General features: G+C 70.9%; 47 protein-coding genes (2 of these 47 cut by a window edge). 23 read left to right on the top strand and 24 right to left on the bottom strand.

The annotated features are described in order from the left end of the window. Positions 1 to 726, top strand: partial view of an AarF/UbiB family protein gene (locus tag AB0B45_RS24365; protein WP_358134339.1) — the 3' portion only. The gene continues 552 nt to the left of window position 1, outside the view; 726 of the gene's 1278 nt are visible here — the last part of the coding sequence; its start codon lies off the left edge, out of view; the stop codon is at positions 724 to 726. A 29-nt stretch (positions 727 to 755) separates the two neighbouring features. On the opposite strand, the gene AB0B45_RS24360 is transcribed toward AB0B45_RS24365, so the two are convergent. From AB0B45_RS24360 to AB0B45_RS24340, 5 genes are all read right to left on the bottom strand, one after another. Continuing rightward, positions 756 to 1355, bottom strand: coding sequence for a methyltransferase domain-containing protein (locus AB0B45_RS24360; protein ID WP_358134336.1), 600 nt, complete (start codon positions 1353 to 1355; stop codon positions 756 to 758). Further along, positions 1348 to 2631, bottom strand: a complete 1284-nt coding sequence (locus tag AB0B45_RS24355; RefSeq protein ID WP_358134333.1) for an MFS transporter — start codon at positions 2629 to 2631, stop codon at positions 1348 to 1350. Before AB0B45_RS24355 ends, AB0B45_RS24360 begins: the two co-directional genes overlap by 8 nt. Positions 2632 to 2697: 66 nt before the next feature. Then, complete coding sequence (locus AB0B45_RS24350) at positions 2698 to 3318, bottom strand: DUF6073 family protein (RefSeq protein WP_358134330.1); 621 nt, start codon at positions 3316 to 3318, stop codon at positions 2698 to 2700. Positions 3319 to 3441: 123 nt separating this feature from the next. Next, positions 3442 to 4209, bottom strand: a complete 768-nt coding sequence (locus AB0B45_RS24345; RefSeq protein ID WP_358134327.1) for an ABC transporter permease — start codon at positions 4207 to 4209, stop codon at positions 3442 to 3444. Further along, on the bottom strand, positions 4206 to 5174 hold the full coding sequence (locus AB0B45_RS24340; protein ID WP_358134325.1) for an ATP-binding cassette domain-containing protein: 969 nt from the start codon (positions 5172 to 5174) through the stop codon (positions 4206 to 4208). Before AB0B45_RS24340 ends, AB0B45_RS24345 begins: the two co-directional genes overlap by 4 nt. 191 nt (positions 5175 to 5365) lie before the next feature. Between AB0B45_RS24340 and AB0B45_RS24335 the strand changes: the two genes are divergently transcribed. The 6 genes from AB0B45_RS24335 to AB0B45_RS24310 are packed head-to-tail and all read left to right on the top strand — an operon-like array spanning position 5366 to position 11274. Next, positions 5366 to 5875, top strand: coding sequence for a winged helix-turn-helix domain-containing protein (locus AB0B45_RS24335; protein WP_358134322.1), 510 nt, complete (start codon positions 5366 to 5368; stop codon positions 5873 to 5875). A gap of 19 nt (positions 5876 to 5894) precedes the next feature. Then, the gene (locus AB0B45_RS24330) at positions 5895 to 7121 is read left to right on the top strand and encodes a nitric oxide synthase oxygenase (protein WP_358134319.1); all 1227 of its coding nucleotides are present in this window, start codon (positions 5895 to 5897) and stop codon (positions 7119 to 7121) included. Position 7122: 1 nt separating this feature from the next. Then, the gene (locus AB0B45_RS24325) at positions 7123 to 8586 is read left to right on the top strand and encodes an FAD-dependent oxidoreductase (protein ID WP_358134317.1); all 1464 of its coding nucleotides are present in this window, start codon (positions 7123 to 7125) and stop codon (positions 8584 to 8586) included. Then, positions 8583 to 8942, top strand: a complete 360-nt coding sequence (locus tag AB0B45_RS24320; protein WP_358134315.1) for a VOC family protein — start codon at positions 8583 to 8585, stop codon at positions 8940 to 8942. The genes AB0B45_RS24325 and AB0B45_RS24320 overlap by 4 nt, the downstream gene beginning before the upstream one ends. Then, entirely contained in the window at positions 8939 to 9841 is a 903-nt protein-coding gene (locus AB0B45_RS24315; RefSeq protein WP_358134312.1) for an SDR family oxidoreductase, read from the top strand. Before AB0B45_RS24320 ends, AB0B45_RS24315 begins: the two co-directional genes overlap by 4 nt. Then, entirely contained in the window at positions 9838 to 11274 is a 1437-nt protein-coding gene (locus AB0B45_RS24310) for an MFS transporter (protein ID WP_358134310.1), read from the top strand. The genes AB0B45_RS24315 and AB0B45_RS24310 overlap by 4 nt, the downstream gene beginning before the upstream one ends. Positions 11275 to 11414: 140 nt before the next feature. Here AB0B45_RS24310 and ggt read toward each other — a convergent pair whose 3' ends face one another. The 5 genes from ggt to AB0B45_RS24285 are packed head-to-tail and all read right to left on the bottom strand — an operon-like array spanning position 11415 to position 17652. Next, a complete protein-coding gene (gene ggt, locus AB0B45_RS24305) occupies positions 11415 to 13238 on the bottom strand; it encodes a gamma-glutamyltransferase (RefSeq protein ID WP_358134308.1) in 1824 nt (607 codons plus the stop codon). A gap of 3 nt (positions 13239 to 13241) precedes the next feature. Next, positions 13242 to 14708 carry an APC family permease gene (locus tag AB0B45_RS24300; RefSeq protein WP_358134305.1) on the bottom strand — a complete coding sequence of 489 codons (1467 nt, stop codon included), beginning with the start codon at positions 14706 to 14708 and terminating at the stop codon, positions 13242 to 13244. Positions 14709 to 14730: 22 nt separating this feature from the next. Next, entirely contained in the window at positions 14731 to 15354 is a 624-nt protein-coding gene (locus AB0B45_RS24295) for a flavin reductase family protein (protein ID WP_358134304.1), read from the bottom strand. Then, complete coding sequence (locus tag AB0B45_RS24290; protein ID WP_358134301.1) at positions 15351 to 16463, bottom strand: hypothetical protein; 1113 nt, start codon at positions 16461 to 16463, stop codon at positions 15351 to 15353. Before AB0B45_RS24290 ends, AB0B45_RS24295 begins: the two co-directional genes overlap by 4 nt. Positions 16464 to 16473: 10 nt before the next feature. Then, on the bottom strand, positions 16474 to 17652 hold the full coding sequence (locus tag AB0B45_RS24285) for a cytochrome P450 (protein WP_358134298.1): 1179 nt from the start codon (positions 17650 to 17652) through the stop codon (positions 16474 to 16476). A gap of 399 nt (positions 17653 to 18051) precedes the next feature. On the opposite strand from AB0B45_RS24285, the gene AB0B45_RS24280 reads away from it, so the two are divergent. The 7 genes from AB0B45_RS24280 (at position 18052) to AB0B45_RS24250 (ending at position 35621) form a co-directional block, all read left to right on the top strand. After that, positions 18052 to 22512, top strand: a complete 4461-nt coding sequence (locus AB0B45_RS24280) for an amino acid adenylation domain-containing protein (RefSeq protein WP_358134295.1) — start codon at positions 18052 to 18054, stop codon at positions 22510 to 22512. 13 nt (positions 22513 to 22525) lie between these two features. Then, positions 22526 to 22723 (top strand): MbtH family NRPS accessory protein, encoded by a 198-nt coding sequence (locus tag AB0B45_RS24275; RefSeq protein ID WP_358134292.1) that lies wholly within the window; start codon positions 22526 to 22528, stop codon positions 22721 to 22723. Beyond that, on the top strand, positions 22720 to 25974 hold the full coding sequence (locus tag AB0B45_RS24270) for an amino acid adenylation domain-containing protein (protein WP_358134289.1): 3255 nt from the start codon (positions 22720 to 22722) through the stop codon (positions 25972 to 25974). The genes AB0B45_RS24275 and AB0B45_RS24270 overlap by 4 nt, the downstream gene beginning before the upstream one ends. Positions 25975 to 25986: 12 nt before the next feature. Then, positions 25987 to 27279, top strand: coding sequence for an LLM class flavin-dependent oxidoreductase (locus tag AB0B45_RS24265; protein ID WP_358134286.1), 1293 nt, complete (start codon positions 25987 to 25989; stop codon positions 27277 to 27279). Beyond that, complete coding sequence (locus AB0B45_RS24260; protein ID WP_358134284.1) at positions 27272 to 28978, top strand: fatty acyl-AMP ligase; 1707 nt, start codon at positions 27272 to 27274, stop codon at positions 28976 to 28978. Before AB0B45_RS24265 ends, AB0B45_RS24260 begins: the two co-directional genes overlap by 8 nt. After that, on the top strand, positions 28975 to 34455 hold the full coding sequence (locus tag AB0B45_RS24255; protein WP_358134281.1) for an SDR family NAD(P)-dependent oxidoreductase: 5481 nt from the start codon (positions 28975 to 28977) through the stop codon (positions 34453 to 34455). Before AB0B45_RS24260 ends, AB0B45_RS24255 begins: the two co-directional genes overlap by 4 nt. A 428-nt stretch (positions 34456 to 34883) precedes the next feature. Continuing rightward, on the top strand, positions 34884 to 35621 hold the full coding sequence (locus AB0B45_RS24250; RefSeq protein WP_358134279.1) for a PIG-L family deacetylase: 738 nt from the start codon (positions 34884 to 34886) through the stop codon (positions 35619 to 35621). On the opposite strand, the gene AB0B45_RS24245 is transcribed toward AB0B45_RS24250, so the two are convergent. Next, complete coding sequence (locus tag AB0B45_RS24245; RefSeq protein ID WP_358134277.1) at positions 35608 to 38448, bottom strand: BTAD domain-containing putative transcriptional regulator; 2841 nt, start codon at positions 38446 to 38448, stop codon at positions 35608 to 35610. The genes AB0B45_RS24250 and AB0B45_RS24245 overlap by 14 nt on opposite strands. A gap of 151 nt (positions 38449 to 38599) precedes the next feature. On the opposite strand from AB0B45_RS24245, the gene AB0B45_RS24240 reads away from it, so the two are divergent. Beyond that, positions 38600 to 39646 (top strand): class I SAM-dependent methyltransferase, encoded by a 1047-nt coding sequence (locus AB0B45_RS24240; RefSeq protein WP_358134274.1) that lies wholly within the window; start codon positions 38600 to 38602, stop codon positions 39644 to 39646. A gap of 45 nt (positions 39647 to 39691) precedes the next feature. On the opposite strand, the gene AB0B45_RS24235 is transcribed toward AB0B45_RS24240, so the two are convergent. From AB0B45_RS24235 to AB0B45_RS24225, 3 genes are all read right to left on the bottom strand, one after another. After that, complete coding sequence (locus AB0B45_RS24235) at positions 39692 to 40033, bottom strand: GNAT family N-acetyltransferase (protein WP_358134533.1); 342 nt, start codon at positions 40031 to 40033, stop codon at positions 39692 to 39694. 118 nt (positions 40034 to 40151) lie between these two features. Then, entirely contained in the window at positions 40152 to 40838 is a 687-nt protein-coding gene (locus AB0B45_RS24230; protein ID WP_358134271.1) for an alpha/beta hydrolase, read from the bottom strand. 2 nt (positions 40839 to 40840) lie between these two features. Beyond that, positions 40841 to 41641 carry a DinB family protein gene (locus AB0B45_RS24225; protein ID WP_358134269.1) on the bottom strand — a complete coding sequence of 267 codons (801 nt, stop codon included), beginning with the start codon at positions 41639 to 41641 and terminating at the stop codon, positions 40841 to 40843. A 70-nt stretch (positions 41642 to 41711) separates the two neighbouring features. Between AB0B45_RS24225 and AB0B45_RS24220 the strand changes: the two genes are divergently transcribed. From AB0B45_RS24220 to AB0B45_RS24210, 3 genes are all read left to right on the top strand, one after another. Further along, entirely contained in the window at positions 41712 to 42674 is a 963-nt protein-coding gene (locus AB0B45_RS24220) for a WYL domain-containing protein (RefSeq protein ID WP_358134266.1), read from the top strand. 206 nt (positions 42675 to 42880) lie between these two features. Beyond that, complete coding sequence (locus tag AB0B45_RS24215) at positions 42881 to 43930, top strand: cobalamin-independent methionine synthase II family protein (RefSeq protein ID WP_358134263.1); 1050 nt, start codon at positions 42881 to 42883, stop codon at positions 43928 to 43930. A 22-nt stretch (positions 43931 to 43952) separates the two neighbouring features. Further along, positions 43953 to 44507, top strand: coding sequence for a peroxidase-related enzyme (locus AB0B45_RS24210; protein WP_358134262.1), 555 nt, complete (start codon positions 43953 to 43955; stop codon positions 44505 to 44507). A gap of 84 nt (positions 44508 to 44591) precedes the next feature. Here the strand turns inward: AB0B45_RS24210 and trpA are convergent, their stop codons facing one another. The 5 genes from trpA to AB0B45_RS24185 all read right to left on the bottom strand — a co-directional run bounded on the left by trpA (position 44592) and on the right by AB0B45_RS24185 (position 49464). Then, positions 44592 to 45407, bottom strand: a complete 816-nt coding sequence (gene trpA, locus AB0B45_RS24205; RefSeq protein WP_358134260.1) for a tryptophan synthase subunit alpha — start codon at positions 45405 to 45407, stop codon at positions 44592 to 44594. Continuing rightward, positions 45404 to 46645, bottom strand: a complete 1242-nt coding sequence (trpB, locus tag AB0B45_RS24200; RefSeq protein WP_358134258.1) for a tryptophan synthase subunit beta — start codon at positions 46643 to 46645, stop codon at positions 45404 to 45406. The genes trpA and trpB overlap by 4 nt, the downstream gene beginning before the upstream one ends. 613 nt (positions 46646 to 47258) lie before the next feature. Further along, complete coding sequence (locus tag AB0B45_RS24195; RefSeq protein ID WP_358134255.1) at positions 47259 to 47468, bottom strand: hypothetical protein; 210 nt, start codon at positions 47466 to 47468, stop codon at positions 47259 to 47261. Positions 47469 to 47521: 53 nt separating this feature from the next. After that, the gene (locus AB0B45_RS24190) at positions 47522 to 48862 is read right to left on the bottom strand and encodes an NAD(P)/FAD-dependent oxidoreductase (protein WP_358134252.1); all 1341 of its coding nucleotides are present in this window, start codon (positions 48860 to 48862) and stop codon (positions 47522 to 47524) included. After that, positions 48859 to 49464, bottom strand: coding sequence for a PadR family transcriptional regulator (locus AB0B45_RS24185; RefSeq protein ID WP_358134250.1), 606 nt, complete (start codon positions 49462 to 49464; stop codon positions 48859 to 48861). The genes AB0B45_RS24190 and AB0B45_RS24185 overlap by 4 nt, the downstream gene beginning before the upstream one ends. Positions 49465 to 49637: 173 nt before the next feature. Between AB0B45_RS24185 and AB0B45_RS24180 the strand changes: the two genes are divergently transcribed. From AB0B45_RS24180 to AB0B45_RS24165, 4 genes are all read left to right on the top strand, one after another. Continuing rightward, the gene (locus AB0B45_RS24180) at positions 49638 to 50195 is read left to right on the top strand and encodes a CGNR zinc finger domain-containing protein (protein ID WP_358134247.1); all 558 of its coding nucleotides are present in this window, start codon (positions 49638 to 49640) and stop codon (positions 50193 to 50195) included. A gap of 393 nt (positions 50196 to 50588) precedes the next feature. Then, the gene (gene abc-f / locus AB0B45_RS24175) at positions 50589 to 52226 is read left to right on the top strand and encodes a ribosomal protection-like ABC-F family protein (RefSeq protein ID WP_358134244.1); all 1638 of its coding nucleotides are present in this window, start codon (positions 50589 to 50591) and stop codon (positions 52224 to 52226) included. Between the two features lie 209 nt (positions 52227 to 52435). Then, a complete protein-coding gene (locus AB0B45_RS24170; protein ID WP_358134241.1) occupies positions 52436 to 53086 on the top strand; it encodes a molybdopterin-dependent oxidoreductase in 651 nt (216 codons plus the stop codon). Beyond that, positions 53043 to 53699, top strand: coding sequence for a cytochrome b/b6 domain-containing protein (locus AB0B45_RS24165; RefSeq protein WP_358134239.1), 657 nt, complete (start codon positions 53043 to 53045; stop codon positions 53697 to 53699). Before AB0B45_RS24170 ends, AB0B45_RS24165 begins: the two co-directional genes overlap by 44 nt. 33 nt (positions 53700 to 53732) lie before the next feature. Here AB0B45_RS24165 and AB0B45_RS24160 read toward each other — a convergent pair whose 3' ends face one another. Together AB0B45_RS24160 and AB0B45_RS24155 are read right to left on the bottom strand one after the other, a co-directional pair. Further along, entirely contained in the window at positions 53733 to 54482 is a 750-nt protein-coding gene (locus AB0B45_RS24160) for a sulfite exporter TauE/SafE family protein (RefSeq protein ID WP_358134237.1), read from the bottom strand. Next, entirely contained in the window at positions 54479 to 54748 is a 270-nt protein-coding gene (locus AB0B45_RS24155; protein ID WP_358134235.1) for a YciI family protein, read from the bottom strand. Before AB0B45_RS24155 ends, AB0B45_RS24160 begins: the two co-directional genes overlap by 4 nt. Before the next feature lie 59 nt (positions 54749 to 54807). Between AB0B45_RS24155 and AB0B45_RS24150 the strand changes: the two genes are divergently transcribed. After that, a complete protein-coding gene (locus AB0B45_RS24150; protein WP_358134232.1) occupies positions 54808 to 55473 on the top strand; it encodes a Crp/Fnr family transcriptional regulator in 666 nt (221 codons plus the stop codon). 121 nt (positions 55474 to 55594) lie between these two features. On the opposite strand, the gene AB0B45_RS24145 is transcribed toward AB0B45_RS24150, so the two are convergent. The 3 genes in view from AB0B45_RS24145 to AB0B45_RS24135 are tightly spaced (each overlapping or abutting the next) and all read right to left on the bottom strand, a layout consistent with a single transcriptional unit that may run on beyond the window. Then, positions 55595 to 56416, bottom strand: coding sequence for a carbohydrate ABC transporter permease (locus AB0B45_RS24145; protein WP_358134230.1), 822 nt, complete (start codon positions 56414 to 56416; stop codon positions 55595 to 55597). After that, the gene (locus AB0B45_RS24140; RefSeq protein WP_358134228.1) at positions 56413 to 57327 is read right to left on the bottom strand and encodes a sugar ABC transporter permease; all 915 of its coding nucleotides are present in this window, start codon (positions 57325 to 57327) and stop codon (positions 56413 to 56415) included. The genes AB0B45_RS24145 and AB0B45_RS24140 overlap by 4 nt, the downstream gene beginning before the upstream one ends. Further along, positions 57324 to 57671, bottom strand: partial view of an extracellular solute-binding protein gene (locus AB0B45_RS24135; protein ID WP_358134226.1) — the final stretch only. Its footprint extends 1017 nt past the window's final position; the window shows 348 of its 1365 coding nt (coding positions 1018–1365); its start codon lies off the right edge, out of view — the gene reads right to left on this strand; its stop codon occupies positions 57324 to 57326. Before AB0B45_RS24135 ends, AB0B45_RS24140 begins: the two co-directional genes overlap by 4 nt.

The following is a 57671-nucleotide window of genomic DNA, read 5'->3' as shown; positions in this document are numbered from 1 at the left end:
CAGCTCGACTTCGAGGCCGAGGCCGAAGCGCTCGACTCGCTGCGCCGGAACCTCGGGGACCTGACCTACCTGCGTGTACCCGAGCCCGTGCGGGAAGCGGGAGCCGAGGGCGTGCTGGTCATGGAGTACCTGCCTGACCTGCGGCGGATCCGGCCGGAAGAGCTGCCGGCCGAGGTGGCCGAGCTGGTGGTCAAGCGGGTGCTGCGGTGTGCCTACCGCATGCTCTTCGTCCACGGCCTGGTGCACTGTGACCTGCATCCCGGCAACCTGTACATCGCGCAGGACGGCGGCATCGTCATCCTCGACGCGGGCTTCGTGGTCCGGCTGGAGCCGAGGGTTCGCCGCCTGTTCGCCGAGTTCTTCCTCAACATGGCGCGAGGCAACGGCCCCTACTGCGCCGACATCGTCATCCGCAGCGCCAGGAGCATCGGCGAGCACGCCGATCTGGACGCCTTCCGCGAGGGCATCGGGGCGCTGGTCGCGAGTGCGGCCAGCCTCTCGGCCCGCGACTTCCGCCTGGCGCCCTTCGCCGCCAAGCTCTTCGACCTGCAGCGCCGCAGCGGCCTGTACGCCGCCCCCGAGTTCGTCTTCCCGCTGCTGTCCCTGCTGGTGCTGGAAGGAATGATCAACGAGTTCCACGCGGACGTGGACTTCCAGAACGAGGCCAAGCCGGTGCTGTTCAAGGCGCTGCTGACCGGCGTGCCGATACAGCGCAAGGCGAGCTGACCGGCTCCCGCCCTCGCCGCGGGAGCCGGTCAGCTCCCCGGCTCGGCGACCGCCAGGACCAGGCCGCCCCGCACCCGCCCGATGCTCCGCACCTCGAAACCCGCCTGCGTCAGCAGGTGTCGCAGCTCCTCCGGGGCGCGGTGCGCGGGCAGCTCGCCGCCGATCAGGCGCAGGAGCGGGCGGGCCCAGCGCGGCGGCGGCCGATGCTCGGCCAGCACGAGGCGGCCGGTACGGCGCAGCACACGGGAGATCTCCCGCAACCCGGCGGGCTGGTCCTGCCAGTGGCCGAACGCCGTGGTGCTGAGCACCAGGTCGAAGCTGTCGTTCGGAAACGGCAGCCGCTCGGCGCCGCTCACGTGGAGCCGTGCCCCCGGCAGCTTCTCACCCGCAACGCGAATCATCTCGCTCGCCGGATCCACGCCGTGCAGCAGCGCCAGCGGCCACCGGCCGGCGGCCATGGCCAGAAGCCGTCCGGTGCCGCAGCCCACGTCCAGCACCATTTCGGGGGACAGGTCCGCCGCCGCCGCGAGCACGTCGGGGTCGGCGCGGCGGCAGCCGAACTGACCAGGACTGCTGTCGTAGCGGCGGGCCATGCGGTTGAACTGGGCCACTGAGCCGGTGTCACGCATCGCTAGCTCCGGTGGGCTGCGGCCTGCGGATCAGGCGCGAGAGGAGGGAGGGTAGACAGGCCAGCAGGGCCACGCCCATCATGGCGAAGGCGGAGATGAGGATCGTGGGCTGCGGCCCGAGCCGCTGCACCATGGCGCCGCCCAGGGCCGCGCCGATCGGCTCGGCCACCAGGATCATGCTCGACCAGGCGGTTCCCGCGGCCACCATCGCGGCGGCGGGAACGGACTGCTGGAGCAGGGTGATGGACAGAGCGGGGTAGGGCGCGAAGACGAAGCCGCTGATGGCGAAGCCGATGAGGGCGGGCAGCAGCATGGCCGCCAGCCCCAGCGGCAGCACCGCGGCGCCGCAGCCGAAGGCGATGGCGATGGTGGCCGGCCACAGCGGGATCCTGCGCAGGGCGCCGCCCAGGATCGCTCCCACGAGGCCGCCCACGCCGTACAGCGTCCAGAACAGGCCGAGCGTGCTCGCCGAACCACCCAGGATGTCGGCCACATAGACCGGCAGGGCGACGTCGACGGGGGTGGCGATGACAGCCACCACGAAGGTCATCACGATCAGCGTGGCCACCCGTACGTTGCCGAACAGGGCGCGCAACCCGGGGAGCATGCTGCCCAGCCCGTCGGCCTCCTCCGCCGGAGGCCTGCCGAGCCTGGGGAAGCCCACCAGCGAGGCGGCCAGCACGAGGAAGCACAGCCCGTTGGCGGCCAGCACCGCGTCCGGGCCGACCAGCGTGGCGAGCAGACCGGCCACGGCCGGGCCCAGGATCAGGCTGAGCTGGCTGCCCGAGTACAGCAGGGAGTTGGCCGCGCGCCGGTCGTCCTCCTCGTCCACGAGCTCGGCGACGACCGCGGTCCTCGCCCCCATGCCCCAGGTGTGGAAGAGGGAGGAGACAGCGAGGATGCCGATGTAGCCGAAGGCCGACAGGGCCTCGAACCGGTGCAACACCATGACGGACGACAGCAGTACGGTGCGCAGCAGCGCGTCGGTGATCAGCAGCGTGCGGCTGTCGAGGCGGGCACACCACCGGCCCAGCAGGAGCCCGGACAACGCCCCGGGTAGCACGTAGGCGGCCAGGGCCAGCCCCACGACCTGGCCGCGCTGATCGGCGGGGGCGAGTTGCAAGGCCAGCCAGGTCAGCGCCACGCCGCCCATGCCGTCGCCGAATCTGGAGATCAGCAGGCCTGGCAGCAACCGCATGAACCGGCGGTTGCGCAGGACCGGGCGGTAGCCGGGCGGGACGGGGCTCCAGCGGCGGCCGGTCGTACCGGTGTCCACACTTCCTCCTCGCACACACTGTGAGGCGGGGTCGCCACGCGCCCCCGCCTCGAATCGAGTCGGACCTCACACCTCGGCGATGGAGCCGATCCTGCCGGTCCGGGCGAACTCGGCGGCCTGCTCCTTGACCGCCAGGAAGTCCTCCTTGCGGGCGGCGTAGTCGCCGGTGACGTACTGGCCGACGATCTTCCTGGTGGCCAGCATGTACATCACGGGCTCGGAGTCCGGGTTGTCCTTGTCGTACATGCCGACGCGGTCGCCGGGGGCCATCTCGCCGATGGCGCCGATCGGGGGCAGGGCGCCGAAGACGCCCTCGATCACGACGGGCTCCTTGTTGATCAGCGTCTTGCCCTGGTCCAGCAGCTCCAGCTGGAAGTAGACGTTGAAGTAGCCCTTGAACCGGCTGTCGAACTTGTTGACCGCGAAGGTGGTCTCCTCGCCCATGGTGGGGATCTGCGGGTTGAGGCTGAAGACGAAGTCGCCGAGGTGCTCGCTGCGGCCGGGCAGGTGCATCTGGATGATCTGCGTGACGATCGCGTTCGGGTTCTGCCGCTCGGGGTTGCTGCGGGTCACGCAGAACCAGCCGTCAGCCTCGATGGTCTCTTGCCCGCCCGCCAGCTCGATGACGGCGTCGGTCCAGAGCCGGAGGTAGTCGGTGCCGGCGGGGGGGAAGTAGTTCAGGGTCATGCTCTGCTCCTGTGGTTGGCCGTGGTGCTTTCGCTTTAGATTTATCTAGCGAATAGAGGGCGTCAAGAGGGAGGCTTCCTCTACATTGGCCACATATATGTAATTGTCTCGCTACATGAAAAGTTATCTGTCAATGCGGCTCCGGTAGAGTACGGCCGTCACCGGCGCGAGGGCCGCGACGATGGCCAGCGACCACGCCACGGTCGCCCACAGAGCACCGCCCACCGGCCGGTCCAGCAGCAGCGCGCGAGTCGCGTCGATGGCCGCGGTGACGGGCTGGTGGGCGGCGAAGGCGCGCAGGGGGCCCGGCAGGGTCTCGATGGGCACGAAGGCGCTGCTCAGCATCGTCAGGGGGAACAGCAGGCCGAGCCCGATGGTCTCGGTGGCCTCCACACTCCTCAGGATCAGCGCGAGCGTCAGCGTCACCCAGGCCATGGCCACGCCGTACGACCACAGCAGGATCAGCACCAGCAGCGCCTGCGACGGGCTCGCGGCGGGCCGGAAGCCCACCGCCACCCCGACGAGGGCCATCACGAGTACCACCACCGTGCTCCGGAGCAGTCCCGCCAGCGCGTGCGAGGCCACCACGGAGACCCTGCAGATCGGCAGTGACCGGAACCGGTCCATCAGCCCCAGCCGCAGATCCTGGGCCAGGCCCGCGCCGATGGTGATCGAGCCCAGCGTGACGGTCTGCACCAGGATGCCCGGCACCATGAAGTCGGGATAGGCCAGGTCCGTGCTGAGACCGACGGCTCCGCCGAAGACATAGCGGAACAGCAGCACCAGCACCACGGGCTCGACGATCGAGAACACCAGCAGCTCGGGGCGCCGCCGCAGGTGAATGAGGTTGCGGCGGACCAGCGAGGCCACCTCGACCGCGACCGCGGTCACCGCCGGTGTCCGTTCGCGGTGGGCTCGGCGCCGGTGAAGGCGAAGAACACGTCGTCGAGCGTGAGCCTGCGCAGCCGTACATCCGTCACGTCCACCCCCGCCTCGTCCAGCCCGCGCACCGCTCGGGAGAGCACGCCAGGCCGGTCGTCGGTGAGCACGCTCACGGTCAGGGCGGCCTCGTCCACCTCGGGACGGCCGCCGAGCAGCGTCTCGAGCTCGGCCGCCGCCACGCGGAGACCGGCCGGATGGGCCAGAGTGACCTCGATGCGCTCGCCGCCGATCCTGGCCTTCAGCTCGTCCGGCGTGCCCTCGGCGACCGCGCGGCCCTGGTCCACCACGTAGATGCGGTCCGCGAGCTGGTCGCCCTCCTCCAGGTACTGCGTGGTCAGCAGGATCGTGGAGCCCGCCCGCGCCCTGGCGCGGATCAACTCCCACAGCGTCCTGCGGCTGCGTGGGTCCAGACCCGTCGTCGGTTCGTCGACGAAGAGTACGGGCGGCGCCGCGACCAGCGCGGCCGCCAGATCCACCCGCCTGCGCAGGCCGCCGGAGTAGGTCCGTACAGGACGCGAAGCGACCGAACCGAGATCGAACGCCTCGATGAGGTCGGCGACCCTGCTCCGCGCGGGGCCGCGGGCCAGCCGGTTCAACCGCGCGAAGAGCCAGAGGTTCTCCGTCGCGGTGAGGTGCTCGTCGACCGCGGCGTCCTGGCCGGTCAGGCCGATCAGCGCGCGGACCCGGTCGGCGGCCTCGACCACATCCTGACCGCACACCCGCGCCCGGCCGCCGTCCGGCCTGGTCAGGGTGGACAGGACGCGGATCACGGTGGTCTTGCCGGCGCCGTTGGGGCCCATCAAGCAGACCACCGTCCCGCGTGCCGCGCGCATGGTCAGTCCCCGCAGCGCGGCGGTGCGCCCGTAGGACTTGACGAGGCCCTCGACCGCTATCGCGGAGGCTTCCGGTCGCATGCTCCGGATTAAAGCCTTTCGCCCCCTATTCCGCTAAAGAATCTGTTAGCGGATGAAAGGTTACGCATCTCCGCCCAAAGGCGTACGGCTGGGCATGGCCATTCGGGTAGGTTCAAGAATATGTAGTGCCTTTGTTAGAGTCCGAATTGCCGATGGGTACGCACGAACCGGCCGACAAAGGGTGGGATCACATGCGGTCCACGCACAAGGACATCGACGTCGTACTTGTTCGGTGGCCCGCCGAGGAGAGCCGCCGCGAGTACTTCCGAAGCCTGGGCGTGCCGCGGCTGCTGATCGTCGAAGGCGGCTCAAAGCCGCCGTTCTGCGGTGACGTCAAGGAGGACTGGGTCCGCCCGCCCATCAGCCGCGACGATCTCGAGGCGCGGGTCGCCACCTTGCGGGCGCGCGTGCGGGTCGACCGGGTGCCGGAGATCGACCCCATCGGGGTGATCAGATACGCCTCCCGGTCCGCGGCGATCTCCCCGACGGAGGCTGACCTCCTCCAGTGCCTGGTCAACTGCTTCGGAGACGTGGTGCGACGCGAAGAACTCGAACAGTGCCTGCCGGAGCGGTCGGGCAGGTCGCTGCGCAACGCGCTCGACCTGCACATCATGCGGATCCGCAGGCGCATCCAGCCCCTCGGCCTGGTGATCCGGACCGTCTGGGGGCTGGGCTACCAGCTTGAGCTCCACGAAGCCTGACCGGAGGGCCGAAGTGACCGTGAGCGGGAAGAGCGCCGCGCCTGCGCCGCGCACGGCCACGCTGTGGCCCGTCAGGGAGCGGCGTGACCTCGCCGTCAGGCGCCTGCTGGCCGAGGCGGAGCGCTTCATCAGTCTCTACCATCACGAACAGCTGGGCGGCCATGGCCTGGCCGGGCGGCTGGCGCAGGTGCGCGCGCAGATCGAGGACTCGGGCACCTACTGGCACACCCAGGCCGAGCTCACCTTCGGCGCGCGGGTGGCCTGGCGCAACTCCGCCCGCTGCATAGGGCGGCTCTACTGGCGCAGTCTCAAGGTGCTCGACCGGCGCCTGGCCGGCGACGCCGAAGGAGTCGCGGCCGGATGCCTGCAACACCTGGACTCCGCGACCAACGGCGGCCGGATCCGCCCGGTCATCACGGTGTTCGCGCCCGACCAGCCCGGCCGTCCCGGGCCTCGCATCCGCAACGACCAGCTCATCAGGTATGCCGGATACCGCACGCCCTCAGGGGTCGTCGGCGACCCGCACAACGTCGGGCTGACCGCGGCCTCGGCGGCGCTGGGCTGGCGGCCGCCCGAACCGCGAGGCCCCTTCGACCTGCTGCCCCTGATCATTCATTCGTCCGGCCGCGACCCGCTCCTGGTGGAGCTGCCACCCGAGGCCGTGCTCGAGGTGCCCATCGCGCACCCGGAAGAGCCCGCCTTCGCCGGCCTCGGCCTGCGCTGGCACGCCGTACCCGCGATCAGCAACATGGTGCTGCGCATCGGCGGCGTCGACTACCCCGCCGCCCCCTTCAACGGCTGGTACATGGGCACCGAGATCGGCGCACGCAACCTCGCCGACCGCGACAGGTACGACGTGCTGCCCGCCGTGGCCGAGCTCTTCGGCCTGGACACCTCGGCCGAACACCACCTGTGGAGGGACCGCGCGCTGGTCGAGGTCAATCGCGCGGTGCTGCACTCCTTCCACCGGGCGGGGGTGACCATCACCGACCACCACACCGAATCGGAGCGTTTCATCAACCATCTGAACCGTGAGGAGCGGGCCGGCCGCAGGTGCCCGGCGGACTGGAGCTGGATCGTCCCGCCGATGTCGGGCTCGCAGACCCCGGTGTTCCACCGCTACTACGACACCGGCCACCTGCTGCCCAACTTCCTCCCCTCCGAGATCCGCACCGGCGCCGGCCATCTGGTCTCCGACGGATCGGCCCTGGTCTTCTCGCAATCCTTCGACCCTTGGGAGCCATGAGATGAGCGCACGAAGAGCCGACGTCATCGTCGTCGGCAACGGTGTGATCGGCATGTCCATCGCCTACGAACTGGCCAGGCGAGCCCCCGGCACCAGCGTCCTGGTCGTGGGCCCCGCACAGCGGGCGGGCGCCGCGTCCGTCGCCGCGGGCGCCATGCTCAACTGCTTCGGCGAGGTGACGAAGTACACCCTGCTCTCGCCCGCCGGGCAGGCCAAGTTCCAGCTCTGCAAGGACGCCCTGGACGCCTGGCCCGACTGGCGGGCCGGGCTGGCGGAGGCGTCAGGGAACGGCGATCTCGGCGGCGGCGCGCCCACCGGCACCACGGTGTTGCTGAACGCGAAGTCCGGGCACCTCGACGACGAGAACTTCGCCGCCCTGCTGAGCGCTGCGGCCAAGTTCGACGAGCCGCACGAGGAGATCGACCCCCAGGACGTGGTGGGTCTGCGGCCAGTGGCGGAGGCCAGGCCGCTGCGTGCCGTACACCTGCCCAGAGAGGGTGCCATCGACGCCCGCGAGGTGCTCGCGGCGCTCGAGCGGGCGCTGTCGGAGCTGACCGTCGGCACGGTCGACGCCCAGATCACCGGGGTCGAGACGAGCGGCGGGCGGGTCACCGGTGTGCGGCTGGCCGGGGGCGAGGTGCTGGCCGGTGACAGCGTCGTGCTGGCCGCGGGCGCGTTCAGCCGACCCCTCCTCGACATCCTGCCGCCCGGCAGCGTGCCGCCCGTGCTGTGCGGCAAGGGCATCGCCGTGGAGACGGTACGGCAGGCGCACCCCGGCTTCCAGCACGTGGTCCGTACGCCCAACCGTTCGGGCTCCTGCGGCCTGCACCTGGTCCCGCAGGGCGACGGCGTGGAGTACATCGGCGCCACCAATCTGGTCTACAGCGCGCCCGCCTACGTCCAGGACGTCGGCATGAGCGAGTTCCTCGTCCAGGTCGCCCGCGAGCAGCTCGACCAGCGGCTGTTCTTCTCCGACGTGCGCCGCTGGCTGGTCGGCAACCGGCCGGTGGCGGTCGACGGTTACCCCCTGATCGGACGCGCCTCCGCGGCAGGGCTCACGGTGGTCGCCGGCACCTACAGGGACGGCTTCCACTGCTCTCCCGAGATCGCCCGGCTCGTGGTCGACGACCTGCTGGGCGGCGCGAGCCTGGCCGAGACGCTGCCGCACTTCACGCCCGAGCGGCGGCCGATCGAGTCGCTGACCGTCGAGGAGGCGGTGAAGGAGTTCGCTTTCCACGGCGTGTCCGCGGCCATCGAGGCAGGGCTGAGGCTCCCGTCCCACACCGACACCTCCCTGTTCGAAGACCACTACCAGGCGGCGGCCAGGAGTTTCTACGACGGATTGGCGCACCCGGTCGGGCTGGCGCCGGAGATCATCCTGGCGATCATGAGCGACCCCGACGCCAAGAAGCTGGTCACCGACTACCTCGTCGCCTCGCACCGCCACTACGGAGGCGTGTCATGATCCCCGGACGTGTCGACTGGTTCGAGCTGCGCACCCCCGACCTCGAAGCGGCCACCGCCTTCTTCGGCGTGCTGCTCGGCTGGAACTTCAAACCGTTCGAGTCGTTCGGCGTGACCGTGTGGAACGGCGCCGACGAGATCGGAATGATGACCGCGACGGACTCGGCGCCCGGCGGCCCGCCCGGCACCCTCGTCTACGCCTACGTGGACGACCTGCGTGCCTCCGTCGACCTGGCCGTCCGGCTCGGCGCGCGGGTGGACGTCCCGCCCACCTTCATCGATGACGAATCGGGTGCCTTCGCCTGCCTCACCGAACCCACGGGGCTGGCCTTCGGGCTGTGGGCGGGGGCGCTGTGACGCACGCGAACCTCGTCGCCGTCGTCGCGGGCGCCACCCGGGGAGCCGGCCGCGGCATCGCGGTCAGCCTCGGCGCCCTGGGCGCCACCGTCTACGCGGCGGGCCGGTCCACCCGCGACCGGCCCTCCACCATGAAACGGCCCGAGACCATCGAGGAGACCGCCGAGCTCGTCGAGGCGGCCGGCGGGCGCGGCATCCCCGTGCGCTGCGACTTCACCGAGCCCACCGACGTGGACGCGCTCCGCGAGCGGCTGGAGTCCGAGGCGGCGGGCAGGCTCGACGTCCTGGTCAACGACGTGTGGGGCGGCGACCCGCTCGTGGAGTGGGGCAAGCCGTTCTGGGAGCACGACCTGGCGAACGCCCTGACCGCCTGGCGCAACGGCATCCAGAGTCACCTGGTCTCCCTGCACCGCCTGGTTCCGCTGATGGTACGGCGGGGCAGCGGGCTCGTGGTGGAGATCACCGACGGCGACGGCGACGACTTCTACGGCTCGCTCTTCTACGACGTGGTCAAGGCCGGGGTGCGGCGACTCGGCCGGGTGCTCGGCGAGGATCTCGGCAAGCACGGCCTCACCGCCGTCGCGCTCACCCCCGGCTTCCTCCGCTCGGAGGCCATGCTGGAGGGCTTCGGCGTCACCGAGGAGAACTGGCGCGACGCCGTCGCCAAGGATCGCCACTTCGCGCTGGCCGAGTCGCCCCACTACGTGGGCAGGGCGGTGGCGGCCCTCGCCACGGACCCGGACGTGGCCAGGTGGAACGGCCGCGTGCTGTCCTCATGGCAGCTGGCCGGCGAGTACGGCTTCACCGACCTCGACGGGTCCCGGCCCGACTGGGGCCGCTACCGCAAGGTCGCGTTCGGCCCATCGCAAGGACAGATCAATCCGGAGGACTACAGATGACCTCAAAGCAATCGACGAGCCGCGGTCCGGGCATCCTGCTCGCCGTGCTCTGCCTGGCCCAGTTCATGCTGATCCTCGACGTGGCCGTGGTGGCCGTGGCACTGCCCACGATCCAGCCCGACCTCGGGATCAGCCCGGCCGACATCCAGTGGGTCGGGACCGCCTACGCGCTGGCGTTCGGCGGCTTCCTGGTCACGGCGGGCCGGATGGCCGACCTGTTCGGCGCCCGCAAGCTGATGGTGGTCGGCCTGATCGTCTTCGCGGTCGCCTCCCTGGGCTGCGGGCTGGCCGAGACCGGCTGGATGCTGTTCGCCTCGCGCGGCCTGCAGGGCCTGGGCGCCGCCCTCGTCTCGCCCGCCGCGCTCTCGCTCGTCACCACCAGCTTCGGCGAAGGCGAGGGCAGGGCCAAGGCCCTGGGCGTCTGGGGGGCCGTCTCCGCCGGTGGCGCGGTGGCGGGCCAGCTGCTCGGTGGCGTGCTGATCGGCCTGGCCGGCTGGGAGTGGATCTTCTTCGTCAACCTCCCGATCGCCGCCCTGGTCCTGCTGGCCGTCCTGCTCGGCGTCTCCGCCGCTCCTGGCCGGGCCTCAGGGCGGCCCGACGTCGTCGGCGCCGCGCTGCTCACCGGCGCCTTCGTGCTCGTGGTCACCGGCGCCTCCCAGGCCGCGAAGCAAGGGCCTTCCGCCCCCGTGGCGTTGCTCGGGCTGGGCGCGGTGGTGCTGATCGGGGCGTTCTGGGTGACCGAACGGAGAGTTCAGGACCCGATCGTTCCCCTCGCGCTCTTCCGTAACCGACATGTCACCCTCGGCAACGTGATCTGCTTCGCCTCCTCCGCCACCGTCATGGCCACCGTATTCCTGGCCGCGCTGGTGATGCAGCAGGTGCTCGGCGCGAGCGCACTGCAGGCGGGGCTCAGCTTCGCCCCGGTGTCCGCCGTCATCACCGTCGTGGCGCTCAAGTCCGGGGCGGCTGTCGAGCGCTTCGGCGTCAGGAACGTGCTGCTCGCCTCCGCACTCCTGATCGCCGCGGGCTCGCTGCTGCTGGCCACCGTCCCTGCTGAGGGCAGCTTCCTGCTGCACGTCGTGCCAGGACTGCTCGTCTCCGGCATCGGTGGCGGGCTGGGCTTCGCCCCCGGCATGCTCGTGGCCACCACCGGCGTCGCCGACCACCAGCAGGGGCTCGCCTCAGGGCTGCTCTCGACCTCCCAGCAGCTGGGTGGGGTGTTCGGGCTGGCCGCGCTCAACCTCGTCGCCGTCCAGGCCGCCTCCGCCGCCGGCGGGGCCGCCGACGCCGCGGTGGCCGGATACCGGGCCGGCTTCCTGGCCGCGCTGGTGTTCCCCGCCGTTGTCGCGGTCTGCTCACTCGCTCTGCCCCGGCAGGCGCCCGCCGCGATGTCGGCCGACGAGTCTCCGGCTGCGCCTGACCCCGTTGGCTGACCCCGACGGCTGACGCCGCCCGCGTCGGCTGATGCCGGCGACGCCCGGCCGGGTCACCCCGGCCGGGCGTCGTGGTGTGTCGGGGCGATCGCCTCGACTCCTGAGTCATGCGCGGTGGCGCTCCGTCGAGGTCAGCGGGGTCAGGGGCGGACGACGAGAGCGCTGCCGCCGCCGAGGCGGGTGGGCTCGGCCACGGCCAGCACACGGTTGCCGTCGAGGAACTCCAGGGCGGTGGCGGCACCGAGCGGCCAGGGGGCCCAGGGGGGCGGTTCGAAGGCATGGCCACGAGCAGTCAACGCGGAGCCGTACTCCTCGATGAAGCCGGGTTCGGCGAGGGTGACGGGCAGATTGAGCTGGCCGGCCCGGGGAGCGGCCACTGCCTCGGGCAGGGGCATCCCGAAGTCGACCCGGTTGAGCAGGATCTGGATCACGGTCGTGATGATGGGCGTGCCGCCCGGTGACCCCAGCGCGAACAGCGGCCGGCCGTCACGGAGCACGATGGTCGGCGCGATGGAGGAGCGCGGACGCTTCCCGGGCCCGGCCAGGTTCGGCCCGCCGGCCGAAGGGTCGAAGGTGAATCCGGACAGCTGGCTGTTGAGCAGGAAGCCACGTCCGGGGACGACGAGTCCGCTGCCGCCGATCTCCCCGAGGGAGATGGTGTAGGAAGCCACGTTGCCCCAGCGGTCGGAGACGACCAGGTGGGTGGTGTGCCCCCCTTCGGCGGACGGGGAGGCGGACGAAGCCGTGCCGGGAGCCTGGCACGGCTGGTAGGAGCCGTCAGGCGAGCCGGGTGCGACCGGGTACGGCATCGCGGCCGGGCCGACGAGGCAGGCGCGTTCGCGTGCGTAGCCGGGGGAGAGCAGCTCGGATACGGGCACGTCGGCGAAGTCAGGGTCGCCGATGTAGCGCTCGCGGTCGGCGAAGGCCAGCCGGGAGGCCTCCAGGTAGCGGTGTAAGGCCTCGACCCGATCGGAAGGCGCGTCCATGGCCGACAGGATGGCGAGCACCTCGCCCACGGTGGTGCCGCCGGAGGAGGATGGCGGCATGCCGTACACCTCGAGGCCACGGAAGCGGGATCGGGTGGGGGAAGGCGACAGCGTGCGGTATCCGGCCAGGTCGCGGGCGGCCATCAGGCCGGGGCGGACCCGGCGGCCGCCGGAGGGTTCGACCGGCGGGTGCTTGACGGTCCGTACGATCTCCTGTGCGACGGGGCCGCGGTAGAACCAGGCGGCCCCGTGCCGCGCCAGTTCCTCGTAGGTACGGGCGAGGTCCGGGTTGCGGAAGACGGAGCCCACGGGTGGCGGCCGGCCGCCGGGCAGGAAGAGGTCCTTCGCGGAGCTGATGTCGGCGAAGCGGTCCTGGTTCAACGCGGTCTGGGCGTTGAACTCGGCGTCGACGAGGAAGCCGGAGCGCGCGACGCGGATGGCCGGGCGCAGCGCCTGCCGCAGCGGGATGGTGCCGAACGTGCGCAGGATCGTCGCCCACTGGTGCACCACGCTGGGGACGCCCACGTTCAGGCCGCTGGTGACGATCTCGTCCTCCGGGATGGGCGTGCCGTTCTCCATGAACGAGTCCTCGCGCATGGCGGCGGGGGCGCTCTCCCTGGCGTCCAAGCTGTGGATACGGCCGGTGCTGGCCTCGTAGTACATGAGGTAGCCGCCGCCACCGATGGAGGTCATGTGCGGTTCGGTGACGCCGAGCGTGGCGGCGGCGGCGACCGCGGCGTCGGCGGCGTTCCCGCCTCGCCGGAGGATCTCGATGGCGGTACGGCTGGCGTCGGGATCGACGGTGGCCACGGCGCCGCCGGTGCCCTCGGCGACGGGCTGCCTGTCGTCGGACGGCACCGCCTCGGCCGTGCCCTCCGCGGCCGCCCGCTCCTCTTCCGAGACGGCGGCGGCTCCGGGAAGGGGCGCGAGACAGGTGCCGACGATGAGGCAGAGCGCGGGGTGCAGGATCTTCCGCATGGCTCACGGCTCCCTGTCGGCGCCGAGCCCGATGCCCGCGTACACGCCGGGGCGGACGGCACGGACACGCAGCGCCCAGATCACGCCGGCGACGGCGGCGAGCGGGTAGATCGCGGGTAGGATCCATCGCCAGGGGGAGCCGGGGCCGACGGCGAGCACGGTGTCGAAGTTGCCCAGCCCGAAGGCGAGGACGGCGCCCAGCCCGCAGGCCGCCAGCCCGGGGGCGATCAGCCGCCGCCATAGGTTCTCGATGCCCGGCCGCCGGGCGAAGTAGACGATCACCGCGACGGAGGTGACGACGAGCAGGGTCAGGGTGCCGAACCCGCCGAAGCTGCCTACCGCGACGAAGAGTTGCCGGACGGGGTCGAGCCCGGCGACCGCCCACAGCACGATGACGACCAGCGCGGCCCCGCTCTGGGCCAGGGACCCGGCCACGGGCGCGCCGCTGTGCCGGGAGGTGCGCGCGAAGACGGCGGGCAGGGCGCGCTCGCGCCCGAGGGCGAAGACGTAGCGGGCGATGGCGTTGTGGAAGGCGATCAGCGAGGCGATCACGCTGGTCGACCAGACGATGTAGGCGATCGACGCCGCTGCCGCCCCGGCGTTCGCGCCGAGCAGGTTGAAGAACAGCGCGGAGCTCTCGCCCTGGGAGCGCGCGACGACCTGGCCGGTGCCGGTGGAGACCGCGGTGCTCCAGGCTGACAGTGCGTACAGGCCCGACAGGATGGCCAGGGCGAGGAAGGTGGCGACCGGGATGGTCCGCGCGGGGTTCTTGGACTCCTCGGTGAAGACCGCGGAGGACTCGAAACCCGCGAAGGAGGCGATGGCGAAGACGAACAGCGCCCCCACCCCCGGCACGAAGAGCTGCTGCGGGGCCAGCGGTGCGAGATCCAGGCCGCCGGAGGCCGGGTTGAGCAGATTGGCGGCGTTGAAGAGCAGAACGACGGTCAGCTCGCCGAGCAGCAGGACGGCCAGCACCCTGCTGTTGACGTCCACGCGCAGCATGCCGAGCACCGCGACCACGGCCCAGGCCACGAGCGCGACCGCCCACCAGGGCACGGTCACGCCGGACAGTTCGGCGACCAAGGGACTGGTGGCGGCGCCGACCAGCCCGTAGAGGCCGATCTGCAGGCCGTTGTAGGCGAACAGCGTCATCCAGGCCGCACCGACTCCCAGGGGCTTGCCCAGCCCGTGCGCGACGAAGGCGTAGAAGGCGCCCGCGTTCTTCACGCGCCGTGCCATCGCCAGATAGCCGAAGGAGAACAGCGCGAGCACCGCGCCCAGGAGCAGGAAGGCCAGGGGCAGGCCGGCCACGCCGGTGATGGCGTAGGCAGCCGGCACGCCCCCGGCGACCACGGTGAGCGCTGCCGTCGCCGAAATCACGAAGTAGAGCACCGCGGGGATGCCGAGGCGGTCGTTCGCCAGGCCCCGCGCGGCGGGCCGAGGTCTTGGTGGTCGGTCGGTGATCGTCATCGTGCGGCTCCGTGGGTGTGCGTCACGTGAACACGTGTGGTGCGGGTTCTTCCTCGGGCGTCATCTCGGCGCTGAGCCGCCCGTAGCGTCGGGACAGCCGGAGCACGGGGTCCAGCAGCGCGCTGTCGACCCGCCCGTCGTCCCACACGCTGGGCTCCACGTGGATGTGCACGACCCGGCCGATCACGAGGTTGCCGTTGCCCACGGGGTGCACGTCGACGAGCTTGCACTCCATGTGCGCCTTCGCCTCGGCGACACGGGGCGGGCGCACCGCGGCCGACGGCGCCGGGGTGACCCCGACCTCGACGAACTCGTCCATGTCCGGAGGGAAGGACGAGCCCGAGCGGTCGAGCACGTCGAGCAGGCTGCGGTCGGCGACGTTGACGACGAACTCCCGCGTCGCGCGGATGTTGCGCAGGGTGTCCTTCTCGCCGATGGAGCTGACGGCGATGTGCGGCGGGTGGTCGGCGACGAGGCTGAAGTAGGAGTAGGGCGCGAGGTTGCGCCGGCCTGACAGGGAGAGCGTCGACACCCACGCGATCGGCCGCGGCACGACGAGAGAGGTGATGAGCTGGTACAGGTCGGGCTTCGGCAGCGCGTCGGGGTCGATCTCCCGGCCCGTGGCGAGCGTCTGGGACACGGTCATCTGGTCGTCACCTCATCTGGTCTGCGGCTCGTCGCGGTCACCCAGCGGTCGCCGAACCGCATGTACTGGCAGTAGGCCGCGGCACGCAGGTGGCGCATCTTGCGCAGCGTGCTGGCGGCGTTCTGGACGGTCGTGCCCGGCTGGACCAGCGAACGCTCTCCGCCGACCATCGTGTCCGCCACGATCACGTGCCGCTCCAGGTCGATCAGGTCGGCTTCCAGTACGGCGTTCCTGGCCTCCGCGAGGGCCGGTGAGGAGGCGGCGAGCTCGTCGTAGGGGGCCGCCAGCTCCTCCAGGAGGCGGCCGAGCGCGGCGCGATACCTGCGGTGCTCGAGCTGCATGACACCGGTCAGGTTCGTCCGGACGTACGGCGGAGCCATCGTGGGCCGGACCACGTCCAGGTAGTAGCGGGCGGGGAAGGCGCAGGAGTGCACCATGGCCGCGGTGAAACCCCTGATCAGCACGGCCGCCTGGGCCATGGTCGCGGCGGCGGGCTCGTCGCGGCCGTCGCGGACCAGCTCCGCGGCCCTGTCGAGCCGTTCGGCCGCGAGCAGGTTGAGCAGGAAGTAGAAGTGGTGGGCCAGGAACCACCGGTCCATCCAGTCGCCGCCGGGCACGAACCACGATCGCGGCACGCTCGCGGAGGAGGAGTCCGCGAGGTCGTGGCTGGGCTGCGGGCGCAGCAGCTCCATCACCGTGATCATGCTCTCGACCTCGCAGAGGAGGTCGTTCGGGTCGAGCATGGCGAAGTCGAGGTCGGCGAGCGTGCGGGAGATCAGGACCGCGGCTATCGTGGATTGCTGCTCGGCGGTGAGCGGAGCATGCCGGATGCGGAAATAGTCCGAATGCACGGGCACGGGCGGCGCGAACGCCGACGGATCAGGCAGGGGTACGGCCGCCGCCAGCGACCTGGCCACGGCGTCGGTGACCACCGCCGCCTGCCGTACGGGCCTGCCCGAACCCGAGCCCACGGCGGCCACGATGGCGCGCAGGGCGGTCAGGCCCTCCGCCCAGAGCCCGCACAGGGAGGGGACGAGCAGCGCTGGGGCCCGCTCCACGGGGTCGGCCAGCAGCGCCATGGGGACGGCACTGCCATGGCGGGTGCTCATGGCCTCTCCCTCAGCCGATCGTCGCGGACACCCGGCCCAGGCTGACCGGCATCTGGGACAGCCCCCGCAGCGTGGCGTTCTCCCACCACTGCAGCTCTCCCGCCAGCCGCACGTCCGGGTAGGCGCGGAACAGCGTGGTGAGCATGACCCTGCCCTCGATCCTTGCCACGGCGTTGCCGAGGCAGGAGTGGGTGCCGCGGCCGAAGCCCAGGTGCGGGTTGGGGTGTCTGGTCAGGTCGAGATCTTCGGGCCGGTCGAAGCGCTCAGGGTCGCGGTTGGCGGCGGCGAGCACCGTGACGACGAGGTCGCCGCGGCCGATCTGCCGGCCGCCGAGCTCGGTGCTCTTGGTGCACATACGGCTGACCACGTGCACAGGGCCGGAGAAGCGGACCAGTTCCTCCACCGCGGTGTCGACGTCGTCCAGCAGGTCTTCCAGCAGCTCGGGGTGCCGGAGGAGGGTCGTGACGGCGTTGCCGAGGAAGCGTGCGGGCACCTCGAAGCCCGCGTGCCAGAAGGCGCGCAGCGAGTTGCACAGCACCTCGTCGGAGTAGTCCAGCTGGCTGCGGTTGTCGGCCACGTAGGCCGAGATGCCCTGGGTGGGCTCGCCGGCCAGCCACCGGGCGACGTAGTCGCTGAACGCCTCGCGAGCCGCCAGGCCCGCCTCCTCGCTGTCGGGGTCGAGCCCGGCGTCCATGCTGCGGTGCAGCTGGTCGTTGCGCCGCCGCCACTCCTCGTCGGCCTCGGGCGGCGGCATGCCGACCAGGCGCGAGATGGTGCCCAGCGTGAACGGCGTGGCGAAGTCGTGCACGAAGTCGAAGGTGCCCCGGTCGCGGAGCTCGTGAAGCAGGGCCTCGGCCCGCTGCCAGGCGTCCCGCTCCAGCTCGCCGAAGTCCTGCGCGCGCATCGCGTCGATGGCGAAGTGCCGCAGCGGCGTCTGGTCGGGCGGGTCCAGCGTCTGCAGGCTGAGCAGCGGCCCGGGGGTGGGCACGCCGACCTTCCTGAAGTCGGTGGTGAACAGGTCGGGGTTCTTCAGCGCGTGGGTGCAGTCGGCGTGCCGGGTGAGGATCCACGCGCCGAGCTGCTCGTGCCAGTAGACCGGATCGGTCTCCCTGAGCCTGCGGTAGACGGGATACGGATCGCGGATGACTTCCGGGTCGAGCGGGTTGAACAACTCGTCTCGCTTGCTCACGGCGACCTGCCCATCTGGCCTGAGGGACGACTCTGATTCGTTCGGCGGGAGGCGGGAATCGCGACCCGAATTCGCGCAATTGAATCAGGCCGCGATCCGCCGGTTTTCATTAGTGGAGGTAACGCACGTCGATCCCCTCCTCTCCTGTTCCCGGGCAGGGCTTGGAAGTCGAGGATGTAGGGCGTGATACCGCCTCCGCATAGCCCTCATCATCGAGCGCCAGCACCTCGGATTCTTCGGACCGCCCGCGGATTTCGTCAAGAAACACAGACAGATCTTTCGATCGCGTCAGGTACGCAAGATGTCCTTCAAGAACGGCCGCACGGCATTTCCACTTATTAATGTGACCAGGACTGGACAGTCGCAATGAATTGCGCACGACAGAGAGGACGCGGTGCGGTGTCGACAGTTGCCGATGAGGTCAGCCGGCTATCGGAACAAGACAAACGCGCGCTCCTGGCACAGCTTCTCGGCCAGGACGGTGACCAGGGCGGGGAGCGGCTGCTGCCCGCGCAGCGCCGCTACTGGGTGTTGCATCAGATAGCGCCCCAACTGCCCACGCACGTCGTCCGCGTGCTCGAGGTCCGCGGAGAGCTGGACCACGAGGCGCTGCGGTCGGCGCTGGCCGCGCTCACGGACGCGCGCGAGGAGCTGCGAGCACGCTTTCTGTCGATCGAGGGCAGGCCGGTGCGGCCCGTCGCCGACGCGGGAGCCGTTGAGCCGGAGCTGAGGACCTTCTCTGTCGCCGACGCCGAGGAGCTTCGCAAGGTCAGGCACCGTGAGGCAGGCCGCCCCTTCGACCTGGAGACGGCGCCGCTGCTCCGGGCGGCCGCCATCCGGGTCGCGGAGGACCGGCACGAGGTGGTGCTGACGGCTCACCAGGTGATCTGCGACGAGGTCGCCATGGACCTGATCGTCGGCCAGCTGCTGGAGGCCTACGACGCCGTTCGCCGCGGCGAGCGACCCGAGCCGCGGCCCAGCCGGATCCCCTACACCAAGGTGGTCGACCGGCAACAGGCCTGGCTGCGCACCCCGCTGGCGCGCCGCCAGCTGGCCTTCTGGGCCAAGGCGCTCGCCGGGATCACGCCCGTCGACCTGCCTACCGACCACCCCAGGCCGGTGGGCCGCATGCCGACCCTGCGCGGCGCCAGGCGAAGCCGTACGCTCAGCGCGGAGACCGCGCGCGGCGTCGGCGAGCTGGCCGAACGGTGCGAGGCGAGCAGGGCGTCGGTGCTCCTGGCCGCCTACGTGGAGGTGCTGGGCCGCTACACCCGCGAGCGTGACATCGCCGTGGGCATCCCCGCGCCGGGGCGGGACCACACGCAGAGCGAGATCCTGGCACCGCTGGAGAGCACGCTCGTCGTCCGTGCCTCCCTGGCCGACGAGCCCCCCTTCGAGGAGCTGGTCCGCAGGGTCCACGCCACCTGGGCCAAGGGCCGTGACCACCAGCTCATCCCGTTCGAGCACGTCGTCAACAAGGTGCAGCCGGACACCGACCTCGGTAGGGCGCCGCTGCACCAGGTCCGGTTCGTCCCCCACCATGCGGCCCAGCCGCAGAGCTCGGGCGGCTCGATCTGGATCGTGACCCAGGCGGATGCCGGGCTGTCCGCTTTCGACCTGAGCGTGCACCTCGTCGAGGACGCCGACGGCGGTCTCGACCTGCACGCCGACTACAGTACCGAGCTGTTCAAGCCGGACACGGTGGACCTGGTGCTGGGCCACATCGAGGTGCTGCTGGCCGCCGCGGCGGCCGACCCCGGCAGCCCGAGCCACCGCCTGCCCATGCTGTCGGACCGCGAGCTGGACACGGTGATCCAGCAGTGGAACCGCACCGACAGCCCCTTCCCCGGCGACCGGTGCCTGCACGAGCTCATCGCCGACCAGGTGGCGAGCACGCCCGACGCGCTGGCCGTGGTGGCGGGCCCCGACCGGCTGACCTACCGGGAGCTCGACGAGTGGGCGAGCCGGCTCGGCAACCGGTTGCGCGCCGAGGGCGTCGGCCCTGAGACTCTGGTCGGCGTCATCGCCGGCAGGCGGGTGGCCACCGTGGCGGCGTTCCTCGGAGTGCTCAAGGCAGGCGGCGGTTACGTCCCGCTCGACCCCGAGCAGCCGGTCGAGCGCACCCGCGCGATGATCGCCGACGCGGGCATCAGGACCGTCGTCGTGACGGACTCCGGGGTCGAGACACCGCGTCCCGAGCCGGGCGAGGCGTGGATCGACGTCCATGGAGTGGGCGAGGAGTCCACGAGCCTGGCTCCGGCGGACACCGATCCGGCCAACGTCGCCTACGTGATCTACACCTCGGGCTCCACAGGACAGCCTAAGGGCGTCGTGGTCCCGCATCGCCAGATCGTCAACTCCACGCTGGCGCGCGGCGCCGACGGCCGGCCCGCCCCCGAGGCGTACGCGATCCCGGTCTCCCTGACCTTCGACGCCTCCGCCGCAGGGCTGTACTGGACGCTCGTCACCGGTGGCCGGATCGTGCTGCCCAACGAGGACGAGGTCGGCAACCCCGCCCTGCTGGCCCGGCTGGTGCAGGCGGAGCAGGTCACGCACATCACCCACATGCCCTCCTACTACCAGCTGCTGCTGGCGGCGGGCGGGCGCAAGCTCATCTCGCTGCGTGACATCTCCGCCGGAGGCGACGTCTTCCCCTCGCAGCTCGCCGTCGACCACTACAGAACGCTGCCATGGGCCAGGCTCTACAACGACTACGGGCCCACCGAGGTCACCGTCTGGGCGACCGCGCAGCTGGCCAAGGCGGACGAGGACGGCGCCAGTGTGCCGATCGGCCGCCCGATCCACAACACCAGGATCTACCTGCTGGACGAGGAGCTGAACCCGGTCCCGATCGGGGTGCCGGGGGAGATCCACGTCGCGGGCGAGGGCCTGGCGCGCGGATACGTGAACGCGCCAGGCCAGACGGCCGACCGGTTCATCCCCGACCCCTTCTCCCCGGCTCCGGGCGGGCGGCTCTACCGGACCGGCGACCTGGCCAGGTACCTGCCCGGCGGGCAGCTGGAGTTCATCGGCCGGGCCGACACCCAGGTCAAGGTCCGGGGCTTCCGGATCGAGCTTAGCGAGATCGAGAACGCGCTGCAGCGGCACCCCGAGGTGCTCAGCGCGGTGGTCGACGTCCGGCGCAACCTGGCCGGCGACGAGAACGAGCTGATCGCCTACGTGCTACCGGCCGAACCAGGCCAGGACGTGGACACCGAGCGGCTCTCGGCGCACGTGCGCACGATCCTGCCCGACTACATGATCCCGGCCACGATCGTCGTGTGCGAGCGGTTCCCGCTGAACGCGCACGGCAAGGTCGACCGCAGGGCGCTCCCCGACCCGCAGGTGCGGACCGTGACGGTGCCCAGCGAGGCCGTCCCGCGCAGGCGCATCGAGCGCGAGATCGCCGAGGTGTTCGCAGAGGCGCTCGGGCTGCCCCAGGTCGGCCTGCACGACGACTTCTTCTCCTTCGGCGGCAGCTCGCTGCAGCTGTCCAAGGTGGGCGCCAAACTGGCCCAGGTCTACGGGCTGGAGCTGCCGCTGCACGCGCTGTTCAGCACCCCGACCGTGGCCGGTGTGGCCTCCAGGATCGAGCTGTTCGAGCGCGAGGGCTTCGAGGGGCTGCGCGCCACCCGCGACCCGGCCGACGACCTGGACAGGGAGGCGTTCCTGGAGGAGTCGATCACCGGCGAGAACGTGCCGCTGGCCGAGATCTTCTCGCCCAAGGCGGTCCTGCTCACGGGTGGCACCGGCTACTTCGGCGTCTTCCTGCTCGACCAGCTCATCGCGCAGACGACCGCGGACGTCTACTGCCTGGTGCGCGCCAAGAACCCGGCCGCCGGGCTGGCCAGGCTCAAGGCCAGCTGCGAGCAGTACGAGGTGCCCTGGGACGACCGCTTCGACCGGCGGGTCAAGGCCGTCAACGGCGACCTGGGCCGCCCGCTGTTCGGGCTGTCGCCCGAGCAGTTCGACGACCTGGCCAAGCTGGTGGACGTCATCTACCACAACGGCGCCCTGGTCAACTTCTCCATGCCGTACTCCGCGCTCAAGGCCCCCAACGTGGACGGCACCGTCGAGATCCTCCGCCTGGCCTCCCGCTACAAGGCCAAGCAGGTGCACTTCGTCTCCACGATCGACGTGTTCATCGCGGGCCACATGACCCGGCCCTTCCTCGAGGTCGAGCTGCCCAGCAAGCCGCCCCAGGTGCCCTTCAGCTACCCGCAGAGCAAGTGGGTCAGCGAGAAGATCATCCTGAAGGCCAAGCAGCGGGGCCTCCCGATCACGATCTTCCGGCCGTCGATCATGATGGGGCACCCCAGGACGGGCGCGTGCCACGCGCAGAACTACGTCCTGACGGCGCTCCGCGGCTTCCTCGAGTTCGGCATCCTGCCTGACTACGCCGAGTCGATGAACGCGATCACGCTGGACTACGCCAGCGCGGCCATGGTGCACGCCTCCAAGCAGGAGTCCTCGGTGGGCAACATCTTCCACCTGTGGAACACCGACGCGATCTCCCACAACATGCTCTACCCCTGGATCCGGTCCTACGGCTACCCCTTCGAGGTCGTGCCGTTCGACGAGGCGCTGGAGCTGGCCATCAACGCCGGGCCCGACCACCCGATCTACCCGATGGTCCCCGTGCTCCTGCTCTATTCCAGCGGCGACGCCGGCGTGGAGATGACCATGGAGACAGAGGACGCCATCGACAACCGGCTGGAGTGCGTGAACCTGCTCGAGGCCATCAAGGGCACCGGCTGGGAACCCGCGCCGCTGAACGAGAAGTACATGCACGACTGCCTGGACTTCCTGGTCAGGCACGGCCAGCTCGACCCGCCCGACCGCTACCCGCGCAAGCGCTGACAGGAGAGCACCCATGAGCGACAGCGACGCCTCCACCTTCACGGTGGTGGTCAACCACGAGGAGCAGTACTCGGTCTGGTGGGCGGACCGGAGCCTCCCGGCCGGGTGGCGGGAGGCGGGCTACCGCGGCACCAGGAGCGACTGCCTGGCCCACATCGACCAGGTCTGGACCGACCTTCGTCCCCTCAGCCTCAGGGAGCGGTCACTGTGAGCGACGCGAAGCAGGGCTCCGAGCTGTCGGAGCTCAAAGCGGCCCTGCTTCGCCAGTGGCGTGAGGGCAGGGTCGCGGCACCGGCGACACCGGTCATCCCGGTACACGGCCCCGGCCCCGCGCCACTGTCGTACGCCCAGCGCCGCCTGTGGTTCCTGGACCAGCTGACCCCCGGCTCCTCCGCCTTCAACCTCAGCCACTGCGTGCTGCTCGACGGCCGGCTGGATCCCGCCGTGCTCGCGCTCGCACTGGAAGACCTGGTGGCACGGCACGACACGCTGCGCACGGTGATCAGGGTCGTGGACGACGAGCCGCTCCAGCTCGTCAACGACACGGCCAGGCCGTCCCTGGAGACCGTCGACCTGCGCGACCTGCCCGTCGGACAGGCTTTCGAGGCAGCCCTGAGCAAGGCGAGGGCGGCGGTGGACGCGCCGATGAACCTGGCCACCGGCCCGCTGGCACGCCTCCTGCTCATCCGGCTGCCCGAGCAGGACATGCTCGTCATGGTCGTGCACCACATCATCGGCGACGGCTGGGCGCTGGCCGTCGCCGTGCTGGAGCTGTCGTCGGCCTACCAGGCCAGGGCCGCGGGCAGCGCCCCCGTGCACGACCCGCTGCCGATCCGCTTCGCCGACGTCGCCGCCCACGAGCGCCACAGCGGCGGCTCGGCCGGTGATCTGGAGTACTGGCGCGACCGGCTGGCCGGCATCAGCCCGCTCCGGCTGCCCGGCGACGAGCCTCGGCCGCCGGAGTTCACCACCGCCGGCGACTGGCGCGAGCTGCCCTTCGACGACGGTGACGACGCCGCGATTCGCGCCGCCGCACGCGAGGCCGGCGCCACGCCGTACATGGTCCTGCTGACCGCGCTGGCCGTCCTGCTCAGGCAGACGACCGGGGCGCGGGACATCGCGATCGCCGGTGTGGTCGCGGGCAGGGACCTGCCGGAGACGCGAGGCCTGATCGGCAACCTGACCAACACCGTGGGGATGCGCGTCGGCGTGGAGACCCGGCAGAGCTTCCACGAGCTGCTGGCCTCCGTCAGACGGACCTGCCTGGAGGCGCTCGAGCACCAGCACGTGCCCTTCGACCTGTTGGTGGAGGAGCTGGACCTGCCCAGGGACGCCTCGTCGAGCGGGCCGTTCGGGGTGACGTTCGTGATGCAGCCGCCGTCTCCCGTCAGCGACTTCGCGGGGCTCCGGCTGGAACCGGTCCAACTCGGCTGGCGTACCGCCCGCGCCGATCTGGAGTTCTTCCTGTGGGAGCGGCCCGCCGTCCACGGCAGCCTGGTCTTCCGCACGGACCTGTTCGGCCAGGACACCGCCGAGCTTCTGGCGCGCCGGTTCGTGGCGACGGTGCGGACGCTGCTCGCGCGGCCGGACGAGGCGATCGCCGAACTCGACCTGCCCTCCGCCCAGGAGCGGCGGGAGCTGGCACGCCTGGCCTTCGGCCCGGAACGGGAACGGCCGCCGATGTGCGTGCATGAGCTGATCGCCCGGCACTGCCGCGAGCGGCCGGAGGCGGTCGCCGTGACCGGCGCGCTGACGTACGGCCGGCTGGACCGCCGGGCCAACCGGCTCGCGCGACGCCTGGTCGAGCGGGGCGTCGGGGTGGAATCGCTGGTCGCCGTGTGCCTGGAACGCTCGCCCGACCTGGTCGTGGCCGCGCTCGGGGTGCTGAAAGCGGGTGCGGTCCACGTCCCGATCGACCCGGCGCACGGCCCGCGCCGCCGCGCCGAGATCCTGGCCGACTCCGGCGCCACCGTCGTGATCGGTACGGCGGAGCCGGACCTCGTCCTGGACGAGGGCGAGGAGGCCGAGCCCCCGGACGTCCGCGTGGGAGCGGAGAACCTCGCCTACATGATCTACACCTCCGGCTCGACCGGCACGCCCAAGGGCGTCGAGATCAGCCATCGCGCGGCGGTGAACTACGTGCACTCCCTGTCCGAGGTGCACGGAATCGGCCCGGACGACGTGGTCGGCGCGGTGGCCAGCCCCGCCTTCGACGCCTCGATCGCCGAGATCTTCGGCACCCTGGCGCTCGGCGGCCGGATCCACCTCGTCGATCAGGACGACCTCGGCGACGGGCTGGAGAACGCGTTGGTCGAGGGCGGCGTCACGGTCCTGTCGGCCACCCCGACCCTGTGGCGGCTGCTGCGCCCCGACAACCTGCTCCTCACGGCGCTGGTGGGCGGCGAGCGGGTCAGCGAGCGGCTGGCCACCGAGCTCGCGGCCACGCAGAGGGCGGCATGGACGCAGTACGGTCCCACCGAGACCACGGTGTGGGTGACGGCGGCCGCGCTCACCCTCGACTCCCCGGTTCCGCTGGGCAAGCCCATCGCCAACACCCGGGTGCACCTCCTGGACGAGGAGCTGAGGCTGGTCCCCATCGGGGCGGTGGGCGAGCTCTGCGTGAGCGGGGCCGCGCTGGCCAGGGGCTATCACGGCCGGGCCGCGGCCACGGCGGAGCGCTTCGTGCCCGACCCGTTCGCCACCGTGCCGGGCGAGCGCCTCTACCGGACCGGTGACTACGCCCGCTACCGCCCCGACGGCACCCTGCAGTTCATCGGCCGCAACGACGACCAGGTCAAGGTCCGCGGTCACCGGGTGGAGCCGGGCGAGATCGAAGCGGCCATCGAGGCCAACCCCCGGGTGCGGGAGTGCGCGGTCGCCGTCCAGGGCGACCTGCTCGTCGCCTATCTCGTCAGCCGCAACAAGGCCCTGTACGAGGACACCGAGCTGATCCCCGCCGTGCGCAGGCAGCTGCGCGGGCAGTTGCCCGCCTACCTCGTGCCCGACCGCATCGTGCTGCTCGACGAGCTGCCCAGGACCGGGACCGGCAAGACCGACAGAGCGCGGCTGCCCGCTCCAGCCCAGGGCGAACGGGCAGCCGGCACGCCGTACACCGAACCGTGCACGGAGCTGGAGATCGAGCTGGCGGCGCACGTCGCCGAGTACCTCGAGGTGGACAGGATCGGTCTGCACGACGACTTCTTCGACCTGGGCGGCAACTCCATCCGCGCCGCGCAGCTGGTGGTGCACCTGCAGCGCCGCTACGACGTCGAGCTGGTGCTCCAGAAGGTGTTCCGCACGCCGACGCTGGAGAACCTGGCGCGGATGATCCAGGAGGACCTCGACAGGCGGCGGCGCCTCGCCGATGAAGGGGAACGCATCCGCTCCCTGGTCGAGGGGGTTCCCGCGGACCACCTCGACGCGTTGCTCGAGGGCCTGCTCGCCGAGCGAGGACAGAGTTGATGGAGGTGAGCCATGCGGTTCGGCATGTTCTTTGAGCTCCAGCTGCCCCGGCCCTGGCGCCAGGACAGTGAGCAGGAGCTGGTCTCCAACGCCCTGGAGTGGGCCGAGCTGGGCGAGGCCGCGGGCATCGAGTACGCCTGGGCGCAGGAGCACCACTTCCTGGAGGAGTATTCCCACTCCACCGCCCCCGAGGTGTTCCTGGCCGCGGTGAGCCAGCGCACCCGGCGCATGCGGCTGGGGCACGGCATCACGCTCATGCCGCCCCCCTACAACCATCCCGCCAGGGTGGCCGAGCGCGTGTCCATGCTCGACCTGGTCAGTGGTGGGCGGGTCGAGTGGGGCACAGGGGAGTCCAGCTCCCGGCTCGAACTGGAGGGCTTCAGGGTCAACTACATCGAGAAACGCGCCATGTGGGCCGAGGGCGTGCGCGAGGCGGCCCGGATGATGGCGGCGGAGCCGTACCCGGGACATCAGGGTGAATACTTCTCGATGCCGCCGCGCAACGTGGTGCCCAAGCCCGTCCAGCGGCCCCACCCGCCGCTCTGGGTGGCCTGCACCAACCGCGACACCCTCAAGCTGGCCGCCCGGCTCGGCATGGGCGCGCTGACCTTCTCCTTCATGGACGCGGGAGAGGCGCGGTTCTGGGTGCGGGAGTACTACGACACCTTCAAACGCGAGTGCCGGCCCATCGGGCAGACCGTCAACCCCAACATCGCCATGCTGGCCGGGGTCATGGTCAACGAGGACGGCGACCTCGCCCGCGCCCGCGGCGTCGAGGGGCAGCGGTTCTTCAAGTGGGCGCTGGCGCACTACTACCGATTCGGTGCGCACGTGCCGGGCCGTACCAACCTGTGGGAGGAGTTCAAGCGCAGCGAGCCCGAGCCGATGGCGGGGCTGGGGGCGGTCGGCTCTCCCGAGGAGGCGGCCGAGCACTTCCGCGGGCTGGAAGAGGCAGGGGTGGACCAGCTCATCCTGCTCCAGCAAGGCGGCCGGTACGAGCATGAGCACATCTGCGAGTCCCTGGAGCTGCTGGGTCGCCGGGTGCTGCCCGAGTTCGCCGAACGGCACGTCGAGCGCGAGCGGGCCAAGGGGGCCGACCTGGCGCCCTACATCGACAAGGCGATGGACAGCGTCACCCCCATAGAGGACGTGCCGCCCACGGTCGTGGAGTCGTACCCGCGGCTGTGGGAACGCGAGGGGGTCACCGTGGAGCAGGTGGGCACCCGGCGTGCGCTGGACGCCGCCTCGCTGTGGCGGCTGCACATCGGCGGCGCGGGCAGCGGGGAGAGGCCGGGCCATGGCTGACACCCTGGTCGGGCTGGTCCGGGAACGTGCGCAGGCCGGCGGTGACGGCCACGCCTACGGCTTCCTCGCGGACGGGGAGCAGGACCTCAGGTCGGTGACGTACGGCGAGCTGGAGCAGCGGGCCGCCGCGATCGGCGCGATGCTCGGCGAGCGCGTCGCCCCGGGCGGGCGGGTGCTGCTGCTCTTCGAACCCGGCCTGGACTTCCTGGCGGCCTTCTTCGGCTGCCTGTTCGCGGGGGTGATCGCGGTGCCCGTCTACCCGCCGACGCCCGCGCGGCCCGAAGCCGGGCTCGCGAGCGTGGCCAGGGTGGGCGCCGACTGCGGGGCCGAGGCGGTGCTCGCCTCCCCGCTGACGGCCCCGCTCGCCACGGCCGCTGCGGGCGTGGCCCAGCTCCGGGGGCTGCCCTGGCTGGTGCCCGATGGAAGGCCGGCGGACGGGTGGCGCGCTCCCAGGGTCCGACCCGACTCCGTGGCCATGCTCCAGTACACCTCCGGCTCCACCGGGTCGCCCAAGGGGGTCGTGCTGCGCCACCGGCATCTGCTCGGCAACCTGGCCTCGATGGACTGGTTCACCGGCCGTCCCGCCACCGGGACGGTGGTCTCGTGGCTGCCGCTCTATCACGACATGGGCCTCATCGGCACCGTGCTCTACCCGCTGTTCCGCGCCATGCCCTGCTACCTGATGTCGCCGCTGCACTTCCTGCACCGGCCGCTGCGCTGGCTGGAGCTCATCAGCAGGGTCGGCGGCACGATCAGCGGCGGTCCCAGCTTCGCCTACTACCTGTGCACCCGGCGAGCTGAGGCGATCCCGCAGGACCGGCTCGACCTGTCCAGCTGGGAGGTCGCCTTCAACGGGGCCGAACCCATCAACCCGGACGTGCTGCGAGCCTTCGAGGCCGCCTTCGCGCCCAGTGGCCTGCGGCCGGGCACGGTGGTCGGCTGTTACGGCCTGGCCGAGGCGAGCCTGCTCGTGACCGGCGCGCGGCGCGGCGAGCCGCGGTTCACCCATGTGCTGCGCGAGGAGCTCGGAGAGGGCAAGGCCGTGGAGTGCGACTCCGCCGATCCACGTGCGGTCGAGCTGGCCGACGCGGGCGGCCTGCCCCCCGGTCACGACGTGCGGATCGTGGACCCCGGTTCGGGGCGGGTGCTGCCCGACGGCGCAGTGGGCGAGATCTGGGCCTCGGCGCCCAGCGTGGCCGACGGCTACTGGCGCAAGCCCGAGGAGACCGGTGCGGCCTTCGGCGCCCGCCTGCCCGCCAGGGACTCGAGCTACCTGCGCACCGGCGACCTCGGGGTGATGCGCGACGGGCGGCTGTTCGTCACAGGCAGGCTCAAGGACGTGTTGATCGTCCGTGGCCGCAACGTCCACCCCCACGACATCGAACGCGTGGCCCAGCAGGTGGACCGCCGCCTGCGTCCGGGCGGCGGGGTGGCGTTCGCGATCCTCGGTGAGGACGGCGAAGGTGTCGCGCTGCTCCAGGAGGTCACCACGCGGGACCCCGAGGAGCTACGCGGCCTGGCAGCGGCGATCACCGGGGCGGTCCTCGCCGACCAGCAGGTGCCGCTCTCGCGGCTGTACCTGGTGCCGCCTCGCAGCGTGCTCAAGACCTCCAGCGGCAAGCCGCGCCGGTCGGCGACCAGGGACGCGCTGCACAACGGAGAAATCACGATATTGCACACGGACGGTGATATCTCGTGAACGGGGATGACCTGCAGGAGTGGCTCACCACCCAGGTCGCCGAGCTGGGCAGACGGAGGACCGCCGACCCCGAGCAGACCTTCGCCGCCAACGGCCTCGACTCGGTGCGCCTCGCCGAACTGGCCGAGCGCACCGGCCGCAAGCTTGGGCGCGTCATCGACCCTGCCCTGCTGTTCGAGCACTCGACGATCGCCACGCTCGCCGCCCACCTGCGCCCCCTCGCCGAGGCAGGCGCGGGCGCCCCCGCCATGCGGCCTGTGGCCGGCCCGGCGGCCCAGGACGTCGCCGGCATCCGGCCCCTGAGCGCCGCCGTGGCCCCGGCCGGTCCTGCCCGCGGCCCGATCGCCGTGGTCGGACTGGCGTGCCGCATGCCCGGCGCGGCGGACGCCGAGGAGTACTGGAAGCTCCTGCTGACCGGCACAGAGGCGGTACGGGAGGTGCCACAGGACCGGTGGCCCGACGGGGTGGCGGACCCCGACCCGGCCACACCAGGAAGACTGATCAGCACCCGAGGCGGCTTCCTGGACGGCCTGGCCGACTTCGACGCGGCCTTCTTCCGCATCTCGGAGGCGGAGGCGCTGCGCATGGACCCGCAGCAGCGCCTGCTGCTGGAAACCAGCTGGGACGCCATGGAGGACGCGGGCAGCCCGCCGAGCCGCCTGAGGGGCTCACGCACCGGAGTGTTCGTCGGCATGGCGACCGGCGACTACGCCCACCGCCAGCTGTCCGACCCCGACCGCATCAGCGCCCACACGACGACGGGCAACTCCTTCGCGATCGCCGCCAACAGGCTGTCGTACTACTACGACTGGCGCGGACCCAGCGTCGCGGTGGACACCGCCTGCTCCTCCTCGCTCGTCGCCACCCACCTGGCGATCCGCGCCCTGCGGGCGGGCGACTGCGAACTGGCCCTCGCCTGCGGGGTGAACGCGCTGATCGAACCGGAACCCTCCATCGGGCTGAGCAAAGCGGGCATGCTCGCCCCGGACGGCCGCTGCAAGCCGTTCGACGCCGAGGCCAACGGCTACGTGCGCGGTGAAGGCTGCGGCGTCGTCGTGCTCAAGCGCCTGGAAGACGCGCTGGCCGCGGGAGACCGGATCTACGCCGTCCTCAGAGGCGGCGCGGTGAACCAGGACGGCGCCTCCAACGGCCTCACCGCCCCCAACCCGGCCGCCCAGCGGGCCGTTCTGCACGAGGCCTACGCCGATGCGGGACTGGCCCCCGGCGAGGTGCAGTACGTGGAGTGTCACGGCACCGGAACCCCGCTCGGTGACCCCATCGAGGCCGGCTCGCTGGCCGCGGCCCGGGGTCGCGAGGCGGGCGAGTGCCTGATCGGCTCGGTCAAGGGCAACATCGGGCATCTGGAAGCCGCGGCCGGGGTCGCGGGGCTGATCAAGACGGTCCTGGCCGTGCACCACGGCCTCATCCCGCCCAGCCTCCACTACTCCACCCCGAACCCGCGCATCCCCTTCGACGAGCACCGGCTCCGGGTGGCCACCCATCCGGTGAGCTGGCCGGACGGGCCTCGCCTCGCGGGCGTGAGCAGCTTCGGTTTCGGAGGGACCAACGCGCACGTCGTCGTCGGCCAGGCTCCCGCCCCCGCGCCGGCGCCCCCGAGCGCGGGCCCCCTGCTCCTCCCCCTCACAGCGCGTGGTCGCGACGAACTGTCCGACCTCCTCTCCCGTACGGCACGCCGCGTCGAATCCGCCGACGAGCCGGAGATCCTCGCGGTGGCCGCCACCATGGCCACCCGGCGCACGCATCACCGCCCCTACAGGACGGCCGTGGTCGCGGGCGGCCCGGCCGAGCTGCGCCGGGCCCTTTCCACAGATCTGCCCGAGGTGTCTCCGGCCCCCGCCGCGCCGCCGCGCATCGCCTTCGTCTTCTCCGGCCAGGGCAGCCAGTGGCCGGGCATGGGCCGCACACTTCTGGCCGACGAGCCGCTGTTCCGCTCGGTGATCCGCCGCTGCGACGAGGCGGTGCGCGAGCTGCTGGACTGGTCGATCGAAACGGCACTCGACGGCGGTGAGCCGGTGGACCTCGAGCACACCGCTGTGGCCCAGCCGTTGATCGTGGCCGTGCAGATCGCCATGGCGGAGCTCCTCGGCTCCTACGGCATCGTGCCCGACGCCGTGGTCGGGCACAGCGTGGGCGAGATCTCCGCCGCGGTGGCCGCCGGTGAACTGGACCTGGAGGCGGGGATGCGGCTGGCGGTCTCGCGCGGACGGCTCATGGCCGAGGCCGCACCCGGCGGCGGAATGCTCGCCGTCGGCCTGCCCGTCGCCGAGGCACGCCGGTGGTGCGGGGACGGCGTCGAAGTGGCCGCCGTGAACGCGCCCGCCGCGACCGTGCTGGCCGGCTCCGCCGCCAAACTGGAGCAGGTGGCGCGGGACCTGACACAGGAAGGGATCTTCGCCAGGCGGCTGCCCGTCGCCTACGCCTTCCACTCCTCGTCGATGGCGCGGGCCGCCGAGCTGCTCGGCGCCGATCAGGCTGGGCGGGCCGCGGCCGCGCCGGAGGTGCCGCTCTACTCCACGATCACCGGCCGCCGAGTGGCCGGGCCGAACGGCGAGCGCTGGGGCCGAGGGGTCAGGGAGCCCGTCCTGTTCGCCGACGCGGTCACCGCCGCGCTGGACGACGGCCTGGACCTGCTGCTCGAGGTCGGACCGAGGCCGGTGCTCCAGGCCTCTCTCCGCGACCTGGCCGGAACCCGCGCACGGGTGCTGAGCTGCGTCGACGAGAGCGATCAGCAACAGCTTGCCGTGCTGCGCACGCTGGCCAGGTTGTTCGGGCTGGGCGCGGCCATCCGGTGGCAGCGCCTCTACCCGTCCGGCTCGCCCGTCGTGAGCGCCCCGGTCACGCCGTGGTGTCGCCGCCGTTTCTGGCTGGAGCGGCCTTCGGGCGATCGCCGTGCCGGTGCCGACCCGCTGCTGGGCGGCTTGCTGGACCTGGCCACGTCACCGGGCCACACGATCTGGCAGGGCGACCTGGACCCGGTGGCGCTGCCGTACCTCTCACACCACAAGGTCGGTGAGCAGGTGATCTTTCCCGCGGCGGGCTACGCCGACCTGCTGCGCCGCGCGGGCGGGCGGCACGAGGCGGTGGCGGGGCTGCGCCTGCACCGCCCTCTGGTGCTCGACCGAGGACGCCGCTTGCAGACGACGCTCGACAGGGCACGGCGGACGGTCACCGTCCACGCCCGCGACGACGACGGTCAGTGGCGCGAGCAAGCGGCGGGACGTCTCGTGGCCGCCGCGCCCGCCCCTGCCCCGCAGGACCTTGCGCTCCTGCGGGCACGCTGCCCACGTGAGGTCACCGGCGCCGAGCTGTACGAGCTGTTGCGCCGGCACGGACTCGACTACGGGGCCGCCTTCCGCGGGGTCGAGCAGGTGTGGACGGGCACCGACGAGGCGCTGGGCGTGCTCGCCGGCGGCGGCGATCGCATCCGCCTGCTCGACGCGGCCTTCCATGTGGTCGCCGCGCTCGTGGACCCTGGCCACGGCCCTGCCCTTCCCGTCGCCGTCGAGGAGCTGACGTGGTGGGCCGAGCCGGGCGCGGCCACCCACGTGCACGTGACGCTCGAAGAATCGGGCGGGGCGGAGCTGACCGCGAACCTGAACCTGACCGATGAGAACGGGACACCGGTGGCCCGCGTCACCGGGCTCACCCTGCGGCGCGCCGTACTGGACACGCAGGCCGCGCGCCTGCCCGGACTTCGGCTCTACCAGGTGACCTGGCGTCCCAGGCCCATCCCCGCCTGCCCGACAGGGCTGTTCCCCAGCGGCTGGGTGGTGATCGCCCCGCCGGGTGAGCGGCTCGCGGAACAGCTGGCGGAGCGTGCGGGATTCCGGATCTGCCGCGCGAACGGAGAGCTCAGGCTGGATGCCGAAGAGCTCTCGATCGACCCACGCCGGCCCGGCCACTACCGGCAGCTGGTGCGCCATCTGGCGGCCACGGGCCCACTGCGCGGGGTGATCCATCTGCCCGGCGCCGACGCGGACACGGGGGTGCTGTCAGCCGCGCTGCTGCTGCGGGCGCTGTCGTACGGCATCGCCGAACAGAGCCCGAGGGTGCTCTTCGCCACCACCGGCGCCCAGCCCGTGGGCGAGCACCCGGTGAGCGATCCGTTCGCCGCCGCCGTCTGGGGGCTGGCCAAGGTGATCCCGCTGGAGCACCCCTCGCTGGAGTTCCTCTGCCTCGACCTCGACCCTGACGATCAGGACCCGGTTTCCACGATCCGTGAGGAACTGGCGGCGCGCTGGGCGGAGGCCGAGGTCGGCTACCGGTCCGGCCTGCGGTACGTCAGGCGGATCGCGCCCGACGACCGGCCGGTGGGCCCGCCGATCACGATCCGTGCCGACGGTGTCTACGCCATCACCGGCGGCACCGGCGCGCTGGGACTTCAGGTGGCCGCTCACCTGGTCGAGCTGGGCGCCCGCCGGCTCGCGCTGATCGGCAGGACGAAGCGGGAGGGCGCCGAGGTGCCCGCGTGGCGGGCGCACGGCGTGGACGTGCGGGTCCTGGCCGCGGACGTGTCCGACCGCGAGCAGCTCGACGACGCGTTGCGGCAGGCTCGCGCGGGAGGGCAGCTGCGCGGCGTCGTGCACGCCGCCGGACTGCTGCACAACGGCCCGCTGCTCGACCTCGAAGCCCGGGGAGTGCGGGACGTCTTCGGCCCCAAGGTGTCGGGCGCCTGGCACCTGCACGAGCTCACCTCGGGTGATGAGCTGGACTGGTTCGCCTGCTTCTCCAGTGCCGCGGGGGTGCTCGGCTCGCCAGGCCAGGCGGGGTACGCGGCGGCCAACGCCTTCCTCGACGCCCTGGCCCACCATCGCAGGGCCGAAGGCCTGCCCGCGGTCAGCTTCGACTGGGGACCCTGGGCCGCGGGCATGGCAGCCACCTGGGAGACCGACTCCGACCGCGAGCTGCGCACCGCGGCCAAGGCCATCCTTCCGGACGCCGGGGTGGCCGCGTTCGCGAGCCTGGCGGCGGGCGACCGCGTGCAGCCCGTGGTGTTGCCGTTCGACCTGCGGAACCTGGCGCAGTTCTATCCGTCCGACACGGGAAGGTCGTTCCTGTCCGAGATCGCGACGGCCGAGGTGGACCGGCTGCGGTCCATCGGCACGCAGTCCTCGCACCGGCCCGACCTGGCGACGGAATACCTGGCGCCGCGCAACGACCTGGAGCGGCAGATCGCGGCGATCTGGCAGAAGGCGATGAGCATCCAGCCCATCGGCGTCCGGGATGGTTTCTTCGAGCTCGGTGGCGACTCGGTGATGGCCAACCAGATCCTGATCGACGTCAATCGCGCCCTGGGTGTCACCGTCTCACCGGAGCGGGCCTTCGACGACTTCTCCATCGCCAACCTGGCGGTGCTGGCCGAGCAGGAGATGCGCCGGCTGCTGGAGTCGCTCACCGACGAGGAGGCCGAGCGGCTGCTGGCTCAGGGGAAGGCCGTCCACCGCACCAGCACGTGAGCGACGGCGGTCGCCCCAGGGCAGCGCCGCCCAGATCTCGCCCACCAGGGCCCCATCGTCCTCGACAGGTCTCCAGCGGTGCAGGCAGATCGGGGACCGGGTGGGGTGAGAGTGCCGTGGTAGTGCCGTCGTAGTGCCGTGCGAGGCCGTGGGCCGAGGATCGGATCGCTCGGCGGCACGGAGGAGGCACGAGATGGCGGCGACGCTGGACTGGACCACCGGCGTACCTCGACGGGAGCGACCGCCTGATCGGCCTGAGGGAGGGGCCGGCGCAGTTGCGCGGTCCACCTCGGGTCGGCGGCCGGCGCGCTGCTCGGTGGTCTGGTGGTCGACACGGTGGGAGCCGGCCGGCTGTGGATGCTCGCCGTCGCCTGCTGCGGCCCAGGGCTGCCCGTGCACGGACTCCTCACCAGGGAAGAGGTTCGGTCATGATCGAGGACGTGGGCCGGCTGGGCACCATCCTGGGCATCTGGGCGCACCCGGACGACGAGGCCTACCTGTCCGGCGGTCTGATGGCGATGGCTCGTGACAGGGGATCGCGGGTGGTGTGCGTGACCGCGACCCGCGGCGAGCTCGGCACCGCCCACCCGGAGGAGTGGCCGCCGCATCGGCTGGCCGCGGCTCGCACCGGCGAGCTGGCGCGCTGCCTGGAGATCCTCGGAGTCACCGAGCATCGCTGGCTGGACCACCGCGACGGTCGATGCGCGGCGGTCGCCCAGTCCGACGCGGTCGCGCCCCTGTGTGAGGTGATCGACCGGGTGCGCCCTGACAGCGTGCTGACCTTCGGCCCGGACGGCATCACCGGTCACCCCGACCATCGAGCGATCTCGGCCTGGGCGACCGCGGCGTTCGACCGCGCGGCCCCGTCCTGGGCCCGGCTGCTGTACGCCGCCTTCGCCGAACGGCGGGCACCGCGCTGGAGCGCGCTCAACGACAGCCTGGGCGTCTTCCCTCCGGGATATCCGATCATGACTCCCGCCCATCGGCTGGCCGTCGACCTGGTGCTCGGCACCGAGACCGCGACCCGCAAGGTCCGTGCCCTGGCGGCGCAGGAGAGCCAGACGGCCGAGCTCATCGCCCGGATGGGCGTCGACCGCTACACGGCGTGGGTCGGCGACGAGTCGTTCGTCGAGCGCCTGCTCCCCGCGGCCGTCACGAGCGGGTGAGGTTCCGCTCGATCGCCTGACGAGCCACCTCCAGGACGGCGATCCTGTCGGTTGCCTGAGCGGGGTTCCCGGGCGGCTCGGCCCCGCCACGGCGGCCCGCGTCGGGAGCGTCGGGAGCCTGGTCGGCCGCGGCGTCGATCAGCGCCGCAGGCTCGCCGTCGCCGAGGCGGCGCAGCAGGTCGGCGAGGTTGCGCAGAGTGACCCACAGGTGAGTCCAGTTGCCGTTGCGGGCGAAGTACTCGATGACCTCGCGGTAGCCGCCCAGCGCCTCGTGGACGCGGCCGGCGGTGGCGCGCACCGAAAGGAGCCCGACGGTCGCGACGCCGACGAGGAAGGTCGCGCCGGAGGTGCGGGCCAGCTCGATGGCCCGGAGGTAGTGCCGCTCGGCCTGCTCGTTGTTGCCGGCCCGGCTCTCGATCTCCCCGGCGACGTAGGCGCCCCACGAGGCGATCGTGGGCGATGCCGCGACGGCCGACTGCCGGTCGTTCAGCTTGCGTGCCTCGTCCAGATCGCCCGCGTAGGCCGTCGCGAGGGCGGCGATCCCGAGGTTCTCCCGCCCCTGGCCGGCCAGGACGGCCGCTGCCAGGGAGTGCTCGACGACCTCGTCGTAGGCGCCACGGGCCAGCTCGGCCACCGACAGCACGCTCAGGCAGTGCCATGACCCGGCGCCGCAGCTCGCCTTCTCCAGCCCGGCACGGGCCAGCCGGTCGGCCCTGCGGTAGTCACCGCGGTGGTAGACCGCTTCGGCCGCCGTTCCGAGCACGGCGGCCGCACGCGGGTGGCCGGCCAGCGCGGGGTCACCGGCCAGTTCCTCCGCCCAGTCCCGGATCTCGACGAGGTCGCGGTAGGTGACCGCGTCGAACAGCGCGACGAGCATCGCCGTGGCCTCCTCCAGAGACCCCCGGCTGCGGGCCAGCCGCCATGCGGCCCGCAGGTTCGGCAGCTCCCGGCGCAGGACGGCGTCGGCCTCGGGCTCCCGGTCGGTGGTCATGGCGGCGTTGATCCATGCGGTGAGCTCGACCGCCCACCGCAGCATGCGCTCGGCCGCGGCCTGGTCCTCGCCGGCGGCCGCGAGCCGGTCCAGCCCGAACGCCCGCAGCGTCTCCAGCATGCGGTACCTGGTGCCGTCGTCGAACTGGGCGTCGATCATGGAGGCGTCGACGAGGCGGGCCAGGACGCTTCCAGGGTCGCCATCCAGGGCCAGGTCGGCGGCCAGCCGTTCGGCGGTGTCGAGGTCGACGCCGTCGGCGAAGACCGCCAGATGCCGGAACAGCCGTCGTTCGTCAGCCGTGAGGAGCCGGTAGGACCACTCGAGGGTCGCGCGCAGCGTCCGGTGCCGGGAGTCGGCGCTGGGCCTGCCGCCGCCGAGCAGGTCGAGCGAGCGGTCGAGGCGGCCGCGCAGGTCGGTGAGGGAGAACGTCGACAGCCTGCCGGCGGCCAGCTCGATGGCCAGCGGCATCCCGTCGAGGCGGCGCACGATGTCGGCGACCGTGTCCAGATCCGCCGGCGTCGGTGGCGGGCCGGGGCGGACCCGGCCGGCCCGATCCAGGAACAGCGCCACGGACGCGACCCGCGATGGGTCCTCGTCGGGGCCGGGCAGCGCGAGCGGCGCCAGCCGTTCGGCGTATTCGACGGTCAGGCCGAGCGGTTCGCGGCTGGTGGCCAGCAGGGACAGGCCGGGACACGAGGACAGGATCACGCCGACCAGATCCCGGACGCCGTCCAGCACATGCTCGCAGTTGTCGATCACCAGCAGGCCGGGGCGGTCGCCCAGCAGCGCGACGCACGCCGACAGGACGTCGCCCTGGACGACCTTCAGGTTCAGGGCCGCCGCCAGCGCATGCGGGAGGGCGGCGGGATCGGTGAGCGGTGCGAGCAGCAGCACGGTGGCTCCGCCGCTCTGCCGGGCCACCTCCTGGGCGACCCGGGTCTTGCCGACGCCGCCGGGTCCGAGGAGCGTGACCAGCCGTTCGGCCTCCAGCAGCCGGCGCAGGGCGGCGACCTGCTGTTGACGGCCGATCAGCCGGGTCACCGGCCGGGCGGGCGCTTCGGGTCGGCCGGGTGGCTCGGCGGTGGCCCCGCCGACGATGTCGCGTTCGAGCTCGTCCAGCGCCGGTGAAGGGTCGAGGCCGGTCTCCTCGACCAGCCGGTGACGGTAGTCGCGTCCGGCGCACAGGGCTTTCGGCGCCTGCCCGGTCGCCGCCAGCGCCCGCATGAGCAGCAGAACGGCGGGCTCCCGCAGCGGGTCGGCGGCTGACGAGGCGGCGGCCAGGCCGAGGACGCCGTCCGCCTGTCCCGCGGCGACGGCGCTGTCGATCAGGGCGTCGGTCATCTCGCGGTGCAGTTGCGCGCACTCCTCGACCGCGGTGGCGATGGGCACGATGTCGGTGAGGTCGGCCAGCACGGGACCGCGCCACAGCCCGTGCGCCCGCCGCAGCAGGGCGAGCGCGCCGGCCGGGTCCCGCGGCGCGGTCGTGCGGGCCGTGGCGAGCAGTGTGCGCGCCTGCGCCAGGTCCAGTTCGTCGGGCTCGAGGTCGAGCCGGTAGCCGTCATGCCGCCGCTCCAGCCGGGCGGTCGCAGGACCGAGGTGCCCACGCAGCCGGGAGACGTGGTTGTGCAGCGCCTGACGCCCCGACTCGGGCACCTCCGACGGCCACAGCGCGTCGACGAGGTGGTCGACCGTCACGGTGTGGCCCTCGGCGAGCGCCAGCAGCGCGAGCACCGCACGCCGCTTCGGGCCCGGCACCTCCACCGGGGTCCCGTCGACCAGGAGCCGCAGCGGTCCGAGCACCTCCACCCGGACCGGCGGCGCGCGCCGGACTGACATGGCACCTCCCCGTGGCCGGCATGTCCCGCGACCAGGACAGATGTCAGCCTGTTAGCACGAAGATAGCCGGTGCGAGGGCCGTGAAAGGCCGCGCGCCGACCCTTTCCGTGATGACCGGCACGAGCCGGGTCAAGGGAAAGGGAGACAGGAAATGGACCAGGACAAGGTGACGGAGTTCATGGGCAGGTTCGTGGCCGACCTGGCGGCGACCGACGCCGCCGGCTCGGTCGTGATCGGCCAGCGGCTCGGCCTCTATCGCGCGCTGGCGCAGGGGCCCGCGACGCCCGAGGAGTTCGCCGAGCGCACCGGGTGCCACCCGCGCTATCTCACCGAGTGGCTGCGCGGTCAGGCCGCCGGCGGATACGTCAGCTACCGGCCGGAGACAGGCCGTTTCCGGCTGACCGAGGAGCAGGCGTTCTGCCTGGCCGACCCGGACGGGCCCAACGTGCCGGCGGCCTTCCTCATCGCCTTGGGCATGCTGCGCGCGGAGCCGCGCATCACCGAGGCGTTCCGCACCGGTGACGGCGTCGGCTGGCACGAGCACGAGGAGGACGTCTTCGTCGGCTGTGACGCGTTCTTCCGGCCCGGCTACGTCGCGCAGCTGATCCCGAGCTGGATCCCCGCCCTGGACGGGGTCGAGGCGAAGCTGGTCGCCGGGGTCCGGGTCGCCGACGTCGGCTGTGGTCTCGGCTCCTCCTCGAGGCTCCTGGCGGAGGCCTACCCGCTTACCACGGTGACCGGCTCCGACTACCACACCGCGTCGATCGAACTGGCGCGCAAGCAGGCCACGGAGGCCGGGCTCGCCGACCGCGTCGCTTTCGAGGTGGCCACCGCGCAGACCTTCACCGGCACCGGCTACGACCTGGTGATGATGTTCGACTCCCTGCACGACATGGGCGACCCGCTAGGGGCGGCCAGGCGGGTACGGCAGGCGCTGGCCGCCGACGGCACGTGGCTGCTGGTGGAACCGTTCGCCTCCGACAAGATCGAGGAGAACTTCACCCCGGTGGGGCGGCTGTACTACAGCGCCTCCACGTTCCTGTGCGTGCCCAACGGTCTTTCCCAGCCGGGCGGCCACGCGCTGGGCGCGCAGGCGGGTGAGGCCGCGATCCGCCAGGTGGCGACGCAGGCGGGCTTCACCCGGTTCCGCCGGGCCGCGCAGACTCCGTTCAACCTGGTGTACGAGATCAGGCCGTGAGGCAGCGGGCCAGCCCCGCGACTTCAGCGGCCTGGTAGCGGACGCTCACACCGGATCGACCACCCTGCTCACAATCCACGCGTGCTTGCCGACCTGCCGGCCGCGGGTGAATCGGAACTGCTCCAGGAGTTCGACGGTCGCGCTGAACAGGAAACGGCTCGGCGCCTCGCGGCCGGTGGTCACCTCGGAGATGGCCTCGACGAGGCCGCCGCCGGCATGGGCGATCTGGTCGAGCGCGCCTTCCAGCGCCACCCGGGCGATGCCCAGGCCGCGATGTCTCCTGTCGACGTAGAAGCAGGTGATCCGCCAGTCCGGACGAGGTGGCGCCTTCTTCTGGTACTCGCGCCCTCCTTGACCGCGCGATGGCTGATCCCCTTCTGGCCGCACTCCGGGTGGTAACCGATGCACCAGCACCCGCCGAAGATCCCGTTGTTGCGCTCGACGAGCTCCGCGAAGGCAGCCCACGTAGAGGCGTCCAGGGACCGGATCGTGTACGACATCCTCGTCAGGCCTCGACAGCCGCTGCGGCCAGGAGCCGGGCGAGTTCGATCGGCTTGCTGACCATGGGCCAATGGCCCGAGTCGATGTCGACGAAATCAAGGTGCTTGGCCTTGGCGAGCTCGGGCACATCACCGGCATTGATCCACTCCTGAGCCTGGGCGGGGGTGAATTCGGGGCACAAGAGTACGATCGGGACGTCGAACCGTCGCTCGTCCGTCAGGCGCACCACGCCCTTGGACACTCCCTCGGGGACGGGGATCGCCGCAGACGCGATGATTCGCTTGGCCTCCTCGTCAAGGTCAGCAGAGTCAGGCCCCTCGAACGGGCCCCAGCCGGGGAAGGGCATGACGCCGTCCTTCGCATCGAAGAAGTCGGCGTAGGACTCCCCGTCGGCGGACGGGAAGCCGCCGATGAGGACGACTTTGGCGATCTGCTCCGGTCGCGCGTCGGCGGCCAGCCAAGCCAGGGAGCAGGCGGCGGAATGCCCCACCACCATGAGCTTCTCGGACGCTGAGTCCACGGCGGCGACCACCGCTGCCACCTGGTCGCCGAGCGTGGCTGAGGCAGATCCGTCACCCTGACCGGGGAGGGTGAGCGGCACGGGGCGGTGGCCGAGTGCCTCGAGCGTGGGCACGACGTCGTCCCACGCGGATCCGTCGAGCCACAGGCCGGCAATGAGCAGGATGTCCATGATCAGTACTCTTTCTCCAGTGAGGTCAGATCCCGTTCGGCATAGAGCCGGTGTTCCCATTCCTCGTTGAGGACGATGCGGAGACATTTCTTGAAGGGGAAGTTCTCCGTCCGGGGCCAGCCGGGCTCGGTGCGAGTCACCTCGGAGGCGAGCTGCTCGTCGGTCAGTGACTCCATGACGTGGCGGACCATCGCCTGACGTTCGCGTCGGACCGTGAGCACCTCGTCGAGCGAGGGTCGGGCCTCGCGGTCCCACGGGATACCGTCCCACCCGGGCGCCTCGTCCCACGGCAGGTCCCACTGGTGCCATGGCGAGGCGTTGCCAAGGATCATCCGGCCCACCCAGGCCGCGCCGGCGAAGTTGAGGTGCCGCAGGGTCTGCGTGAACGACCACTCGTCGTCGACGCTGCGGTGAAGCGCCGCTTCGGGGAACGCCCTCGCACGCGCGACGGTGCCTTCCCACAGCCGCTCCAGGATCGCCCACGCCTCACGGAACCCGTCGGCGTCGTCGGGGCGCATCCTCGCCCGCTCGGGCATGCGACGGTTCAGTTCGGCGTCGACGAGCGGCGCGATGTCGACGCCGTTCACGACGACGTTCTTCAGCTCGCCGCTGATCTCGACGTCGACCAGCTCGACGCCGCGCAGGCGGCTCCCGTTGAACACGGCGCCGCGGACCCGCGCCCCGGTGAAGTCCACGGCGTGCATGCGGGCGTCATTGAGGAACACCTGCGTGAAGGTGGCGCCACGGAGGCTCACGCGCTCGAGGCAAGCTCCGGTGAGGTCCTGCCGGCGGAACTTGGTCATGGACATCACGCTAGAACCAATTCCGGACGATCTACTTCCGGTTTATCTCATGACCACCTAATCTGCTCGTGTGCCGACCGATCTCAGCCCCACCGCACGAGCTCTGCGTGCCATGGAGATCCTCCAGACCCGCCCCGGCGTGACGGCCGTCGAACTCGCCGCCTGTTTGGGCGTCACGGAGCGGGCCGCGCGTCGGTATGTCGGGATCCTCCGAGAGGCGGGCATCCCCGTCGAGTCGGCCCGGGGCCCCTATGGCGGGTACCGGCTCGGTCGCGGGACAAGGCTGCCTCCGGTCGCCTTCACGGAGCCCGAGGCGCTGAGCCTGGTCATGGCGGTGCTCGACGGCCGGCCGGCCGCCGCCGACGTCGACGACCTCGTCGGTTCCGCCCTGCGCAAGGTCATCCGGGCACTTCCCGAGAACGTCGGCAGGCAAGCGGCCGCGCTGCGAGAGCACGCCTCGGCCGCGCCCGACCGGTACTCGGCCCGTCCAGATCCCGCCACCGTCAGCGCACTCGTCGCCGCCATCGCCGGCCGACGTCGCGTGCTGGTGACGTATCGAAGCGAGTCCGGCAACGAGTGGGCGGCCGACGTGGATCCCTGGGCGGTCGTCGTCCGCCACGGGCGCTGGTACCTCCTGTGTTACTCCCATCGTGCGGACGCGATCCGCACCTACCGGGTCGATCGGATCCGCGCGCTCCAGCAGACCGCGCACGAGTTCGAGCCGCCCGACGGCCTCGACCCGGTGGCAGCGCTGGAGGAGAACCTGAGCACCGGGTGGGAGTTCCCCACTCGCGTTGTGTTCGACGCTCCAGTGGCTGAGGTGGCGCCCTGGGTCCGGCCTCCCATGGGACGGCTTGAACCATCGGGAGACGGGTGCGTGCTCGTCGGCAGCACGAGCAATCCGGCGATGTACGCGCAGGAGTGGTTGGCGAGCGTGCCGTTCGCCTTCCGCGTCGAAGGCGGGCAGGAACTCCGTGCGGCGGTCGCGACGGTCGCTTCGCGTTTCGCCGCCGCCCTGACGGACCAACTCTGACCAGGGCAGCGTCCAGGTTCCCGCTTGCCGGCGACTCCAGTTGATGGTTCACCGGGAGGTCGTGGAGATCCACGGCTTCCGCGCTCGACCGCAAGGACGCGACGACGCCGGCGGGCGTGCCGGGCGTCATGCCCAGGTGGTTACGCCGGCCGGGGTGGTCACTTGGGGTCGTTGACCCATTACGAGGAGCGATCTACGGTCGCGTCATGGGCATCCCGACCGAGCCAATCGGCAGCATCCCCCGTTCCCCCGAGATCCTGGCCGCCATGCGCTCCGCGGACGCCGCCGAGCTGGCGCGCGCCCAGGAATCGGCCGTGCGGGACACGATCGCGCGCATGGAGCAGACCGGTTCGCCGGTCGTCACCGACGGTGAGCAGTCCAAGCCGAGCTTCGCCACCTACCCGATCGCGGGCCTGGCGCACCTGGCTCCCGACGGGGTCGTGATCCCGTTCGCGGACGGGCACACCCGGCAGCTACCCCGGTTGACCGCGGGGCCGTTCCGCTATGCCGTACGCGCCGAGCAGTACCTGCGTGCCGCCCGGCGGCACGCGACTGTCCCGGTCAAGCAGGCGGTCATCGCGCCGTCCGCGCTCAGCCTGCTCTACCCCGCCACCGGCATAGACGGCTATCCGCGCGAGCGCTTCCTGGACGACCTGGCCGACGAGGCCGAGGCCGACATTCGTGGCTGTCTGGACGCCGGAGCGCACGTCGTCCAGCTCGACTTCACCGAGGGGCGGCTGTCGCTCAAGCTCGACCCCAGCGGCGGCGTGCTGGAGGAGTTCGTCGCGCTGAACAACCGGGTGCTGGAACGGTTCTCCCCCGAGGAGCGGTCGCGGATCGGGGTGCACACCTGCCCGGGCGGCGACCAGGACTCCACCCACAGCGCCGATGTGGACTACGCCGGCCTGCTGCCCCACCTGTTCCAGCTCAAGGCCGGCAACTTCTACGTCCAACTGGCCGGCGAACCCGAGCCCGACAAGGTTCTGGCCGTCATCGCCGAGCACCTGCCCGCCACCGCGCGGATCTTCATCGGCGTGATCGACCCGATCGATCCGCACGTGGAAACCCCCGTGCAGGTACGCGACCGCGTGGTCGCCGCGGTCCGTCACCTGCCTCTCGACCGCCTGGGAACCTGCGACGACTGTGGGTTCTCCCCGTTCGCCGACGACACCTCCACCTCCCGAGAGGTGGCGTTCGCCAAGATCAGGGCGCGGCTGGAGGGCACCGCCCTGGCCGCGGCCGAGCTGGGCGTCTGACCCCCGAACCAAGGAGCCAGCCATGCCGCACATCCGTCTGAACACCGACCTGCCCGGAATCCTCTCCCTGTTCGCGTTCCGGCCCGAGACGGCGCGACCGCTCAGCGAACTGGCCGAGGTCCTGCTGCGCGGCCCCAGCGCGCTGACGCGGGGCGAACGCGAGCTGATCGCCGCCTACGTCTCCGCGCTCAACGACTGCCAGTTCTGTACCAGCTCGCACGCGGCGTTCGCGGCGGCGCAACTGCCCGAAGGGATGGCACTGATCGACCAGGTCCGCGCCGACCCGGCCACCGCTCCGATCTCCCACAAGCTGCGGGTACTGCTGGCCGTCGCGTCCGCGGTCCAGCGCGGCGGCCGCGAGGTCCAGGCAACGCAGATCGAGGCCGCCAGGGAGGCCGGCGCCAGCGACGTCGAGATCCACGACACCGTGCTCATCGCGGCCGCGTTCTGCATGTACAACCGCTACGTCGACGGACTGGCCACCGTCACCCCCGACGACCCTGCCGCCTACCAACAGGCTGCCGGCCGCATCGTGGCCGGTGGCTACCTCGCCGCGCTGTTGGAACCGGCGACCTGACATATGAACGTGGGAGACCGGTGTCTCCCACGTTCATCCGTCGCGTACGGGGTGCGCTTTCGGCCTGTTCCGGCCGGCCCGCCGCTACCTTCCCCTGCGGACGCCCTGCGCGAGTTCGGCGGTGAGGGCACGGATGGCCGCGAGTCCAGCAGCCTGGTCGGGGGCATCGAGGAGGGCCTTGACGAGGGCCGAGCCGACGATCACGCCGTCGGCGAAGCCGGCGATCTCGGCGGCCTGCTCGTGGACGGATACACCGATGCCGACGCAGACCGGGAGGTCGGTCACCGCTCTGGTGCGCCGCACGAGGTCGGCGGCGGCGGTGCCGACGGTGTCGCGGGCGCCGGTGACGCCCATGAGGGAGGCGGCGTACACGAATCCGGATCCGGCTGCGGTGATCTGCTTCAGCCGCTCGTCCTTGGTGCTGGGCGCGACGACGAAGATGGTGGCCAGGCCTTGCTTGTCGGCGTGTTCGCGCCATGCGGCGGATTCCTGGACGGGAAGGTCGGGCAGGATGCAGCCGGCGCCGCCGGCGTCAGCGAGTTCGGTGGCGAAGCGTTCGATGCCGTAGCGGGAGATCGGGTTCCAGTACGACATGACCACAACGGGCTTGCCCGTGGCGGCGTGCGCTTGGCGGACGGTGCGAATGACGTCGGCGATTTTGAGGCCGCCGCGCAGGGCGATGTCGTCGGCGGTCTGGATGACGGGGCCGTCCAGGACCGGGTCGCTGTGCGGCAGTCCGACCTCGACGATGTCGGCGCCGGACTCAAGGACCGTCTCGACCGCTGCGATGCCGCCGTCGACGGTCGGGAAACCGGCGGGGAGGTAGGCGAGGAGCGCGGCCCGGCCCTCGGCCCTGGCCTGGGCGAGGGTGTCGTTCAACAGCTGGATGTTGCCACTCACTTCGACTCCCCGTCGGTGTCGTACAGCCCGAAGTAGCGGGCGGCGGTGTCCATGTCCTTGTCGCCGCGGCCGGACAGGTTGACCAGGATCAGCCCGTCCTCGCCGAGCTCCTTGCCGACTTCGAGGGCTCCGGCGAGGGCGTGGGCGCTCTCGATCGCCGGGATGATCCCCTCGGTGCGCGACAGGAGCAGGAACGCCTGCATCGCCTGGTCATCGCTGACCGGGACGTATTCGGCACGGCCGAGGTCGTTGAGGTAGGCGTGCTCGGGGCCGATGCCCGGGTAGTCCAGCCCGGCGGAGATCGAGTGCGGCTCGGTGATCTGGCCCTCCTCGTCCTGCAGCACGTAGGAGCGGGAGCCATGCAGGATGCCGGGCTCGCCCGCCGACAGTGTCGCCGCGTGTTTCCCGGTCTCGACGCCATGCCCGGCGGCCTCGCAGCCGACCAGGCGCACACTGCTGTCCGTGAGGAAGGCATGGAACAGGCCGAGGGCGTTGGACCCGCCACCGACGCACGCGATCGCCGCGTCAGGCAGGCGCCCGGTGCGGTCCAGGATCTGGCGGCGGGCCTCGACGCCGATGACGCGCTGGAAGTCGCGGACCATCGCCGGGAACGGGTGCGGGCCGGCCGCGGTGCCGAACAGGTAGTGGGTGGACTCGACGTTGGCGACCCAGTCCCTGAACGCCTCGTTGATGGCGTCCTTGAGCGTGCGGGACCCCGACGTGACCGGGACGACCTTCGCGCCGAGCATCCGCATCCGGGCGACGTTCAGCGCCTGGCGCCGCATGTCGATCTCTCCCATGTAGACGACGCATTCGAGGCCGAACAGCGCGCAGGCGGTGGCCGTCGCGACGCCGTGCGAGCCGGCGCCGGTCTCCGCGATCACCCGCGGCTTGCCCATCCGCTTGGCGAGCAGGGCCTGCCCGAGCACGTTGTTGACCTTGTGAGAGCCCGTGTGGTTCAGATCCTCCCGCTTGAGGAACACCCGGGCGCCGCCGGCGTGCGCGGCGAACCGCGGCACCTCGGTCAGAGCACTCGGCCGCCCGGTGTAATCGACGAGCAGAGCCCCCAACTCGGCGACGAACTCCGGATCGGTCTTGGCCTTCTCATACTCGACGGCGACCTCATCCACCGCGGCGACGAGCGCCTCCGGGATGAACCTGCCGCCGAACGCGCCGAAATAGCCCTCAGCGTCAGGGGCGCGGCCCTCGGGGGCCGGGATGAAGAATTCGCTGGACATGCGACAGCTCCTACGCCGGGGCAGACGCCCCGGATGTCTGGCTAACGGTGATCACGGATCGCGTTTCCGCGCAGATGGGCGGGCGCCCCCAGCCCTTTCCGCCAGACCTGCGGCCAGCCGGCACCAGCGAGCACGGGCTACTCCCGACGCGCTCGAAGAACGGCAAGAGAGTCTGGGCACAGCACCAGAGGCCGAGCCAGATCAGAGAAGAAGCCGGTCAGGGAAAGAGGAGGGCGGAGGAGAATCGATCTCCGTCAGACGCCCTGCGCCATGCGCGGCGCGCGAAGCCATCGCATCCCGTTGACCTGACCAGGATCGGAGCCGATCACATACCGGACCCGTCGGCCGTGCACCCGCCGCGCAGGCGCCCGGCAGCCACGAGGGCGGCAACCAGGTGCGAGACGGGCAGCAACGGACATGTCCGAAGCCTATCCCAGGACAACAGCGGACCCTCCTGCCCCAGCTCTCTGAAGGTCGTCCTGGTGGCCGGGGAGCGAGCACGGCATCGTCTCCGGATGCCATCCTGCGACTGACTTGAGGTCAACGGCGAAGAGGCGCCGGAGGGATGACCTCCGACGCCTCTGCGTTTCTTCTTCATGAGTTTCGAATTTCCTTAGTTATTCCTCTTGCTGCCACCGCCGCCCGCGTTGGTGCCGCCCAGGCCAAAACCGTGCCCAATGCCGGGTTGATCGCCGGCGGATGCGGTGTAGGTCGCCGCGGCCACGGTGTCGGTGCCGGTGATCTCGGGCGGCAGGGTCGCGGGCCCAACGAAGATGAAGGCCGCCGCTGCTCCGAACGCTAGAGCGTTTCTCGGCTTGATCATTTGAACCCATGATCGCCGTAGCCGGCCACAGTTTCTCCGACTGTCCGGGACCGCTAGAAGTCGTCGCGGTCGGCACCTCGGTAGCGTGCCTGGGCCTCGGCCATACGCCGCTTCACCGGCGGCAGATGATTCACGACACGCATGCCCGTACGCATCGCAGCCAGCATGAGCCGACCGAGCACGGGCCGGTGGATCGGGTCGTCGCCGCTCATCTGCTGCCGGGACTGCATGACGGCGTCGAAGCCGTATTCGATCATCTTGGTCTCGTAGGCGCGGACGGCCTCCAGCACGCTCGTCTCACCGTCGCGGACGGCCACGAGGTTGCGGCGAAGCAGGGCGGCATCGCGCAACGCGGTGTTGGCGCCCACCCCACGCCCCGGGGTCATGGTGTGGATGGCGTCGCCGAGAAGCGTGACATTGCTGCTCTCCCACTGCGGGATCGGCACGGAGGTCCGGATGGAGAGTGGGAAGCATGTCGTGGGATCGGTCATCGCGAACAGCTTGCGCAGGTTGGGGTGCCAGCGACCGGTCAGCTCCATCACCATCCGATGCAGCTCGGGTCCGCCCTTCCTCAGCACGTCAGCCGGAAGGTTGCGCGTCGCCCCCGCGAAGCCCCACATGATGTAGTCGCGGGTGTTGTCGAAGTTCAGCCCCGGCCAGGCGGCCAGGAGCTCGGCGTCGTCGCCGCCGATGCCGTTCTTCAACTCGCCCTCGTGATCCCACTTGAACTCCATGACGTGCAGGATGCAGTTGTATCCGCCGGGCGCGAAGATCATCGAGACGCCTTCGATGGCCTTCGGCGGGAGCAGTCTCCTGGTCTCTTCCGTCAGCAGGAGCTTTCCTGTGACACCCACCAGACCCGATTCCTCCAGCCTGGCGTGCGGGAGATACTGCCGCCGCACCCGGGAATGGGAGCCGTCGGCCGCGACGAGCAGGTCGCCGGTGGCCGTGGTCCCGTCCTCGAAGTGCGCCGTGACCGTACCGTCGTCCTCGTGGGTGTACCGGGTGAAGACCTTGCCGAAGTGCACCACGTCTTCCAGGCCGGTCAGCAACACCTGCCGCATGGTCATCCGGCTGACCGACTTCTCGCTCTTCAGCGGGTCGGCGCTGACCGGTCCGCTGTCGAGCGAGAGCACCTCGGTGAGCCGCTCGGTCAACATGTTGCCGTAGCGTGGCGCACGAGCACAGGTGGCGACGAAGGTGTCGAAAAGCTCCTTGGGCAGGCAGGCGTGCAGTGCCCGGCTGCCGTCCGGATCGATACCGACGCGATAGCCCTGCAGGCCGTCCCGCCTCGTGCGGTCGCGCTCGTACACGGCGACGTCGATGCCCGACTGCTTGAGCCCGTGAGCCAGGCACAGCCCACCCGTTCCGGCCCCGATGACGATCACCTTCACGACGGCTCCTCCTCCATGAGTTCACGCAGTTCCTGTTGGGACCAGCGCAGGCGTCCCGTGCGCAGGTCCTCGACGAGCGAGCCCACCCAGTCCCGCTCCGTGGCGGCGATGGCCCGCAGGTATTCGAGTTCGACCAGGGACACGCGTGGCAGGCCCTCGGCTTCGTAGGCGGCGAGTTCCTCATCCATGCGGGCCACGTCCGCTGCCAGATGCGCGTGGCGCTTCTCCAGCTCGGCCCGGGTCTCGTCGGGGTCGAGCAGCGGGAGCAGCGAGACGGCGGCGGGAAACTCCGGGAACTCGCGCTTGGGAGAAGACAGCATCTCCCGCATCCACCCGCGGGAAACCTCACGGCCCGTGTCCGACAGCGCGTACACGGTCCGCTCGGGACGTAGTCGCTCGCGCTCGGTCTCGCGGACCGTGATCAGCCCATCTCTGACCAGCCGGTCGATGGTCTTGTACAGCGTCGCCCGCGAGCCGACGTTGATGACCTGGTCCTTGCCCCACTGCTTGATGACCTGCTGCATGCGGTACGGGTGCATGGGCTCACTGGTGAGCAACGCCAGCACGGCCAGTGCGAGAGGGGATCGGTGATACTCGCTCATAGTCGCCAGGATACTAGTTGCCAGGCGACTATACATAATCGCCTGCACTGAGCACGGCTACGACTGAGTGGAGGACGGCGCCATGGAAACCCCGATGGGCCGGGGGCATCTCGTCACTGGTTAAGATGGTGACGAGATGTGCGCCCGTTCAAGTCACCTGTCAAGCTGGTGATGTGGAACACGTCTTCCTGTGCGGCAACCCGGCGCTCGACTTCGCGGCCACGGTCAGGGCTCGTCGCACGGCGCCTTTCGAGACGCTGGACGCGCCGGCCCGGCTCGACTCCTGGTACCTCCAGTCCGGCATCGTCGACGCCCTCCCCGCCTGCAAGGAGTCCGACCTGGCCCAGGCGGTGGCGGTGCGGGAGGCCGTCTACCGGCTGGTCACCGCCCATCTCGCGGGCGAGGGCTACGACGGTGCGGCGCTCGCCCTGGTGAACGAGATCGCCCGCACGCCGCCCGCGACTCCCCAGCTCACCGCGGAGCGCCGGCGGATCGAGGCGACTCCGGCGCAGGCTCTGTCCACCGTGGCGCGCCATGCCATCGAGGTCCTCAGCGGGCCGGACGTCCCCCTCATGAAGGAATGCGCCAACCCCGAGTGCACCAAGATCTTCATCGATCGGTCGCGGGGGCGGCGCCGGGAGTGGTGCGGGATGGAGTCGTGCGGCAACAAGATCAAGGCGGCCGCCTACCGGGCCCGCCAGAGGCGAGGGCAGGCGGCCACGGCGCGATAGCGCGGCGCCCAGAGCCAGGCGCGGCGGCCGACCTCGCCCGCCGTGCATGGGAGTTCACAGGTCATCTTGTCGGCGCGGGTCCGGCGGGCCGTCCGTACGACGAGTAGGTCGTGCGAAGCGGGCGTGGAGCTCAACGGAAGCGGCGTCGAGACCGGAAGATCGTCCTCTCCGTGGGCTGACTCGGCGGCTGCTACGATGGACGGCGCATGTGATCTCAAGGTGGGGAGACCAGACGTGGCAGGTGACGACGACATCTCCGGGTGATACCGGAAGGTGATCGGCCTCCGGCCGGCGCGCGAGAGCGCCGCCGCCGTGGCCGTCTCGTCGTCTCACGAATCCCTGTCACCATGCCGGGCGCTGTGGCGCGCCCGCCTTCCGTATGAGGTCTTCCGCATGTCCGATGCGTTCATCGTCTGTTCCAGCCTGTCCTTCTCCTGGCCGGACGACACCCCCGTCCTCCAGGATCTGTCCTTCACCGTGGGCGCCGGCCGTACGGGCCTCGTCGCCCCCAACGGCGCCGGTAAGAGCACCCTGCTCAAGCTGATCGCCGGCGAGCTCGAGCCCGCGGGCGGGAGCATCACCGTCGAGGGCGTGCTCGGCTACCTGCCGCAGAGCCTGCCCCTGACCGGCGAGCTGAACGTGGCCGAGGTCCTCGGGATCGCCCCGGTGATCCGGGCGCTGGACGCCATCGAATCCGGGGACGCCGGCGAGGCGCACTTCACCACCATCGGGAACGACTGGGACATCGAGGAACGCACCCGCGCCCAGCTCGACCGGCTCGGCCTCGCAGACGTCGGCTTCGACCGCCGTCTGCGCACGCTCAGCGGCGGCCAGGTCGTCTCCCTCGGGCTGGCCGCGCAGTTGCTCAAGCGGCCCGACGTCCTGCTGCTCGACGAGCCGACCAACAACCTCGACCTCGACGCGCGCGACAAGCTCTACGGCGTGCTCGATGACTGGAACGGCTGCCTGCTCCTGGTCAGCCACGACCGGGCGCTGCTCGACCGCATGGACCGCATCGCCGAGCTCCACCAGGGCGAGCTCCGTTCGTACGGTGGGAACTTCACCGCGTACGAGGAGGCCGTACGCACTGAGCAGGAGGCCGCCGAGCGGAACGTCCGCAGCGCCGAGCAAGAGCTGAAGCGCGAGAAGCGGGAGATGCAACAGGCTCGCGAACGCGCCGAGCGCCGGGCGAGCAATGCCGCCCGCAACCTCAAGAACGCCGGCCTGCCGCGCATCTTCGCAGGGAACATGAAGCGGGGCGCCCAGGAGTCGGCGGGCCGGGCGGGCCAGACGCACGCCGCGCGGGTCAGCGACGCCAGAACCAGGGTCGACGAGGCGAGCCGCGCCCTGCGCGACGAGCAGAAGATCGTGCTCGAACTGCCGGGAACCAACGTCCCGGCCGGGCGCACGGTCTTCCTCGGCGAGCACATGCAGGCCCGCTACGGCGAGCGGCCCCTCTTCGCCGGGCACGGCATCGACCTGACCATCCGAGGCCCCGAGCGCATCGCTCTGACCGGGCCCAACGGTGCCGGCAAATCCTCCCTGCTACGCATGATCAACGGAGACCTGGAGCCGGAAGGCGGTCTGGCCAGACGGGCCGACGGCCGCATCGCCTACCTGTCCCAGCGGCTGGATCTGCTCGACCCCGAGCGCACGGTGGCGGAGAACTTCGCCGCGTTCGCCCCGGAGATGCTCCAGGCCGAGCGGATGAACCTGCTCGCCCGCTTCCTGTTCCGCGGCTCCCGTGCCCACCTCCAGGTGGGCACGCTCTCCGGCGGCGAGCGGCTGCGTGCCACGCTGGCCTGCGTCCTGTGCGCCGAGCCGGCGCCCCAACTCCTGCTGCTGGACGAGCCGACCAACAACCTCGACCTGGTCAGCATCGGTCAGTTGGAGAGCGCGCTCGGCGCGTACGAGGGCGCGTTCGTGGTGGTCAGCCACGACGAGCGGTTCCTGGTCGGGATCGGGGTGGACCGCTGGCTGCGGCTCTCCGAGGGCCGCTTGGTGGAAAGCGGGGGCCTCGACAGCGTCTGACGCGCGAAAGCGGCGGCCGAGGCCCGTCCCGCGGCGCCGTTCAAACAGATGGAGAAGCGGCTGCCGGGCCGGAGCAATCCTGACGGAAGTCTTACGGTCGCCCGTCATCGCTGGCCAACGAGAATCGCGACTGCTCGAATCGCGATGTGACTCATTCACGAAAGGGACCCGAAAGCGGTCCACCCATAGCGCGACGGGTGATGTTCTCGATGCTCGGGGCCGGTGCCGCCGGCCTCGTCGCGGCGCCTTACGTGCAGGGCGGCTGGGAGAAGGTCCTCGGGGCCGTCTCGCGGACCGACCCCACCGGGCTCAGCGGGCTGCTGCCCGATCCCGGCGGCTTCCGTTATTACAGCGTGGCGGCCTCGGTGCCGCGCAAGAACAGGGCGAACTACCAGCTGACGATCGACGGACTCGTCGACCGCCCTGCGACGTACACGCTCGATGCCTTGCACGCGTTGCCGCAGACCAGGGTCGTCGGTGATGTGCAATGTACCGACGGCTGGCGGGTCCCGAAGACGCCCTTCGAGGGGGTGCTGCTCTCGCATCTCCTCGACGCGGCGGGCGTGCGACCTGAGGGTACGGCGGTCCGCTTCACCTGCTTCGACGGGGTGTACAGCGAAAGTCTCTCGCTCGCTCAGGCGCGCCGTGCCGACGTGCTGGTGGCTCTGAGGATGCTCGACGAACTGATCACCCACGATCACGGCGGCCCTGCGCGGCTCTATGTGGCGCCGATGTACTTCTACAAATCGGCCAAGTGGCTTTCCGGCATCTCCGTGACCGACAAGGTCGTCCCTGGCTATTGGGAGGAGTACGGCTATGACGTCGACGGCTGGCTCGACGGGGCAGACAGGTCCGTCTGAGGGCTCACGGCGCGTAGCGCGGTTCACCCGCGCCGAGCGTCTTGTCCACCGCGCTACAGCCGGGCTCATGCTGCTGTGCGTGGGAGCGGCGGCGTGCCTGTATTTCTCGCCGTTGGCTCAACTGGTCGGCCGCCGCCACCTGGTCGTCGTCGTCCACGAGTGGTCGGGGATCCTGCTGCCGGTGCCGTTCCTCCTGGGACTCGTCTCGTCCGCGTTCCGCGCCGACCTACGCAGGCTGAACCGATTGGCGCAGTACGACAAGGAGTGGCTGCGGGCCGTCCGCAAGGGCTGGACCTCGCCTGGTCTACGGCCCGCCGGCAAGTTCAACGCCGGGCAGAAGATCTACGCGGGGTGGATCGCGGGAGCGGTGCCGATCATGATGTGCACGGGACTGCTGATGTGGTTCACCGGACTCCTGCCGGTGATCTCACGGACGAGCGCGATCTTCGTGCACGACGTGACGGCGCTGGCGATCGGCCTCGTCTTGCTCGGGCACCTCCGACTGGCGTACCGAGATTCGCATGCGCGGCGGGGGATGCGTACGGGGTTCGTGGACCTGGCCTGGGCGAAGAGGGAGCACTCCAAGTGGTTGGAGGAGGACCACTCCGGATGAGCACGCGCGAGCCGGAACCCCTCAGGCGCGCTCTCAGCTCTTCATCGCCGTGACGATCGCGGTGGCAGCACTGGCGAACAGCAGGATCGCCACGAGACCTTCGCCCCAACGAGGGGCCAGCAGTCCGGCTACCCGCTCGCCGATCCGACGGCCGACGAAGGCGAACGGCCAGCCGATGCCGGCACTGATCAGGGACTCCGTGCTCACCGACCCGGCTGCGTTGAGCAGAGCCAGGCTGACGAGCCCGCAGGCGAAGAACACCCACGCGAGAGTCGCTCGCAGTCGAGGCCCGGAGATGCCTTGTATCTGCATCGCGATCACCAGCGGAGGCCCGTTCGTTCCCGTGCTCGTCGACAGGAGTCCCGCACAGGCACCGCCGAGCAGATCGACGAGACCTCCACGACTGCTGACCCTGACGCCCCTGATCAGGGTCACCGTCAGGCAGAGGACCACGACCCCGACCACCCCCTGCAGGACCCGGTCACTCAGCACCGACAGCAACCACACACCGACTGGCGCGACTGCCGCGGCAGCCGCCACCATCCGGACCGCGACACCGCGGCAGGCGACCCGGCGGTGACGTAGCGACGACCAGGCGTTCATCGGCAGGGCGATCAGAGACAGAGCCACCACCGACTCCTTGGGGCCCGCGACCACCGCGAGCAAGGGCGCGGCGACCAGTGCGAACCCGAACCCCGTGATCCCCTGAGCGAAGGCCGCCACCACGACGATCACCGGCATCGCCAGAAGACCCGCGGATATCACCAGATCAGTTCTGTTCACCTATGTTCAGGCTTCAGAAACGGAGACCACACGCGCAGCGAGACGACGTCGACACCCGCCGTGGTGTAGTACGGGTCCTCGGCCATGATCCGGTCCACCCGCGCACGGTCGACGGTGAAGACCAGCAACGCTCCCGAGTCGTCCTCCCAAGGGCCGGCCAGAAGCAGAGCGCCCTGCTCGTGCAGCGCGCGCAACCGTTCCCGGTGAGCGGGTCGCGCCGCCAGACGCGCGTGGTCGTTGGTGAAGGAGAGTTCTACGCAGATCACGGAGGCAACGGTACGGACTCCTCGCCCGCGCCTCTGTATCGCGAGATACTCTCCCAGATGTGGACAAGGGGAATCTGGCGGCGGTGCCTCTGTTCTCCATGCTCGAGGATGCGTGCCTCGGCAGGCTCGCCGAGCAGTGCCCGCCGCGGGAAGTCCCCGCCGGCGCCACTGTCGCGCGTTTCGGTGATCCGGCTCAGCATCTGGTCATTCTTGAGCGGGGGACCCTGTCCGCCACTTACGACACCGGTGACGGCTCGAGGGTTCGGTTCGCGACGGTGACGGGGCCCTGCGTGATCGACAAAGCCGCGGTGCTGGACGGCGGAGCGCACACGGCCACCTGGACCGCCTCGGCCGCCTGCCGGGTTCGCTTCCTGCCGGTAAACGTCCTTCGAGGTCTCATCGACGACGTGCCGACGCTACGCGACCACGTCCTGCGCCACCTGTCAGGGCAGGTGAACCGTGACCGGCGGGCCCAGGTCCGCCGCGCCGCGCCGCGGCCGGTCGTCCAGATCGCAGACTGGGTCGCCGAGTCCATGCGTGAACAAGGGAGCCGGATCACGCTGCCAGGGGCGCAACAAGGACTCGGCGAGGAGATCGGTCTGTCGCGGGTCACGGTCAACCGCGCTCTGCGAGTCCTCGCCGAGGCAGGCGCCATCCGCATCGAGCCCGGCATCATCGTGGTGCTGGATCCCAGGCGACTCACCGCCATGTCCCGTAGAAGCTGAACCTCCCGCTGCGGCTGGTGTCGCACGGCAGCCCAGCGGATGATCGCTTCGGAAACCGCCGACACCGGCCGTCACGCCACCGCGCCGAACGCCAACGATCTTCTCGAACAGGCTCTTCGGCTCAGCCCTTCACCGAGCCGGCGAAGCTGAAGGAGCCGGCCAGGTATTTGTTGACCACCACATAGAGGACCACGGCCGGCGCGGTGTACAGGACCGAGAACGCGGCCAGCTGGCCGTAGGCCACCTGGCCGTACTGGGAGAAGAACGTGTAGACGGTCACCGCCGCCGGTTGCTTTTCCGGGGTGTCCAGGAGGACGAAGGGGGCGAAGAAGTTTCCCCACTGGCCGACGAATACGAAGATGGCCACGACGGCGATTCCGGGGGCCATCAAGGGACCCACCACCGCCGTCAACGACCGGAGCCATCCCGCCCCGTCCACCCAGGCGGCCTCCTCCAGGTTCACCGGCACTCCGTCCATGAAATTCTTCATCATCCAGATCGAGAAGGGCAGCGAGCTCGCCGTCAGGAACAGGACCATCGCCGGTACGGAGCCGTACAGGTTGAAGCGGAAGAACATCGCGTAGACGGGCACGAGGATCGCCGTGACCGGCAGGCCCGTGGTGAACAGGAGGGTCAGCATGAAGTGGTGGCGGTAGCGGAGCTGGTAACGCGACAGCGGGTACGCGGCCAGGCCGGCTACCAGGACGGTCAGGATGGCCGTGGCGCCCGAGACGACGATCGAGTTGATCAAAGGGAGGATGGTCGTTTCCCAGGTCAGGACCGCCTTGAAGTTGTCCAGGGAGAAGGTGGCGGTGGGTTGGGCGGCCAAGGTCGCTTCCGGCTGGAATGAGGCGATCAGGACCCAGAGGAAGGGGCCGAGGAAGGCCAGAGTGATGAGCGCGAGTGACAGCCACGCCGCAGCGCGGGCCGCGAGCCTGGTCATGCGTCCTCCACCTTGATCAGACGCAGGTAGATCAAGGAGAACAGCGCGCCGATCACCAGCATCACCAGGGCGATCGCTGAGCCGTAACCGATCTCGAAATAGCGGAACGCCTGCTCGTACATGTACAGCGGCGTCGTCTGGCTGGCCGTCCCGGGACCGCCGCCCGTCAGGGCGTAGATGAGCCCGAAGCTCGCCAGGGTCTGCAGGGTGATCAGCATGAGGTTGGCCATGATGGAGCGGCGGATCAGCGGGAGCGTGATGTGGAGGAGGCGGCGGCCGGGGCCTGCGCCGTCCACCGCGGCGGACTCCAGCAGGTCGGCGGGGACCTCTGAGAGGGCGGCCGAGTACACGAGCATCGAGAAGGCCGTGCCGCGCCAGATGTTCGCCAGGATGACCGCCGGCATGGGCGCCGTGTAGAGCCATTCCTGGGAAATGCCGAGGACCGTGTTCAGGGTGCCCTCGTCGGCGAGGAAGGAGAACCAGCAGGCCGCGGCCACGACCTCCGGCACCACCCAGGCGGCTATCACCACGCCGTTGACGATGCTGCGCGTCACGCGGCCGCGGCCGCGCTGGAGCAGCGCGATGATCAGGCCAAGGGTGTTCTGGCCGATGACCGCCGAGCCGATGACGAAGACGAACGTGAGCAGGAACGAGTTCAGGAAGTTCGGGTCGCCGAAGAGCTTGACGAAATTGGCCAGGCCGACGAACTGCGAATTCACCGAGGCCGAGCCTGTCAACGTCTCATTGGTGAAGGCTATGTAGACGCTCCAGAGGATCGGCCCCGCCAGGAAGAGAGCGAGCAGCACGAGGGCTGGAGCCAGGGGGAGGAGCCGGCGGAGGCGGCCGCGCCGTGACGAGCCGCGTACCGGATGGCTCGTCACGGGCGGAGACGGGGCGGTGGTGATCGTCATCGAGCCAGGACCTTGTCAGGGCCCCCGACGGCCGCCGGTAGCGCCTTGGCGTAGTTCGCGGAGGCCTCCTCAGGGGTCTGGGAGCCCGTCGTGACCACCTCCATGGCCTCCTGGATCCGGGCGGACACCTTCGGGTACGCCTCGTACGCCGGCCGGTAGTGGGTGAGGGAGGCCAGGTCGGTCCAGAACTTGACGCTCGGGTTGTCGGCGCTGTACTTCGGGTCGGCGGCCACGTCCTTGCGGGGCGCCAGGTCGCCCGTGCCGACCGAGTACGTCATCGAGTTCTCCTTGTTCGTGGCCGTGGTGATGAAGTCGAACGCCTCCTGCTTGTTCTTCGTGTACGC

This window comes from Nonomuraea sp. NPDC049152 (assembly GCF_040648355.1).
Taxonomy (GTDB): domain Bacteria; phylum Actinomycetota; class Actinomycetes; order Streptosporangiales; family Streptosporangiaceae; genus Nonomuraea.
This window is presented reverse-complemented; position numbering and strand designations above follow the sequence as displayed.

Coding starts and splice junctions, on each gene's coding strand:
- AB0B45_RS24360 (WP_358134336.1), bottom strand. CDS start 1,355: ATGCGTGACACCGGCTCAGTGGCCCAGTTCAACCGCATGGCCCGCCGC.
- AB0B45_RS24350 (WP_358134330.1), bottom strand. CDS start 3,318: ATGACCCTGAACTACTTCCCCCCCGCCGGCACCGACTACCTCCGGCTC.
- AB0B45_RS24340 (WP_358134325.1), bottom strand. CDS start 5,174: ATGCGACCGGAAGCCTCCGCGATAGCGGTCGAGGGCCTCGTCAAGTCC.
- AB0B45_RS24335 (WP_358134322.1), top strand. CDS start 5,366: ATGCGGTCCACGCACAAGGACATCGACGTCGTACTTGTTCGGTGGCCC.
- AB0B45_RS24325 (WP_358134317.1), top strand. CDS start 7,123: ATGAGCGCACGAAGAGCCGACGTCATCGTCGTCGGCAACGGTGTGATC.
- AB0B45_RS24320 (WP_358134315.1), top strand. CDS start 8,583: ATGATCCCCGGACGTGTCGACTGGTTCGAGCTGCGCACCCCCGACCTC.
- AB0B45_RS24310 (WP_358134310.1), top strand. CDS start 9,838: ATGACCTCAAAGCAATCGACGAGCCGCGGTCCGGGCATCCTGCTCGCC.
- ggt (WP_358134308.1), bottom strand. CDS start 13,238: ATGCGGAAGATCCTGCACCCCGCGCTCTGCCTCATCGTCGGCACCTGT.
- AB0B45_RS24300 (WP_358134305.1), bottom strand. CDS start 14,708: ATGACGATCACCGACCGACCACCAAGACCTCGGCCCGCCGCGCGGGGC.
- AB0B45_RS24295 (WP_358134304.1), bottom strand. CDS start 15,354: ATGACCGTGTCCCAGACGCTCGCCACGGGCCGGGAGATCGACCCCGAC.
- AB0B45_RS24290 (WP_358134301.1), bottom strand. CDS start 16,463: ATGAGCACCCGCCATGGCAGTGCCGTCCCCATGGCGCTGCTGGCCGAC.
- AB0B45_RS24275 (WP_358134292.1), top strand. CDS start 22,526: ATGAGCGACAGCGACGCCTCCACCTTCACGGTGGTGGTCAACCACGAG.
- AB0B45_RS24265 (WP_358134286.1), top strand. CDS start 25,987: ATGCGGTTCGGCATGTTCTTTGAGCTCCAGCTGCCCCGGCCCTGGCGC.
- AB0B45_RS24260 (WP_358134284.1), top strand. CDS start 27,272: ATGGCTGACACCCTGGTCGGGCTGGTCCGGGAACGTGCGCAGGCCGGC.
- AB0B45_RS24250 (WP_358134279.1), top strand. CDS start 34,884: ATGATCGAGGACGTGGGCCGGCTGGGCACCATCCTGGGCATCTGGGCG.
- AB0B45_RS24245 (WP_358134277.1), bottom strand. CDS start 38,448: ATGTCAGTCCGGCGCGCGCCGCCGGTCCGGGTGGAGGTGCTCGGACCG.
- AB0B45_RS24240 (WP_358134274.1), top strand. CDS start 38,600: ATGGACCAGGACAAGGTGACGGAGTTCATGGGCAGGTTCGTGGCCGAC.
- AB0B45_RS24230 (WP_358134271.1), bottom strand. CDS start 40,838: ATGGACATCCTGCTCATTGCCGGCCTGTGGCTCGACGGATCCGCGTGG.
- AB0B45_RS24225 (WP_358134269.1), bottom strand. CDS start 41,641: ATGACCAAGTTCCGCCGGCAGGACCTCACCGGAGCTTGCCTCGAGCGC.
- AB0B45_RS24215 (WP_358134263.1), top strand. CDS start 42,881: ATGGGCATCCCGACCGAGCCAATCGGCAGCATCCCCCGTTCCCCCGAG.
- AB0B45_RS24210 (WP_358134262.1), top strand. CDS start 43,953: ATGCCGCACATCCGTCTGAACACCGACCTGCCCGGAATCCTCTCCCTG.
- trpB (WP_358134258.1), bottom strand. CDS start 46,645: ATGTCCAGCGAATTCTTCATCCCGGCCCCCGAGGGCCGCGCCCCTGAC.
- AB0B45_RS24195 (WP_358134255.1), bottom strand. CDS start 47,468: ATGATCAAGCCGAGAAACGCTCTAGCGTTCGGAGCAGCGGCGGCCTTC.
- AB0B45_RS24185 (WP_358134250.1), bottom strand. CDS start 49,464: ATGAGCGAGTATCACCGATCCCCTCTCGCACTGGCCGTGCTGGCGTTG.
- abc-f (WP_358134244.1), top strand. CDS start 50,589: ATGTCCGATGCGTTCATCGTCTGTTCCAGCCTGTCCTTCTCCTGGCCG.
- AB0B45_RS24170 (WP_358134241.1), top strand. CDS start 52,436: ATGCTCGGGGCCGGTGCCGCCGGCCTCGTCGCGGCGCCTTACGTGCAG.
- AB0B45_RS24165 (WP_358134239.1), top strand. CDS start 53,043: ATGACGTCGACGGCTGGCTCGACGGGGCAGACAGGTCCGTCTGAGGGC.
- AB0B45_RS24145 (WP_358134230.1), bottom strand. CDS start 56,416: ATGACCAGGCTCGCGGCCCGCGCTGCGGCGTGGCTGTCACTCGCGCTC.
- AB0B45_RS24140 (WP_358134228.1), bottom strand. CDS start 57,327: ATGACGATCACCACCGCCCCGTCTCCGCCCGTGACGAGCCATCCGGTA.